The organism is Streptomyces sp. NPDC032940, from assembly GCF_040636935.1.
GTDB lineage: Bacteria > Actinomycetota > Actinomycetes > Streptomycetales > Streptomycetaceae > Streptomyces.
On the sequence record NZ_JBEZVJ010000042.1, the window covers coordinates 1 to 42,476 of the forward strand.

Consider the following 42,476-nt stretch of genomic DNA (forward strand, 5'->3'; position numbering starts at 1 on the left):
GGACCCGCTCGGGTATGTCGTACTCACCCAGAGCCGAGTGGTTCGCGCCGAAGGTGTTGGTCTCCACGCAGTCCACCGTGCCTGTCGAGGTGCGGGCCCTCTCAGGCCGCGGGCCAGGGCGGCGCGGCCGCGAGCGGTCGCCGGGCCGCGCGCCCGGCCGTGTACCCGCTGATCCCCAGCCCGGCCCCGGCCAGGGCCAGGACGATCCCGAGCCCTCCGGTCGCCAGCGGCACCGGCGGTACGACGAACCCCTCCCGCACGCGCCCCAGCACCCCGGAGGCCGCGACGCTGCCCGACTGCTCGTCCAGGGAGAAGCGCGAGTCGTTCGAGTTCCCCCGGTTGTCACCCAGCAGGAACAACCGCCCGTCCGGCACTCGCACGTCGTACGGTGCTGCGGCGGGGGCCAACTCGTCGCGCCGCACGTAGGGTTCGTCGACCGGCTTCCCGTTCACCGCGACGCGTTCCCCGTCGCTGCTCACCACGTGATCACCGCCCGTACCGATGACCCGCCGCAGGACCGGAGCGCCCTGATACCGGCCGGGCACACGGACGAGCACGACGTCACCACGGCGTATCCCGTCCGCGCCGATCTGCTCGACGACCAGGTGCTCGCCCCGGCGGTACGTGGGCTCCATCGACTCGCCCTGGACGGTGACCCCTTGGTACCGCGCGAAGAAGTACCCGGCGCTGCCCAGCGCCAGGACCAGCCCGAGCGGGACCAGCACCCAGCCCGCGACTCTCAGCCGTCCGCCCGCTCTCCGCTGCCGCATGAACGCCCCTCCCCAGAACCGCCACAGGCGGGCGGACCGACAGAGGTTAAGCGCTCTGGGACGGAAACGCACCTCGCGCCGGGACCGCACGCCCGGCGCGGCCTCCGGCCCGCCGGTCAGCCCCGGTCGCAGCCGGTGCCGTCGCCGTCGCGGTCGAGATGGGAGGCGTAACCGGGCTCGCCGCGGTGCACGGGCGCGGCACCGGCGGCGCGGGCGGCGGCACAGTTCGCGTAGTAGACGCTGCCTTCGGCCTCGCCGGTGTCGGCGCTGTCTGCGCTCCCGACGCCGCTGCCGTAGTCGGTCTCCGGTTCGGCGGTGACGGTCGTGGTGACCTCGACCTCGAGGGTCTTGGTGACGGTCGGCGCGGGCTGCGGCTTCGCGGTGGCGGTCGCCGTGGGGGCGGTGGTGACGGTGACGGTGGGCTGTGGCGAGGCGGCGACCGGCTTGGCGTCGGTGGTGCTCGCCCTGCCGTCCTCACCGGCACCGGCACCGATGCCGACGAAGAACGCGAGGGCCAGCGCCGGTCCCACGTAGCGCTTCCGCGCCCACTTCGGTGCGGGCCGGCTTGCTGCGGATGGTGTGTACGGGTTGGTCACTTCGCCCCCTGATTGAACGTTGAAACGTTGACGGTAGCGGGAAGGTGAAGGAAATGTGAAGTCGGCGGGTCGGCCCTGGCGACCGGGGCGAGTGCGGCGGTGCGTACGGCCGATCGCGGCCGGGGCCCTTGTCCGGCACGAGGCGCCGGACAAGGGCCCTGTCACCGAGGAGAACTCAGCGCTTGAGGGTGAAGGTGAAGTCGCCGGAGAGCTTGCCGCCCAGCCGGACGGCCGACACCAGGCTTCCCTCCACGATCAGCCTCTCGACCTCGGCCCTGGACAGACCGCAGCCCTCGGCGATCAGCCGCACCGGCCGGACGGGGATCCGCGCCGCGAAGCCGACCGAGACGTCCATCGCCTCGTTGTCGAGGTGCCCCGGTCCGCCGGTGTCCAGCCGCCAGGCGCCGTCCCAGTCGAGGGCGACACGATTGCGGCGCCGCAGGACCGGGTCCTGGAGCAACTCCGCTGCCAGACCGATGTCGTTGGCGTGCATCCGGTCGAGCAGCTCAGGCCGTACGGAGCGCACAGGCGTCCGTTCCAGGACCGTGAGCTTCGCCGTCTCCCCGCACGAGGTGCACAGCACGAGGAGCCAGGCGTCGAGGAGCTTGTGGTGGGCGTTGACGCGGAACTTTCCGTCCGCCCGGAAGTGCCCGGCCGCGCACGCGTGGCAGCGCCGGAGGACGAGAGGCAGGCGGGTGGGCATGACAACCCAATGGTCGAGCACAGAAGTACACCGGTTTCCGTGTGAGGACCGCAGCAGAAAGGAGCACGTCGCACGGGTGCGACGCGCGACGAATCAGCGCTCGGGGGTCTCACACGGTGTACAACGGAACGTCCCTCACCTGGGCGACACGGCTCCGGCGTACGGTAGTGGCACGCGAGGGCGCCGCTCCACCGGTTTTCACGGGCCGCTCGGTCGTCCAGGGGCCCCGGCCGTGCGCCCCGGGCCAGGGTGGCGCAGTCTTTGAAGTGTCCTGGAGCGGACCTTGCCGACTTGACGGAGTCCTGCAACGCCCGGCCTTGATCCCTCCGGTACGCCGAACGGACCATGGACGACCGAGGGCCGGCGTCCGGCCGACGCGAGGAGAACGGGGACTGAGGATGGCGCACCCGCACCCCACGGCCCCCTGCGCGACGCAGGCGCCGACCAGCACGCCGGCCGGGATCGTCGCCGCGGCACCCCCTTCGGCGGGCCCCTCGCCGGGGGTACGGCGCGTCACGCTGACCGACGGGTCCGTACCCGTGACGGGACTGCTCGGCGAGCCGTCGCACGGCCCGTCGCGTGCCCTAGTCGTCGCGCTGCACGGCGGCGGCATGAACGCCGGCTACTTCGACGGGCAGGCCCACCCGGACGTGTCCCTGCTGACCCTGGGACCCCGGCTCGGCTACACGGTGCTCGCCCTGGACCGGCCGGGATACGGACCGCACGCCCGGCGCAGGGCCGACGGCCTGACCGTGACCGAACAGGTCGGCCCCGTGGCGGCCGCGGTGGAGGAATTCACCGACCGGCACCCCGGGACCGGCGGCGTCCTGCTGCTCGGACACTCCCTGGGCGGCAAGCTGGCGCTCACCATGGCCGCCCACCGGCCGCCCGCCGCCCTGCTCGGCGTGGAGGTCTCCGGCGTCGGACACCGCCTCGCCGTCCCGCCCGAACGGGCCGGGCAGCGCGCCGGGGTCGCGCTGCGGCGGCTGAACTGGGGCCCCCTGGGCCTCTACCCGTCGGGCACCTTCCGCGCCAGTGAGTCCGTCGTCGCCCCGATGCCCCGGCGGGAGGCGGACTCGGTGGGGGACTGGGCGGCGGGCGGGTGCGCGGACGTACTGCCCCGCGTGCGCGTGCCCGTCCGGTTCACGTTCGCCGAGCACGAGGCGTGGTGGCGGCACGGCCCGGACGACGTGGCCGACCTGACCGCCGCGCTGACGGCGGCGCCGAGAGTCGTCGTCGACCGGCTGCCCCGGGCCGGCCACAACGTCAGCCTCGGCTGGGCGGCGCGTGCCTATCACCTGCGGGCCCTCGCGTTCCTGGAGGAGTGCCGGGAAGCGGCCGGCGCCCTCGGGGACGGGCTCCCGTGAGCGCCGGCGCGACCGGCCCCTTCCGCGCGCTGCGCGTACGCAACTTCCGGCTCTTCGCCCTCGGCCAGGTCGTGTCGGTGGCCGGCACCTGGATGATGGTCGTCGCCCAGGACTGGCTCGTCCTCGGCCTGACCGACGACTCCGCGAGCGCCCTGGCCACGGTGACCGCCCTCCAGTTCACGCCGCTGCTGCTGCTCACGCTGTACGGCGGGCGGCTCGCGGACCGCCACGACAAGCGCGCGCTGCTGACCCTCACGAACGTCGTCTCGGGGGCCCTCGCCCTGCCGCTGGCCCTGCTCGTGCTGACGGGCGGCGCCCGGCTGTGGCACGTCTACGTCTTCGCCTGCGCCCTGGGAGTGGTCAACGCCGTCGAGGTGCCGACCCGCATGGCCTTCGTCGGCGAACTCGTCGGGCCCGAGCTGCTGCCCAACGCCTCGGCCCTGAGCGCCGCCTACTTCAACGTGGCCCGCATCGCCGGGCCCGCCCTGTCCGGGCTGCTCATCACGGCCGTCGGCATCGGCTGGGTCATGCTCGTGAACGCCGTCAGCTACGTCGGCACGGTCGTCGGGCTGCGCCTGATGAGCACCGCCGAGCTGCGGCGCGGGCCGCGCGGCGGCGACCGGGCGCGGATCGTGGACGGCCTGCGGCACGTACGGGAACGCCGCGATCTCCTGGTGCCGATGGCGCTGCTCGCGGCCGTGGCGCTGTTCGGCCTCAACTTCCAGCTGACGCTGCCCCTGCTGGCGAAGTCGGTGTACCACGCCGACGCCTCGTCCTTCGGGCTGCTGACCACGGTGTTCGCGGCGGGCTCGCTGGCGGCGGCGCTGGTGGCGACCGGCCGCCGCGCCCGGCCCTCGGCGCGTCTGGTGGCCGGTTCGGCCGTGGTGTTCGGGGTCCTGGAGGCGGGCGTGGGCCGGGCCTCCTCGTACCCGGTGGCGGTCGTCGTGCTGTTCCTGACCGGCGGCGCGTCGATCTACTTCGTGCAGGCCGCCAACCACCGCATCCAGCTGGGCAGCGCGCCCGAGTTCCGCGGCCGGGTCCTCGCCCTGTACACCCTGATCCTCCAGGGGTCGACGCCGTTGGGCGCCCTGCTGCTCGGCCGGATCATGCAGCACGGGGGAGCCCGGGCCGGGTTCCTGACCGGCGGGCTGGTCACCCTCGTCGCCGGTGCCGTGGCCCTGGCCGTCGGCAGCCGCGGCGAGGCGCGGGAGCCCGACGCGCGGCCGGTACTCCCGGCCGAGGAGCAGCGGGCGCGACCGTGACGGACCCGGGCGTGGACGGCCTGCCGGGGGAGGGCGTCGTGGACCTCTGGATCGTGGGTGATGAGCAGGACGGCCGTCTCCGACTGGCGGGTCAGGGTGTCCAGGCGGTCCAGGACGGTGCGCTGCACGGTGACGTCCAGCGCGCTCGTCGGCTCGTCCGCCACGATCAGCCGGGGACGCGCGGCCAGCGCGATCGCGATGAGGACCTTCTGGCGCATGCCGCCGGACAGCTCGTGCGGATACTGGCGGGCCCGCTGCGCCGGCCGGTCCGGCCCGACCTCGTCGAGCAGCTCCACCGCCCGCGCGAGGGCCGCGCTCCGCTCCCGCTCCGGGCCGTGCAGGCGCAGCACCTCCGCCACCTGCCGGCCCACCCGCTGCACCGGGTTGAGGGACACCATCGGGTCAGGACGTGACCTTCGTGCGCCGGCCACCGGCGATCTCCGTGCTCCGCGCCGTGGTGCTGCCGCCCACCGGCGGCGACACCAACTGGGCCGACAGCCGGCTCGCCTACGAGTCGCTGTCACCGGGCCTGCGGGCGTACGTCGACACGCTGACCGCCGTCCACGACGGCAGCCGCGAGTTCGGCTATTACCCGGCCCAGCGCCGGCAGGGCCGGGGCAACCTGTGGGAGGGCGAGACGTTCACCGAACTGGTGCCGGTCGAGCACCCGGTGGTCCGGGTGCACCCCGAGAGCGGGCACAAGGGCCTGTTCGTGAACCCCGGCTTCACCTCGCACATCGCCGGCGTCTCCGAGCACGAGAGCCGGGGCATCCTCGACATCCTCTACGCCCACCTCACCAAGCCGGAGCACGTCGTCCGCCACCGCTGGCAGCCCGGCGACGTCGCCCTGTGGGACAACCGCAGCACGGCCCACTACGTCAACCGCGACTACGGAGGCCAGCACCGCGTGATGCACCGCATCACCCTGCGCGGCGACGTCCCCGTGGGACCGGAGGCGGCCTGAACCCCCGCCGGTGCGTCAGTCGATGCAGAACTCGTTGCCCTCGATGTCCAGCATCGGGATGCATGAATCGGTGCCGTCGTACAGGGTGCGCACGTGCACGGCGCCGAGCGGCTCCAGTCGTGCACGTTCGGCCTCGAGGGCGGCGAGGCGCTCTTCCCCCACGAGCCCCGTGCCGACCCGCACATCGAGATGCACCCGGTTCTTGACGGCCTTCCCTTCGGGAACACGCTGGAAGTACAGCCGCGGGCCCACGCCCGAGGGATCGACGCAGGCGAACCACGCGTCCCGCTCCTCGGGCGGCTGCGCAGCCTTGTACTCGTCCCACGTCCCGAACCCCTCGGGCGGCGGTGGCACGACGTACCCGAGCACCTCGCACCAGAAGCGTGCGAGGCGCTCGGGTTCCGCGCAGTCGAAGGTGACCTGGAACGTCTTCGTCGATGTCATCCGCTCTCCATGTCGGCACTTCCGGTCTCCACCGGAAGCGGACACTAACACCGCTCGACAGGTGTCGTACGGCGGACGAGGGCGACCGCCGCGGCCGCACCGAGGCACAGCAGCGCACAGATCATCCAGACCGTCACATAGCCGGACTCGCTCGGTGCCACGGTGGTTCCCGAGGGCGAAGTCCCCGTCTCCGTCGCCGGAGCCGCGAGGATCACCGCGATGACGGCGCCGGCGATCGCTCCGCCCAGCGTCTTGACGTTGTTGTACAGCGCGGTCGTGACGCCGGTGCGGGACGGGGCGCTGGCCTCGGCGATCACCGTGGGCATCGCACCGAGCGCCACGCCCATGCCCGCACCGGCGAGCACCTTGGCGGCCACCAGCTGCCAGATCGCCGTGTGGAAGGCGGCGGTGGCGAGGAAGCCCGCGCCGATCAGCGCGAACGCGGCGATGAGCGTGGTCCGGTAGCCGAGCCGCCCGGCGATCCGCGCGGTCAGCGAGGAACCGATGACCGCGGCCACCCCGGCGGGCAGGGCGACCAGCGAGATGGCCAGAGCTGACAACTCGAAGCCGTAGCCGCTCCGTTCCGGGTCCGCGGCCAGGAAGGTCGCGTCCGGGGCCAGACTGCCGAAGTAGACGACACCGAAGGCGACCGCGCTCAGGAAGTACGGGGCCACGCTGCGGTCGGCGAGCGCCCGCAGGTCCACCAGGGGCTCGGCGACGCGCAGTTCACGCACCGCCCACCCCGCACCCGTCAGCACCCCGAGCAGCACCGGGACGAGTACCGCGCCCGACAGCAGCGGCCCGGTCTTCGCCGCGGAGACCCCGGACAGCAGCAGGAGCATGGTCACGCTCAGCAGGCTCACGCCCGGCCAGTCCAGCCGTCCGCCGGCCGTCCGCGTGGACTCCGGGATCGCGCGGAACGACACCGGAACGCACACTCCGGCGAGGAGGGCCGGGACGAGCAGGGTGATCCGCACGTCGCCGGTCGCCTTGTGCGCCAGGCCCATCAGCACCCCGCCGAGCAGGGTTCCGAGGGTGAGCGCGCCGACGAGACGGGCGATGGCGCTGCGGGCCTGCTCGACGGAGAGCCGGTCCCGTACCAGGGCGATCTCCAGGGGCAGCAAGGCGGCAAGCGGCCCGAGCAGCACGCGGCCCACCAGCAGGACGGGCAGCGAGGGGGCGAAGGCCACCAGCAGCGAGCCGACGGTGACGCACACCAGCGAGATCCGCAGCATACGGCGGTGCCCGTAGAGGTCCCCGAGCCGGCCGAAGGCGGGCACGGACACGGCGGCGGCGAGCAGCTGTGCGGAGATCACCCAGTTCAGGTCGGCGTCCGATATGCCGAGTTCCGTGCCGATGGCCGGCAGCAGCGGGGCGATGCCGCCCTGCAGGAACCCGCTGGTGACCTCGAAGAGGACGAGCAGCCCGACGACGGCACCCACGGACGCCGTCGGCTTGGAGTCGGGTCCGTCGGGTCCGGCGGATCCGGCGGGGTGCGCGGTGGCCGGCGCGCCGGGATCGGTCGTGCTCATGAGGACTCCTCGGTGGCTTCCTGAAGGCGGCGGGCGGCGAGTCCGGCCAGCAGGACGGCCGCGTCCACGACGGCACGGTCGTCGTAGACCGCCTGCGCGGAGTGGTTCATGGGGGCGGTCGCGGGGTCGCGGCCGGGCGGGCAGGCGCCCAGACCGACGTAGGCTCCCGGCACCTCGCGCAGGACGTAGGAGAAGTCCTCCGAGCCGGCCATCGGACGGGGCGGTTCGACCACCCGCGCGGCGCCGAACAGGCCCTGTGCGGTGCGCAGGGCGAAGGCGGCCTCGGCGGGGTCGTTGACGGTGACCGGGTAGTTCTCCCGGTAGTCGATCTCGGCCGTCACTCCGTGCGCGGCGGCGACGCCCCGCACGGTCCGCTCGAACCCGGTCCGGATCCGGGCGTGGGCGTCGTCGGAGAACGACCGCACGGTGGCCCGGAATTCGGCGTGCTCGGGAATGACGTTGCCGGCGGATCCGGCGTGCAACGAACCCACGGTGACCACGCCCGGGTCGAATATGTCGACGGTGCGCGTGACCATCGTCTGCAGTGCCGTGACCATCTCGCAGACGGCGGGTACGGGGTCCGTGGCCGAGTGCGGGGAGGAACCGTGGCCGCCCGCGCCGATGACCCGGACGGTCACCTCGTCGGAGGCCGCGAGCACCGGGCCGGGCCGCACGGCGACGACTCCGGTGGGCAGAGCCGCCGACGTGACGTGAAGCGCGTATGCGGCGGCGACCCGCCGTCCCGCGGCGTCGAGCACGCCCTCCTCGATCATCAGCCGGGCGCCGCCCATGCCCTCCTCGCCGGGCTGGAACATGAAGACCACGTCGCCCGCCAGCTCGTCCCGGCGCGCGGCGAGCAGCCGGGCCGCACCGACCAGACCGGCGGTGTGCAGGTCGTGGCCGCAGGCGTGCATGCGGCCGGGAACCTCGGAGGCGTAAGGGACCCCGCTGGCCTCCTGGACGGGGAGCGCGTCCATGTCGCCGCGCAGCAGGACGGCGGGACCGGGGCGGGCGCCGCGCAGGACGGCGGTGACGGAGGTGAGCTGCTTGCCGACACCGATCTCCAGGGGCAGGCCGGCCAGCGCGTCCAGCACGGTCCGCTGGGTGCCGGGCAGCTCCAGGCCGAGTTCGGGCCGCCGGTGCAGCGCGTGGCGCAGCCGGACCAGGGAGTCTTCGAGGGCGAGAGCGTCGTCGCGTTCGAACATGACTGGTATGGTGCCGATCCGGTCGATCAGGCCGGATACATTGCCGGGATCCTCCGCCTGGCCGTGATCATTTGCAGGGAATGACCACAGGGCGGGACGAGTGACAAAGAGGCCGGACCGTGCTCGACGAACTCGACCTCCTCCTGGTCACCGCGCTCCAGATCGCGCCACGCGCGGACTGGCGGACCATCGGCGAGATCCTCGACATCGACGCCTCGACGGTGGCCCGGCGCTGGTCGCGGCTCACCCAGGCGGGCCACGCCTGGATCGGCGTCCACCAGGCCGTTCGGGCGAACAGCCCGGAAACCCCGGCCCTGGTCGCGTTCATCGAGGTCGACTGCGTGTCCGGGCGCCTGCACGAGGTGGCCGGCCGCATCGCCGACGACCCGCACGTGTTCAACCTCGAGCACGTCAGCGGCAGCCGCGACCTCCTGGTGACGGCCGTCTTCACGGACCACGCGCAGCTGGCCCGGTACGTCGGCTTCCGCCTCGGCGCCCTCGACGGCGTCGCCGCCTCCCGCACCCAGGTGGCCACCACCCTCCACACCGAAGGCAGCCGATGGCGGCTCGACCGACTCACCGAGGAACAGCGCCGAAGGCTCGCACCCGCGCCCACGGGCCGGCAGCCCACCGGCATCGTCCCCGAGCGAGACCTCGAACTCGTCCGCGTCCTCGGTGAGGACCCCCGCCAACCCGTCGCCCGGCTCGCCGAACGCACGGGGCTCAGCCCCACGACCGTCCGCCGTCGCCTCGACCGCCTCGACGCCGACCAGGCACTCTCCTACCGGTGCGAAGTGGCGCGGTCCCTCTCGGGCTGGCCGGTCTCCGTCTCCTACTGGGGCGCCGTACCCCAGAGCCGGGCACCCCAGCTCGCCAAGCGCATCAGCCAAATACGGGAGATCAGGCTCTGCGCCTCACTGACCGGGCCGCACAATCTGCTCCTGGCCGCGTGGCTGCGCTCGGTCGACGACATCGGCGCCTTCGAGTCCCGGCTCACCGCCCGCCACCCCGAACTGACGGTGGCGGACCGGGCGATCACCCTCTGGCCGATGAAGCTCGCCGGCCATCTCCTCGACCCCCAGGGCCGCCATCTGCGGGCCGTCCCGCTCAGCCGCTGGCACGACACGCGGTCGGACACCGCCGAAGCCGCGCTCCTCGCCCGCCTCCGCACCTCACCGGCCGCGCGCACGCGGCGATGAGTTTCCGGTGGTCGTGCGGTCTACCCGTCGACGAAGGGAGCGCACCATGCGCAAGATCATCGTTTGCACGTTCCTGACACTGGACGGCGTCATGCAGGCGCCGGGCGGCCCGGACGAGGACGCCGAGAGCGGCTTCGCGCACGGGGGGTGGCAGAAGCCGGTGGACGACGACGAAGTGGGCGCGGCCATCGCCGGCTGGTACGAGTCGTCCGACGCGATGTTGCTCGGCCGCAAGACGTACGAGATCTTCGCGTCGTACTGGCCGACCGCCGACCCCGGCAACCCGTTCACCGAGCGGATGAACAGCATGCGCAAGTACGTGGCGTCCCGGACCCTGACGTCCGTCGAGTGGCAGAACTCCACGCTGCTGGAGGGCGACGTCGCCGACGCCGTACGCGAGCTGAAGGCGTCCGACGGCGGCGACATCAACGTCGTCGGCAGCGGCGACCTCGCCCAGACCCTCATGCGGCACGGCCTCGTCGACGAGTACCGGCTGACCGTCCACCCGGTGATCATCGGCACCGGCAAGCGACTGTTCGCCGACGGAGCGATCCCCACCGCGCTGGAACCGGTCAGCGTCTCGACGACGAAGGGCGGCACCGTCGTAGGCGTCTACCGCCCGACCGGCGAGCCGACCTACGACAGCTACTAGCCGCGCCCCTTGCCGCCGGTGATCACTCCTGCCGCAAGGCCGTCACCAGCTCCCGCGGCAGGCCGTGGGTGTCGTGGAGGTAGTGGAAGTCCTCGTCGTCCAGCGGCCCCCTGAAGCGGGGCCGGGCGAGTACCTGCCGGCCGCGTTCCAGGAGCCGGGTGAAGCGCCGCTCCTCCTCGGTCAGCATCCCGTGGACGAGGGCGGGGTCCACCGACTGCCGGAAGTGGTCCAGGGTGTGGGAGACCAGCTCGACGGGCAGGTCCCCGAGCCGGCGCGACGGATCGTCCCGCCACAGCAGGGTCAGCACCCGCCGCACCAGGCGGCGCAGCACATAGCCCCGACCGGTGCCGGCCGGGCGTACGCCGTCGCCGAGGACCACGACGGCCGACCGCAGGTGGTCGCAGACCAGGCGGAACGACGGCTCGTCCAGCGACCACAGCCCCGGCACCAGCCGCCGCCAGGGTTCGAAGACGTCGCCGTCGTACACCGACGGCTCGCCCTGGAGCAGCGAGGCCAGGCGTTCCAGACCCATCCCGGTGTCGACATTGCGCTGGGGGAGCGGCACCAGCCGGCCGTCGTCGAGCCGGCGGTGGCGCATCATGACGTGGTTCCACACCTCCACCCACCGGGAGTCGTGCGTCGGCGTCGAGCGGGGCGGGGTGTCACCGGTCCACAGGAAGATCTCCGAGTCGGGACCGCACGGGCCGACGGGGCCGTTGGACCACCAGTTGTCCTCCACCGTGAGCTCCACGGGCACGCCCCGCTCCTGCCACAGCTCCAGTGAGGCGGTGTCCAAGCCGACCTGGTCGTCACCGCCGAACACGGTGGCGTGCAGCAGCCCCGGATCGACACCGAGGCCCTCGGTGAGGAACCGGTGACCCCAGTCGAGACTCCGCACGCCCTCGTAGTCGCCCAGCGACCAGGTGCCGAGCATCTCGAAGACCGTGAGGTGGGTGCTGTCACCGACCTCGTCGAGGTCCGTGGTGCGCAGACAGCGCTGCACGTCGACCAGCCGCCGGCCCAGCGGATGGGGGCGGCCCTCCAGATACGGGGTGAGCGGATGCATGCCCGAGGTGGTGAACAGGACCGGGTCGCCCGGCGGTGGCAGCAGCGTGGAGCCGCTGATCCGGTGGTGACCACGGTCCTCGTAGTACTCGACGAACGTGCGGACGATCTGCTCGGTGTCCATGGGACGGCTCCTTCGCGCATGTGACGGGAAGGCGCCGGAGAACGGGACCGGGGGAGATCGTCGCACCGAGGCGAGGGCGTCGGAACGCCACGTGACCACCGACGGGCCGTTTCCGGTCGCCGGTGGGGGTGGGGAGAAGGTCAGGCGGCGGCAACCGGCGAGCTGGTCGCTCGCGCGGTCGCGAAAATGCTTCGGCCGATGACGTTCATGCCGACGAGGATACGGCCCTCGACCCCTCCCGGCACGTGAATTTCCCGGGAGGGGCCGACGGAGCGCGTGTGGTCAGTCGAACGGGGCGAGGGTCAGCCGCGCCTGCGCGGGGTTGCCGTCGTGGACCAGCGACTCGTGGTTGCCCACGTCGTCGAAGGCGAAGGCGTACGCCTTCCCGTCGGTGGTCCGCTCGTGGATGACCCGCGCGTAGTGGTTGGTCACCGAGTCCTGGTAGAAAGCGGACGCCGAGGTGTCCGGCTGGTTCGGGTTGGTCAGCAGCGTGGAGCGGTTGAACCCGGCGCACAGCGTCCGGGAGATCGGGCCGCGCACCAGGTCGTTGGGGGCGTCCAGGAGCCGGTGGCAGCCGAAGACGCTGGACGCGTCGGGCTTCTGGAAGCTCGTCACGACGGCCCCGGCGCCGTTGGTGAAGTTCATGACGCCGCCGGAGACGCGCCCGAAGTACTTGGTGCCCGGCTGGTCACCGAACGGGGTCACCGTCAGGGTGCTCGTCGTGTACTTCTGCCAGACCCGGTCGATGTAGCCGTTCAGGACGGAGGCGGGCAGTGCCCCGGTCTCCAGGCCGTACAGGGGTGACAGAGCCCGCAGGACGGTGCCGTCGGACCGCGTCTGGATCAGGCCCGACCAGCCGGGCTGTGCGCGCAGCGCGTCGAACACCCCGCGGTAGCCGCCCGGCTTGAGCTTGCCCGTGGTGAGCACACCGCCGTCGGAGCGCTGTACGCCCACGGAGTACGGGGCCGAGAACATGTCGACCTGCGTGCTGTTGAGCCACAGCCCCGAGTCGTTGAGCGTGTACTCGGACCAGTTGAACAGGATGTCGCGGTTCGGGTCGCTCGGGTTCTGCACGGCCGGCTGCACCAGGCCGCCGGTGGTCAGCCGGAAGTCGAGCTTGCGGCCGTAGGAGAAGTAGATGCGACCGGACAGTTTGGGAATGCGGATGGTCTTGGTCTGCCCGGCCGCCGGTCCGGGGATGGACGCGTCCGGTGCGGGTGTCGGGGGGTTGCCGCCGGCCGGCCAGGCGTGGAAGGCACCGGCGGCGTCCGCCCAGCCCTGCTGCCCCGTCGTCAGCGAGGTGCCCAGGGTGTAGACGTAGACGGCGTCACCGCGGCCGGATTCGTTGGTGATCGTCAGAGGGATGGTGTCGGGGACCGCGGCGCTCGCGGACGGCGCGGGGGCGGCCGTGAGCAGGGCACCGGTGAGCCCGGCGATACCGGCCGCGGCGAGCAGTCCGCGTTTGAGGGATGACAGCACTCTCCACCTCCGTGCGGGTGTGGGGGGGATGGTCCGTACCAGTGTGTGAGAGCGCTCTCAGCGTGCCGCTGTGCCGCGTCCATGTCAACGCCTGCGGGGCGTGCTCGTGGCAGAACCGGCAACGGGCCCCCGCTCGGCCCGGTCCGGCGGCGGCGCGCCCCGCAGAGTGCGACAGTGGGCTCATGTGCGGCAGGTACGTCTCCACCCGCAGTCCCGAAGACCTCGCCCGGCGGTTCCGGATCACCGACCGGGACGTCGGCGACCCCCTGGCGCCGAGCTGGAACGTCGCGCCGACCGACCAGGTGTGGGCCGTCCTCGAACGCGCACCGCGCGACGCCCCCGCCGGCGCCCCGGCGACACGGCGGCTGCGGACCCTGCGCTGGGGCCTGGTGCCCTCCTGGGCCCGTGACACGAAGATCGGCGCCCGGCTGATCAACGCCCGGGTGGAGACCCTCCACGAGAAGCCGGCCTTCCGCACCGCGTTCGCCCGGCGCCGCTGCCTCCTGCCGGCCGAGGGCTTCTACGAGTGGCAGCGCGTCGAGGACCCGGCGACGGGCAAGGCCCGCAAGCAGCCCTACTTCATCCACTGCGCGGACGACCCGGTGATGGCCCTGGCCGGGCTGTACGAGTACTGGCGCGACCCGGACGCCGGCCACGAGGACGACCCGTCGGCCTGGCTGACGACCTGCACCATCATCACCACCGAGGCCACCGACGCCGCCGGACGCGTTCATCCCCGTATGCCGCTGACCGTCGCCGAGGAGCACTACGACGCCTGGCTCGACCCCTCCCGCCAGGACACGGGCGTGCTGCGCGACCTGCTCCGCCGGCCCGCCGACGGACGGCTCGAGGCCCGCCCCGTCTCGATGGCCGTCAACGACGTCCGCAACAACGGCCCGCAGCTCGTGGCGGCGGTCACCGCACCCGAGGCGTGAGCCGCTCGGACAGGTCCCCGCCGCTCGACAGTGATGTGCTGCCGTGCACAACCCATGCCTCGCACAGGACCAGTTGAAGACCGGTCACCCGGCGGCGAGGATGGCCCCATGCGGAACATCATGGTCACGGACGCCCCCTCCAACCTCGGTCTGCGCCCACCGGCCCCCGGCACCGTCCCCGGCTGCTACAAGCTGGCCGGTGCGCTGCGCGACAACGGCATCGTACGCAGGCTCGGCGCCCTCGACGGAGGCGTCGTCGTGCCGCCCCGCTACGACCTGGGCGACTGGCGAGAGGGCGACGGCGTCTTCAACGCCCCCGCCATCGCCGCCTACACCCGCGCCCTCGCCGACCGCATCGAGGCGCAGGTGTCCGCAGGCCACTTCGCCCTCGTCCTCGGCGGCGACTGCTCCATCCAGCTCGGCGCGGCGCTGGCCCTGCGCCGCCTCGGCCGCTACGGACTGGTCTCGGTCGACGCCTCTCCCGACTTCCGCCACCCGGGCACCTCCGACGCGATCGGCGCCGCCGGCGGCGAGGAACTCGCCCTCGCCACCGGGCGCGGACAGGAGGACCTGACCGACCTCGAAGGACTCCGGCCCTACCTCCGGGACGAGGACGTGCGGCTCTTCGGCACCCGGGACGCCTTCACGGACGACGAGGACGTCGCCGAACTGCGCGCACTGAAGGTCCCCGTCACCACCGTCTCCGACCTGCGCCGCACGGACCCCGCCGGCCTCGGCGCCGCGACCGCCGCCGAGCTGGCGGCGCGGGACCTCGACGGCTTCTGGGTCCACCTCGACGCCGACGTCCTCGACCCGTCGGTGATGCCCGCGGTCGACAGCCCGGACCCCGACGGCCTGCTGCCCGGCGAACTCACCGCCCTGCTGCGCCCGCTCGTCCGGTCCCCGCACTGCGTGGGGCTCAACATCACCATCTACGACCCGGACCGCGACCCCGACGGCAGCGCGGGCACCCTCCTGACCGACCTGGTGGTGGCCGCCTTCACCACCGACTGACCATGCGGGCCCGCCGCGCCCGCCCGGAGCGGCAGCGCCAGCCCCGGCACCGTCCGTCAGCGGGCCGGCCGCCGGCCCAGCGCGGGACCGAGCCGGCCGGCGATGTCGGTCAGTATCTGCTCGTAGTCCTCGTAGGCGAAGGTGAACGGCAGCGCGAAGGCCACCTCCTCCACCTCGCGGAACGCCGCGTGGGCCCGCAGGCGTTCCGCGATCCACTCGGACGGCCCCACCAGGTCCGGCGCGAACAGCAGACGGGCCGGCCCCTGCGGGCTCCGGGTGCGGGGGAGCCGCCGCGCCGCGTACTCCTCGTACCTGGCGCGCTGCACGGCGTCGGCGGAGTCGGTGGGGATCACCACGAGCCCCTGGGAGACCCGCGCCGCCTCCCCGTCGGGGTGCGCCGCACGGAAGGCCCGCACCTGAGAGAGCTGGATCCCCGCGAAGTCCGGTGATCCGGAGCCCTCTTCGGCATCCTCGGCCTTGACGACGCTGCTGGTCAGCAGGTTCATCGCGTTCTCCCCGGCCCACCGGGCCGAGCGCAGACTGCCGCCGCCGTACCACATCCGCCGCCGCAGTCCGGGGGAGTGGGGCTGTACGCGGTCGGAGTAGGACTCGATGCCCTCCGTACCGCGGAAGTCGGTGACCGGCACACCCGCGACATGGTCGAGCAGCCGCCGCACCCGCGCGTACCCGAACTCCTCCTCCTCGGCGGTGTCCGGATAGAGCGCGTCCTTCACCCGCTCGTAGTGCACCGGCGCACCGGTGCTCACGCCCGGGTTGAGGCGGCCGCCGGACAAGATGTCCACGGTCGCCCAGTCCTCGGCGAGACGCAGCGGGTTCTCCCACCCCAACGGAGTGACGGCGGTGCCCAGTTCGATGCGGCTGGTGCGCTGGGTGGCGGCCGCGAGCACCGCCACCGGTGAGGCGATCCCGTACTGGAGATGGCGGTGGCGCACCCACGCGCTGTCGAAGCCGAGTCGTTCCCCCAGCTCCAGCAGGCGCAGCGTGTCCTCGTGCCCGCGAGCCGGATCCTCCTCGTCGAACAGCCCGATCGTGAGGAACCCCAGCCTCTTCAGCTCCCTGCCGCTCATCTCCGACTCCCACCACCGGTGCCCGCACGACCTGCCACTGCCCGACAGACGGATCATGCCCCGTCATCAGCGCGGAACGGGCCCCGCGGAACGTCCTCCGCCCGGGTGTTCACGAGAACGAAACACCGGCGGCACGAACACCACCGCCGTCACAGGGCGGCGCGTGCCTTCAACGGCTCCCACCAGTCGCGGTTGTCGCGGTACCAGGCGAACGTCTCCGCCAGACCCTCGGCGAAGTCCTTGCGCGGACGATAGCCCAGCTCGGTGGAGATCTTGGTGCAGTCCACCGAGTAGCGCAGGTCGTGCCCGAGCCGGTCGGGCACATGCTCCACGCTCTCCCAGCCCGCCCCGGCCAGCTCCAGCAGCAGTGCGGTGAGCTCCTTGTTGCTCAGCTCCGTCCCGCCGCCGATGTTGTACACCTCGCCGGGCCGGCCCGCGGTGCGCACCAGCTCCAGGCCCCGCACATGGTCGTCGATGTGCAGCCAGTCCCGTACGTTCAGGCCCTCGCCGTACAGCGGCACCTTGTGCCCGTCGAGCAGGTTGGTGACGAACAACGGGATGACCTTCTCGGGGAACTGGTGGTGACCGTAGTTGTTGGAACAGCGGGTGACGCGCACGTCCAGACCGAAGGTGCGGTGGTAGGACAGCGCCATCAGGTCGGAGGACGCCTTCGACGCCGCGTAGGGGGAGTTCGGTCGCAGCGGGTCGCTCTCCGGCCACGAACCCTCGGTCAGCGAGCCGTACACCTCGTCGGTGGACACGTGCAGGAACCGTGCCGTGCCGCCGGGCCGGCGCAGCGCCGCGTCCAGCAGGGTCTGGGTGCCCAGCACGTTGGTGGTGACGAACTCGGCGGCGCCCAGCAGGGAACGGTCCACGTGGGACTCCGCGGCGAAGTGCACGATCTGGTCGTGTCCCGCGACCAGTTCCGCGACGAGGTCGCGGTCGCAGATGTCGCCCTGCACGAACCGGAAGCCGGGGTGGCCGCGTACCGGGTCGAGGTTTGCGGGGTTGCCGGCGTAGGTGAGCTTGTCGAGGACGGTGAGGCGCACGTCGCCCGGCCCGTCGGCGCCCAGCAGCCGGCGGACGTAGTGCGAGCCGATGAATCCCGCGCCGCCGGTGACGAGGATGCGTGTGAGGGTCATGACGATATCTGTACCTGGCTGTGGTCGCCGATAAGGAGCCGGTGTACGACGGGTGCCTGCGGGACAGGCACCTCCAATGTCGCTCTCGGGCCGCTCCGAGGGCGGCGGACTCAGCCGCTCACCCGGAGGTCACCCCCGCCTCCCACTGCCGCCGCCGCAGCACGTACTCACTGAAGAGGTGCCTGCTCCGAGAGAGCAGGTCCCCCACTTCTTCCGCGCAGTGCCGTTCCTCCGCCGACGGATGCCAGCCCTGGACACACTGCCCGGCCCACGTGCGCACCTTCACGTCCGGGTCCTCCAGCAGCCCGACCGCCGCCCGCAGCGCCACGACCCCGCCCCGCGCGGCGAGCAGCCGCAACGCGGCGCGCCGGACATGCCGCGGCCAGGCGCGGCCGGTGCGCTCCAGCAGCCGCTCGGCCGGCAGTTCCGGCGCCGACGGGAGCAGGGCGTCGGCCGTCTCGCGCACGACACCGGCCCCGGGGTCGTCGAGGAGCGGCAGCAGGCGCTCGGCGCGCACGCAGTCCAGCGTCCGCAGTCCTGCCACCGCCCGCGCCCGCACCCCGGCCGCCGGATGCGCGAGCAACGGCCACAGCAGCCGGGCGTCCGCACGCTCCCCGCACTCGGCCAGCCCGATGACCGCACCGGCCGGCAGCCCCGGGTCGTCCGGTGCCGCGCACCGCTGCCGGTACCAGGCCGCCGGGTCGTCTCCGCACTGCCGTACGACGTACCGGGCGCACGCGCGCACCAGCGCGGACCGGTCGCCGAGGAACGCCACCGCCTCCTCCGGCCGCCCCGTCCGCCGCAGCGCGGTCACCCCGGCCGAACGGGTGCGCGGACCGCGCGCGGCCAGCAGCGGCGCCACCACGTCCTCGTACGCCTCCTCGCCGGGCAAGGCCGCGAGGGCGGCCGTGGCGCACAGGTCCTGCACCACGCCGTCCTCGTCCTCGGCGGCCGCACGGGCCAGCTCGGCCGGGCGCAGCCGCCGGCCCTCGATCGCCAGCCGGTACGCGAACCGCCGTACGACACGGTCGGGACCGGAGAGCAGAAGAGCGAGCCGCTCCCGGGGCGCCACTCGCAGGACCTCCTCGAGTACCTCGACCCCGAACGCACCTCTGTCCCGCCGGCCGACCCGCAGGACCAACGGGGCGAGCCCCGCGGCGGCATCCACCTCCAGAACCTCACGCAGCAGCACCCTCGCGCCCACGCGCACGGGGCCCGCCCAGTCGGTGCAGCGGACGACGATCAACGGCAGCAGCCCGGGCCACCGGGCCGACCGGCGCACCGCTTCCTCGCGGACATGCCCGTCGCGGTGGCAGAGCGCCAGGGCGAGCCGGGACTCGTCGAGCTTCCCCAGATCGTCGGGCAACGGGGCGTACTGCTCCCACTCCGGCAGCAAGCGCGGTCCGTACCAGTTCAGGTGGCGCACGGCGGTGTCCAGAGCGAGCCACTGACCGGGGTCGGTGACATCAAGCACCTCGCCGAGCCGCTCACCCTGCGCCAGCCGTACGACGGCACTCCGTGCGTCCACGACGCCACCCCCTTCCATCCCCGGCCCGGACCCAACGATCGTACTGACCCCGGACGGCTTCACGCGCCGGCGTCGGCGTCGCCGACCGGCTGCTCACCGGCCTCGACGACGAAGAACAGGAAGCAGGGCCTGGTCGACAGGTCGTCGAAGTCGTCGGGGAAGAGCGCGCGGGCGGCCGGATCCGGCCGCGGCTCGCCGACGACGGAGAGCCGGAAGCCGGCGGCGGCGAAGGCGTCGGTCATCGCGTGCAACGGCTTGCGCCAGAGCCGCATGGGAACGGTCCGCCCGTCGAAGGCCCAACGGAAGGCATAGCTGCCGGAGGCGAAGTAGTCGGGACGAGGCTCCCGGATCGTGTAGGCGACGAAAGGATGGTCCACCGATGCGATCAGCCGCCCGCCGGGCCGGAGCACCCGCCGCAACTCGGCCAGCGCCGGCCCCCAGTCCTCCAGGTAGTGCAGCACCAACGACGCGACCACGTCGTCGAACACCCCGTCACCGAACGGCAGCCGCTCGCGCAGGTCGGCCACGTGCAGTTCCACGCTGTCCCCGAGCCGCCGCCTGGCCAGCGCCAGCATCCGGGCGCTGACGTCGATGCCGGTGACGACCGCACCGCGCTCACCCAACGCCGCGGACAGGGGCCCGGTACCGCAACCGGCGTCCAGGATCCGCCGGCCGGCCACATCTCCGGCGAGGGCCAGCACGGCGGGCCGTTCGTAGTAGGCGTTCACGAGGTTGTTCTCGTTCTCCGCCGCGTAGGCCTCGGCGAAATCGTCGTAGTCGTTCTCCGGGCCGCGCCCCGTGGAGGGGGTGGAATCCTCAACCACGCTCATGCCCCCACGAGTCACCGGCCGTGCACGCCGCTTCCTGGGCCGCCACGACCTCACCCCCGTACTCGAAGGCCCACGCGCCGACGGCGTCGATGGGTGCCAGGAAGGACCGGCCCAAGTCCGTGAGCCGGTACTCGACCCGTGGCGGTGAGCCGTGGTGCGCCTGCCGGTCGACGAGTCCGTTGAACTGCAGCCGCCGCAGCGTCTCGGTGAGGACCTTGGAACTGATGCCCCCGATGTGCTCCCGCAGCTCGACCGGGCGTCTGGACCCGTCGCGGAGCGCCCAGAGAACGACAGCGTTCCAGGTGTTCGAGAGGAGGTCGAAGGCGAGGCGGGCGCGGCAGTCGGCGAGGAAGGCGTCGGTCGTCACGTACCGAATGGTGCCCGAACCGCCCTCTACGGTCGGGGTGAACGATCGAATCCGGCACGAAGAGGGGCCACGGAATGAGAATCGGCGTACTGGGCACGGGCAGCATGGCCGACGCACTCGCCACCCACTGGGTGCGGGCCGGGCACGAGGTGACCGTCGGCGGACGGGACGCACACAAGGCGGAGCGACTCGCGGCACGCCTCGGAGGCGACGCCAGGCCCGCCGGTCTGCGCGCGGCGGCCGAGTCCGGTCAGGACGTGGTGCTGGCCGCACTGCCCTTCGGCGTGGGAGCGGAGGTGGCACGGGAACTGCACGAGGCCCTGGAGGGCAAGGTCCTGCTCGACTGCTCCAACCCGGTCGGGCCGGGCTTCTGCCTGCTGACGGCGGGAGGCCCCTCGGCCGCGCGGCGACTCGCCGAGGCGGCACCGGGAGCCCACGTGGTGAAGGCGTTCAACCTCTGCCACGAGAACGTGTGGCGCATGCGGCCCCCCGTCTTCGACGGCCGGCCCCTGGCCGTACCGGTGTGCGGCGACGACGAGACGGCCCTCGCCCGGGTACGCGAACTGGTGCGTGACACGGGCTGTGCACCCGTGTCCGGCGGCGGTCTGGAACGGGCGGGCCTCCTGGAGGCGACCGCCGCACTGTTCATCGCCCTGTGGGTCGGCGAGGGAGCCGACGCCCAGGCCATCGCACCCCCACTGGCCTACGCGGCCGGACCGAGCCGGCACCAGGAGGTTTGAGACCGGCGGGGCCCGCGGTCGGCGGCGGGCGCCCGCCTTCCCTCATGCCTGCTTCTCGATGGCCGCCGGCCGCAGTTGCGCGGCCCGTATCCGCGCCACGTCGAGCTTGGTGCCCCGGTCGAAGCGGTAGATGCCGTTCTGTTCCTGGAACACGTCGGTCAGCTGCGTGTAGCAGTAGCCGAACATGTGCGGATCGTTCTGCAGCACCTCGGTGAGGCCGCTGAAGCGGGCGTGGAACTCCTCCTCGTCCCGCACCCGCTCGCCGTAGCCCCAGGACTGCTCACGGTCCTCGCCCGACAGGTCGGCCGCCGCCCCGGGGTCCCACCAGATGCCGCCGAACTCGCTGACGAAGTACGGCTGTCCCGCGTACGGCAGGGAGTAGGGGGCGCCGCTCTCGTGGCTGTTGACGAACGGGTCGTCCTTGGCCAGACCGGACATCAACTGCCGGAAGGCGGCCGGGTCCTGCTCGTAGTTGTGGGCGTCGTAGACGTCGGTCTCCGCGACGCGGTGGGCGTAGCCGGAGGCGTCGATCACCGGCCGGGTGGTGTCCATGGCCTTGGTGGCGAGGAACATCGCGCGGGTGACGTCGTCGAGCTGGGTGATCCGGTCGTGCAGCTTCTGGTACGTCTCGTTGAGCGGGCACCAGCCGATGATCGAGGGGTGGGAGTAGTCCCGTTCCAGGGCCTCCAGCCACTGCGCGACGTACGAGGCGTCGGGCTTCTGGTTGTCTCCCGAGGAGCCGCCGGTCTCGCAGCCCCAGTCGCCGAACTCGCCCCACACCAGGTAGCCGAGGCGGTCCGCGTGGTGGAGGAACCGCTCCTCGAAGACCTTCTGGTGCAGCCGGGCACCGTTGAAGCCGGCCTCCAGGGCCAGTTCGATGTCGCGGACCAGCGCCTCGTCCGTGGGCGCCGTCATCAGGCCGTCCGGGTACCAGCCCTGGTCGAGGACGAGTCGCTGGAAGACGGGCCGGCCGTTGAGGAGGACGGCCTTGCCGCGCAGGGCGACGGAGCGCAGGCCCGCGTAGCTCTCGGCGCTGTCGACGACCTCGCCTTCCGCGTCGAGGAGTTCGAGACGCAGGCCGTACAGGTGGGGGTCGTCCGGCCCCCACTCGCGGCGCCGGTCGCCGGGAACCGGCAGGTGCAGGCGCGGGGCGAGGTCCAGGTCGGCGCGCGCCTCGGCGCGGCTCACCTCCCCGTCGCCGTCGCTCAGCACGGCCCGGACCCGGTGGCCGGGCCGGTTCCCGGACAGCGGCAGTTCCACGTGGAAGGCGCTGCCGGCCAGGTCAGGGGTGATCCGGGGGCGGCGCAGATGGGTCTCGGGGACGGGCTCCAGCCACACGGTCTGCCAGATGCCCGTCACCCGGGTGTAGTTGCAGTCGTGGTTGGCGTACCGGACCGCCTGCTTGCCCCGGGCCTGCGGACCCGACCTGGCGTCCCGGGCGCGGACGGTGATCACGACGTCCTCGCCGGCCCCGGCCACGTCACCGAGGTCCGCGGTGAAGGGGGTGAAGCCGCCGCGGTGCCGGGCGACCTCCGCGCCGTCGACCCACACCGTGGTGTCGTGGTCGACGGCGCCGAAGTGCAGCAGTACCCGCCGTCCGGCCCACGCGACGGGCAGGGACAGGGTCCGCCGGTACCAGACGGCGTTCAGGAAGTCGGTGTCGCCGATGCCCGACAGCTCGGACTCGGGCGGGAAGGGCACGAGGATCTCGCCGCGCAGCTCCCGGTCGAGGAGGCCGCGTTCCAGACCGCTGTCCCCCTGGTCGGTCTCGAACTGCCAGGCGCCGTTGAGGTTGAGCCAGTCGCGGCGCACGAACTGCGGACGCGGGTACTCGGGGCGCGGGACGGAGGGGGTGGGCACACATGCTCCAGTGGATAGTTCGTTCGGTACGGACAGCCGGCTCGGTGACAGGGGTCACGAACCGCCGAGGCCGGTGGTGGCGACGGAGTTGACGATGCGGCGCTGGAACAGCAGGAACACCACGATCAGCGGCAGCGCCGCCAGCAACGCGGAGGCCATGGCCTGCGCGTACTGGATGCCGTAGGCGTCCTTCACGGTGGCCAGGCCGACCGGGAGGGTCATCAGATCGGGGTCGTTGGTGACGACGAACGGCCACATGAAGTTGTTCCACGCGCCGATGAAGACGAAGATCGACACGGCCGCCACGATCGGACGCGACAGCGGCAGCACCACCGACCGGAAGACCCGGAACTCGGAGGCGCCGTCGATCCGGGCGGCCTCCTCCAGCTCCCGGGGGATGCCGTCGAAGAACCGCTTCAGGATGAACACCATCATCGGGGCCACCACCTGAGGCATAATCACGGCCGCGTAGGTGTCCACCAGGTCGAAGAGCAGCATCTGCCGGAACAGCGGCACGACCAGCAGCTGCGGCGGCACCATGATCGCGGCCACGGTCACGGCCAGCAGGGCCTTGCGCCCGCGGAAGGTGCCGCGGGAGAAGCCGTACGCCGCGAGCGTCGAGACGGCGATGGTGATCACGGTGACCAGCGTGGCGATCAGGAAGCTGTTGAACGCCCAGACGGACACGTTCCCCCGTTCCAGGATCTCCCGGTACGCCTCCAGCGTGAAGGCGCCCTTGAAGGGGGAGAGGCCGGGCTTCGCCAGGTCCTGCTCGCTCTGCACGGACGTCGCGAGCGCCCACCCGAACGGCAGCAGCCACACGGCGGCCAGGACGACGAGGGCGGTTCCGGCCAGGACGCGCGGCAGCCGGCCGTGACCGAGCAGCAGCGGGGAGCCGGTCGCGTCCCGGGGCGCACGGCGCCGTGGGCGGAGGGTCGTTGCGGTAGCGGACACGGTCAGTCCTCCTGGCGGAAGAGGCGGAGCTGCACGAGCGAGACGACGATGACGAGCGCGAAGAAGAGATAGGAGACCGCCGAGGCGTATCCGAGCCGGTATCCGGTGAAGCCGACGTCGTAGACGTACTCGAGGACGGGTCGGGTCGAGGCGTTCGGTCCGCCCTTGGTGAGGATGTAGATCTGGTCGAACACCTTCAGCGAGGCGAGGACCTGGAGCATCCCCACCAGCGCGGTGGTACGGCGCAACTGCGGCAGCGTGATGGACCACAGGCGCCGCCACGCCCCGGCGCCGTCCAGGGCGGCGGCCTCGTCGTAGGTCGAGGGCAGCGACTGGAGCGCGGAGAGGTAGAGCAGGAAGTTGAAGCCGACCGTCCACCAGACGGTGAGCGCGGCGATGGACCACATGGCGACGGACTCGTCGGAGAGCCAGCCGACCGGCCCCATGCCGAGACTGTCGAGGAACTGGTTGGCGAAGCCCAGGTCGGGCTGGTAGAGCCAGGTGAAGATCAGCGTCACCACGGTCACGGGCAGCAGGTACGGGGCGAAGAACGCCAGCCGCCACGCCCACTGCCCGGCCAGTCCGCCGTGCACCAGCAGCGCCATCGCGAGCGCGACCAGCACCAGCGGCACGCTGGAGATGACGGTGAAGAACACCGTGTTCCCGAGGCTGCTCCATACGTCCGGGTCGCCGAACGCCTCGGCGTAGTTGTCGAAACCGACGAACGTGGTGTCGCGTACCGCCAGCGAGGAGTCGGTGAAGCTCATCCACAGGCCCTGCACGATCGGCCACACCAGGAACAGGGCGAACAGCACCAGGAACGGCAGCACGAAGACCAGGCCGGAGCCGCCGGTGCGCAGCCTGCGCAGCCGCTCGGGGGTGCCTGTCCGGGGAGCCGTCGAGCCGGGCAGCGAACCGGTGTCGGGGGGTGCGGTGGTGGTCACGGGGATCACTCCTTCTGCTCGTCAGGCCACCGGGTTGGGCTGCCGGAGCAGCGTGTCCGCCTCGCGGACCATCTGACGCACCGCCTTCTCGGCGGTGGTGTTGCCCAGCAGCGCCGACTGCAGCGGCTGGCACATCCGGTTCTGGAAGTTGGACGCGGCTCCCGTGAACCAGTTCGGCGGGTCGAGCACCGCCACCTTCCCGGCGTCCGCGTACGAGGACTGCGGCTCGAGCGCGGCGTACTCGGGCTTCGCCAGCACCGGCTGGTAGGCAGGGATGTGGCCGGCGCTCGCCCAGGTCAGGCTCTGCTTGATCATCTCCGCGACGTACCGGTGGGCCTCACGCCGCCGGGCCGGGTCGGGGTCGTCCTGGTGCGGCAGGACGAAGCTGTGGCTGTCGGTGTACACGGCCGGCCGGTCGAAGACCTGCGGGAACGGCGCGGCGCCCAGCGGGACGCCGGACTTCTTCAGCGTGGGCAGTTCCCACTCGCCGAGCATGGCCATGCCGCCGCGGCCGGCGGTGAACGCGGCCAGCGCGCCGTTGTAGTCCAGGTTGTTGGGGTTGGTCCTGCCGTCGAAGAGCTGCTGCATGAACGACACGACCCGGACCGCCGCGTCGACGTCGATCCGCGGCGGACCGCCGTCGGGCAGGGTGAACTCGGCACCGGTCTGGGCGTAGAAGGCGGCGAACTGCCGCCAGTTCTGGGCGGTGTCGGTGACGTGACCGAACAGGATGCCGGCCCCGCCGGTCGCCTTCGCCAGACCCCGGCCCGCCTCGAGGAGGGCCTCGGGGGAGCCCATCGGGGCCAGTTCACCGGAGGGGTCGAGCAGGCCGGCCGTGCCGGCGGCCTCCTTGTCGTAGAAGACGATGAAGGGGTGGACGTCCAGCGGGATCGCGTAGACGGTGCCGTCGTGCTTCGTCCGTGCCCAGACCGCCGGCGTGAAGTCCTTCTCCGTGACGCCGAACTCGGCGAGCAGATCCAGGTCGAAGGGGTCGAGCAGGCCGCCGGGGGCGTATCCGGCCAGCCGGGACAGGTGCAGGACGGCCACGTCGGAGGCCCGTCCGCCGGCGGCCGACATGGCCAGTTTCGTGTAGTACGACGGTCCCCAGTCCAGGATCGTCCGGTCCACGTCGAAGCCCCGGCCGTCGTGGGAGACGGCCTCGATCATCTCGTCCATCAGCATGCCGTCGCCGCCCTGGAACAGGTCCCAGACGCTCAGCGCGGAGGGGTCGGAGGCCGAGGCCGGGGAGGCGCAGCCGGACAGCGACCCCGCGGCGAGCAGCGCACCCGCCCCGGCCAGGCCGGTGCCCAGGAGGTGGCGGCGGGTCAGGCCGCGGGACGCGGCGGACTCCGGGGGCGGGGCGGGGACAGGGGATCGCGCAGTCATCGTTGACCTTTCGACGGCCGGACACGCGTGCCGGACCGGCGGCGGCCACGGGCGACGTGGTCCCCGCAGTGTTCGGCAGGCGGGACGCGCACCGGCTGACGCGGTGCGGTGGCTCGTTTTTACATCGATGTACATTGGCTGTAAAGAGTCTGCGGCGGGATGACCGACGGTCCGCGTCCCGGCACCGGTGCGGACCGGACCGAACGGGACCGCACCGGACGGAACCGGTACGGCCGACCGCCCGCCCCGGGCCCGCGGCGATCTACACTCGGGGCCGGTACGGGGCAGGGAGGTAGCGGTGGCACGGCCCAGGATCAAGGACGTCGCGCGGCACGCGGGAGTGTCGGAGAAGACGGTCTCCAACGTGATCAACGACTACGTCCATGTCTCCGAGCGGACCCGGCGCGTGGTCCAGGAGGCCATCGACCAGCTCGGCTACAAGGTGAATCTGGCCGGCCGTCACCTGCGCAAGGGACGCACCGGCATCATCGCCCTGGTCGTCCCCGAACTCGACGTCCCGTACTTCGCCGAACTCGCCCGGCACGTCATTCGCGAGGCCGAGCGGTGCTCCCTGACCGTCCTCATCCACCAGACCGGCGCCGACCGCGACCACGAACTGGCGGCGCTGGCCGGATTCGGCTCCACCTTCGTCGACGGGGTCATCCTCAGCCCGCTCGCCCTGACCGCCGACGACCTGCGCGACCGCGCGGGCGCTCCGCCCACCGTGCTGCTCGGCGAGCTGCTGGAGGAGGGCGCGGACCACGTCGCCATCGACAACGAGCGGGCCGCGCGGGAGGCCACCGAGCACCTCATCGGCCTCGGTCGCCGCGAGATCTGGGCCGTCGGCGGCCGGGACGACGCGGGCCTGGGCACCGCGGAGGCCCGCACCCGCGGCTACCGCGCCGCCCTCGCCGCGGCGGGTCTCCCCTTCGACGCCGCGGCGCTGCTGCCCGTGGACTCCTTCCGGATGCCCGACGGGGCCGAGGCCGTGCACCGGGCGCTGCGTGCGGGCGGCCGGCCGGACGCGCTGCTCTGCCTCAACGACCAACTGGCGCTGGGTGCCTTGCGCGCCCTCCACGACCACGGACTGCGCGTGCCCGAGGACGTGGCCGTCATCGGCTTCGACGACGTGGAGGGCGGACGGTTCAGCGTGCCGACGCTGAGCACGGTCGCCCCGGACAAGGCCGCGGTGGCCAGGATCGCCGTCGACCTGCTCCAACACCGGATGGACGAGGCCGCCGATCCGGCGCCCGCGGACGCCCCCTCGGCCGGTGTCCGCTCACCCCAGGACCTCGTCGTCGCCCACCGGCTGGTGCTGCGCGAGAGCACGGAAGGCTCCGCGGGACGGGCGGGGGAGAGGCGCCGGGGGGAGGACGGACAGGCCTGACGGCCGGAGGCCTATATTGCTCCAATGGGACCGAGGGGGAAGGACGTTGCCCGGACCGGAGACGCGCGCCGCTCGCCAAGGCGGCGCACCGTCGCCGAGTTGCGGGCACAGGGGCACTACGGCCCGGAACTGCGCGATGTCCTGCCCGCGATCGCCGGGCTCGGCCTCACCGTGGCCGGTGTCGCGGTGGCCCTCGCCTGGCTGTACCGCGCGCACGGCGCCGGCAGCGCGGTGGCGGGCGTCGCGCTGCTCGCGGCCGTCACGCTGCTGGTGACGCGCTGGCGGCGCGCGGCGGTGCGCCGGCGAGGCGGCATCTACACCCCGGCGGAGCTGATGACGCTGGACGAGCTCGGCCTGGCGGTCGCCGCCGAACGCATGCTGCGGCGCGACGGATGGGACGTCATCTCGATGCCCGACGCGGGCCGCCCCCGGCTGTACGCACGCGACCGAGGCGGTCGCCGGCTCGACGTGGGGTTCCGCCCGGCGGACGGGAGACGGACGGACGACGCCCCGCCGGCCGCCGCGCCCACTCTGCGGGAGACGCATCCCCCTGGGCTCGACGACCTGGTGCGCGTGGTGGTCAGCCAGGGTGCCTACAGCCGCACCGACGAGCTGTGGGCCGCTCGGCAGGGCCGGGTCCACCTGGTCGACGGCCGCCGGCTGCGCCAGTGGGCCGCCGGGGCCTCCCTGGACGCCCTGGGTCTGCCCGGCTGACCACCGAGGCGGCCGTCATACGCGGTGCGGGCGCGGCTCCAGCAGACGGTGGGTCAGTGTCATCAGACGCTTCCGGGCCTCGGCGTCGTAGGCCTGCTCGTGGGCGCGCGCGTCGGTGAACTGGTCGAAGTAGCGCCCGGTGGTGCCTTCCAGGTCCGGGTCGAGCACCAGCCGCACCGTGGGCCGTACGCCCTCCTCGACCCCGGTGACCGGCACCAGGCCGTACGCGCGCACTCCCTCGGTGTCCATCAGATGCGCGGGGTGGAGGGCGTTGACCGTGACGCCGGTTCCCTCCAGCTCGGCGGCCAGCTCGAACGTCGCCATGATCATCGCCAGTTTGCTGCGGCAGTACGCGCGCAGGCCCTCGTAGTCCCGCTCCAGCATCACGTTGTCGAAGTCGACGGCTTCCTGCCCGATCGAGGCGACGTTGACCACGCGGGCGGGCGCGGAGGCGGTGAGCAGGGGCAGCAGAGCGCGGGTGAGGGCGTACGGGGCGAGGTGGTTGACGGCGAACCGCAACTCGTGTCCCTGCCGGCTCAGTTCCCGGCGCAGCGGCTCCGCGCCACCCCCGGCGACGGCATTGTTGACCAGTGCGTCGAGGCGGGGTTCGGCCGCGCGGATCCGGGCGGCCATGTCGTGCACCTGGTCGAGGTCGGCCAGGTCCGCGAGGTAGGTGCGTACGGAGGCACCGGCGATCGTGTCCCGCACGTCGGAGGCCGTCGCCTCGATGCGCGAGCGGTCGCGGCCGTGCAGCAGGACGGTGTGGCCCCGCTCGGCGAGGTCGAAGGCGATACCACGGCCCAGGCCCTGGCTCGCGCCGGTGATCAGAATGGTGCGTCGGCTCATGCCGATCACTCTGGCCGGACGTCGGTGACACAGGGGAGAGCGCGACGAGCCTGGTGTCAGTACCACCAGGCACCGCGAACGCACATCAGCTCGCGTGCGGCTGCCGGAGTCCTTCGAGGAGCAGAGCGACCAGGCGGCGGGGGTCGTAGCGGGGATCGTTGTCACTGCCGATGCAGAGGTTGCCGATGCCGCGCATCAGCTCGTACGGCTGCGTACCGGGCCTGATGTCACCGGCCTCGACCGCGGCGTCGAGCAGTTCCGCGCAGACGGGCAGCAGGCGGTCGAGGAAGTAGGCGTGCAGCGCGGCGAAACGGTCGTCGTCGGACTGCAGGGCGTCGGCGAGTCCGTGCTTGGTGACCAGGAAGTCGACGAAGAGGTCGATCCACTCGCGCAGCGCGTCGAACGGTGAGCCGGCACCGGCCAGCAGGGCCGGGCCGGCCTCGGCGCACGCCTCGATCTGGTGGCGGTAGACGGCGGTGACGAGATCCGCCCGGGTCGGGAAGTGGCGGTAGACCGTGCCCATGCCGACGCCCGCCCGGGCCGCGATCCGGCGGATCGGAGCGTCGACGCCGGAGGCGACGAACACCTCGGCGGCCGCGGCCAGCACCGTCTCCCGGTTGCGCTGGGCATCGGCCCGCTTGCCTCGGGACGGCGACTTCCCCTCGGGGCTGTCGGTGGTCACCGTGGGCTCCTTCCCCATCGATTGACAAAGCGGAGCAGTGCTCCGGATACTAAGTGGAACAGTGCTCCGCTTCAGCTTAGCCGAAGCGGCTGCCCCTGTCCGCCCTGCCGCCCCCGGCCGCCGAAGAGCGGCGGACGGCAGGCACCACCGAAAGGGAACCCCATCGTGAGCACGTCCGTCTCGACATCCGCTGCCGCCGGCGCCGCCGCCTCGGCCACGCCCGTGCCGGTCCTGTCCTACAGCCCCGTGGTCCTCTCCGTGCCCGGACGCCCCGTGGACCTCCAGCTCCGCGTCACCGCACCCGCGACCGGGACCGGTCTCCCCGTCATCCTGCTCTCCCACGGCCACGGCCCCTCGAACAACCTCTCCTCGCTCAACGGCTACGCACCGCTCGCCGACTCCTGGGCCGCCCACGGGTTCGTCGTGATCCAGCCCACCCACCTCACCTCCCGGACCCTGAGCCACCTGGTCGCCGACGCGCCCGGCGCACCCGACTTCTGGCGCTCCCGCGCCGAGGACATGACCCACATCCTCGACCGGCTCGACGTGATCGAACGCACCGTGCCGCAGCTCGCGGGCCGGATCGACCCCACCGAGGTCGCCCTCGCCGGACACTCGCTCGGCGGCTTCACCGCAGCCCTCCTGCTGGGCGCCGGGCTCACGGACCCCGACACCGGGGACCTGGTGCACCTCGTCGAGCCCCGGATCAAGGCGGGCGTCCTGCTCGCCGCGCCCGGCAGGGGCGGCGACGTCTTCAACGGACCCATGGCCGAGCAGTGGCCGATCATCGGGGCCGTCGACTTCTCCACCATGACCGCACCCGCGCTGGTCGTCGCCGGCGACAAGGACGACTCCCGCCACTTCACCGACATGGGGCCGGACTGGCACACCGACCCCTACACCCTCGCCCCCGGCCCCAAGACCCTGCTCACCCTGTTCGACGCGGAACACGGACTCGGCGGGATCGCCGGACACGACGCCGCCGAGACCACGGACGAGAACCCCGAGCGCGTCGCCGCCCTCGCCCGCCTCAGCGCGGCCTACCTGCACGCCCAGCTCCTCCCCGGCGCCACGACGTGGCAGGCCGCGTGCGATGCGCTGACGACCGGCCCCGACGCGGTGGGACGCGTCGCATCCAAGTAGCCCGTGCCCGGCTCACGGACACGGCGGGTACTGGCAGCGACCGGGCCGCCGGAGGGCGAACCCGGACACCGCACCGACCAGGCCGGACAGCACCGGCACTGTCCGGGACAGGGACGGGCTGTTGCCCCGTGCGGGCCTCGGGGGGCAAACCTGTGTCGTCACAGGCGAGTCGACCCCGAGGAAAGGACCCGTAGTGGCGAGATCACCCATCGGCAGGGCGCACCGTCATCGGCTGCCTCATGGCACTCCTGGTGTCGGCGGCGCCGACGGCTCCGACCGCCGCGGCCGGCACCGAGGCCGAGGCCTTCAGATACGTGGCGCTGGGCGACTCGGTGGCGGCCGGCATCGGGGCCGGTTCACCGGCCGCGGAAGCCTCGTCCTGCTATCTCGACGAAGAGCCCGGGACCAGGGTGCCGAACTCGACGCTCTCCTATCCGCACCGCGTCGCGAAGGCACTCGGCGCCACCCTGGTCGACAGGTCCTACTGCGGCGCGAGCAGCACCGCGGCGAGGACGCAGGCGACGGCGGTCACCAGGACCACCGATCTCGTCACCGTGCAGGCCGGTTCGAACGACTTCGGCTTCTCCAGCCCCCTGACGTTCTGCTACCTCTGGAATCCGCCCCGGACCGGTGCGTGCAACGAGCGGATCAACGCGGTCACCAGGAAGTACCAGGACGTCCTTCCCGCCAGGATCGAGAAGCTCTTCGACCGGATCGACCAGCGCAAAGGCGCCGGCACCCAGGTGGTCGTGGTGGGCTACCCGCACGTGGTCCAGGCGGAGTCGACACCCCTGTGCTTCGCCGACGGGGCCTGGCCGGACAGCACCCACCAGGCGCTGCGCCGCGCGGCCGGCGCCCTCAACGCGGTGCTCGCCGCCAAGGCGAGGGCACACGGCTACGACTTCGTCGATCCTGCGGCCTCCTTCCGCAACCATGAGAGCTGCGGTGACCCGGCCTGGGTGAACGGCATCCGCCCGTTCTCCCGGCAGGTCGAGTCCTTCCACCCCAACGCCACCGGGCAGCAGGCGCTCGGCTGGCTCGTCTGGCAGTACGCGAAGCCGTAGGGGCCGGTGGCCCTCGGCCGCGCCGGGTCCACGAAGGAGCCGCCGCTCATGCCCCACGGGGCTTCGGGGGTACGCACCACCAGGCGAGGACCGCCGCGGTGAGGTAGGCGCACGCGCCGACGGCCATGCCGGTGCGCAGCCCGGTGCCGTAGTCGGTGGTGGTGGCGAGCAGACTGCCACCGACTGCCACGCCGGCGGCGCTGCCGATCTGGCGGGTGGTGTTGAACAGTGCGGAAGCGGCTCCCGAGTAGCCCGGGGGAGCGGCGCCCATCACGGTGCTGGTCGAGCCGGTGAGGGCGAAGGACGTCCCGAAGCCCGCGGCCGCCAGGGGCGCCACCAGCAGCGCGTACGCGGGATCGGGCCCCGCAGCGGCCCAGCCCGCCAGCCCCAGCGCCGCCAGCAGCATGCCGAGGACGACCAGAGGCCGGTCCCCGGTGCGACGGGTCAGGCGCCCGGAGAGCACGGAGGCGAACATGGTCATGGCCACCGCCGGCAGCAGCGCCAGCCCCGTGTCGAGGGCGCTGAAACCACGCTCGTGCTGAAAGCTCAGACTGGCGGTGAACACCATGCCGTAGAAGCCGAAGTTGAACAGCAGACCGATGACGGCACCGCCGCTCATCGCACGACCGCTCAGCAGACTCGGCGGAAGCGCGGGGAACCGGGCCAGCCGCTCGCGCACCGCGAACGCCGCGGCGGCCAGTACGGCCAGGCCCAGCCCGCAGAGGACGGCCGGGTCGGACCAGCCGCGCCGTCCGGCCTCGTTGAGCGCGCCGATCAGCAGCGCCACCCCGGCGACGACCGCGCCCTGTGCGGGCCAGTCCAGGGTCCGGTCAGCGCGCCGGGGTGAGCGCGCGACCTGCCGCAAGGTCAGTGCCAGACACGCCGCACCGACGGGCAGGTTGATCAGGAACACCCAGCGCCAGCCCACCGTGGAGACGAGCAGCCCGCCCAGCAGCGGCCCGGCGGAAGCCGCGATGCCTGCCATCGACCCCCAGAGCCCGAAGGCCCGCGAGCGGGCGGCCCGCATCGGGTAGGCCTGCTGGAGCAGGGCCAGCGAACCGGGCACGATCAGCGCCGCCCCGAGCCCCTCCACCTGGCGGGCGGCGATGAGGAAGGCAGTGGTCGGCGCGAGCGCGCACGCGGCCGAGGACAGGGTGAACACGGTCACACCCCAGCAGAAGACCCGCCGGTTTCCCAGCCGGTCGCCGAGCGCGCCCCCGGTCAGCAGGAAGCCGGCGAAGACCAGGGTGTACCCGTCGGTGATCCACTGGATGCCGGTGAGCGAGGCGGACAGCTCACGGCCGATCACCGGCACGGCGACGTTGATGACCGTCACGTCCAGGATCACCATGAAGTACCCGGCGCACACCGCCAGCAGCGGACCCCAGGACCGTCCCTCAGGCCCCGGAACCGACTCCGCGAACGCCACAGCCCGAGCTCCGTCCCGTGCGCGAAGGCCGCATGACGAGATCGACAATAAGGGGCGTACGCCCTCGTTCGTCCGAACCGGACCTCTCGTCGAGCCGGTGCCGGGCTCAGCCGTCGATGCCGTCGTGCAGCAGGCGCCGGGCCGCCTCGGTGCGGGCCGCGGCGAGCTCCGCGGCTGCAGACACGGGCCGATCCGATCACACAGCGGGGCCACGGTGAAGGCGGGGACGTCCGTACGGGCCGGACCGTGATCACGGCGCAGTGGTCCGGACCGATCGGCAGGTCCACCCGCCGCCGGGTGCTGCCGCGCGCACGTGTGCCCCGCAGGCGGGGCGGCCTCCGGGGCACCGTGCTCACGACGTCCGGACTGCGGGGGAAACGGTCACGGGGCGAGCTTCAGCAGCCGGTTGGGTGAACCCGAGCCCGGGCTCGTGACCTTGCCGGTGGTCGCCCCGTTCGCGAGGGCCGTGGCGACCTGCGCGGGGGTGGCGGAGGTGTGGCCGGCCAGGTAGACCGCGGCGGCCCCGGCGACGTGCGGGGTCGCCATCGAGGTGCCGGAGATCGTGTTGGTCGCGGTGTCGCCGGTGTTCCAGCCGGCCGTGATGGACGATCCGGGGGCGAAGACGTCCAGCACGGAACCGTAGTTGGAGTAGCTCGCCCGGGCGTCGGTGCTGGTGGTGGCGCCGACGGTGATGGCCTCGGTCACCCGGGCGGGGGAGTACGAGGAGGCGTTGGCGTTGCTGTTGCCGGCGGCCACCGCGTAGGTCACGCCGCTCGCGATGGAGGTGCGCACGGCCGCGTCCAGTGTGGCGGAGGCGCCGCCGCCGAGCGACAGGTTGGCGACCGAGGGGCCGGAGTGGTTCCGGGTCACCCAGTCGATGCCGGCGATGACTCCGGCGGTCGTCCCGGAGCCGTTGTTGTCCAGCACCCGCACGGCGACGATCTTCGCCTTCTTGGCCACGCCGTAGGTGGAGCCGGCGATGGTGGTGGCCACATGGGTGCCGTGACCGTTGCCGTCCGAGGCGACGGCGTCACCGTCGACGGCGTCGTAGCCGTAGGACGCACGGCCGCTGATCTGCTGGTGTGTGATGCGTACGCCGGTGTCGATGACATAGGCCGTCACGCCGCTGCCGGCGCTGTCGGGGTAGGTGTAGGTGCCGGACAGCGGCAGTGAGGTCTGGTCGATGCGGTCGAGGCCCCACGGCGCGTTGGACTGCGTCGTGTCGGCGATGCTGACCCGCTGGTTCTGCTCGACGGCCGCCACCGCCGGGTCGGCGGCCAGCCGCTTGGCCTCCGTCGCGGAGAGGGTGGCCGTGTAGCCGTTCAGTGCGCTGCCGAACGTCTTGTTCACGCTGCCGCCGTACTCCTCCACCAAGTCCTTGCCCGTGGCTGAGGCGGCCTTGAACCCGGCGTCCTTCCGCAGCGTCACGATGTAGCTGTCCCGTACCGCCGTGGGCGAGCCGGCCCCGAGCACCGTGCCCTCCGCGGGAGCGGCCTGGGCGGGGACCGCGGCGAGGCCGCCGGCCAAGGCGGTCGCCGCGACAGCGGTGATCGCGGCGAGTCGTATTCTCTTGCTCCGCAGTTGTGCCATTACGAGGTATTCCTCCTCTTGGCGGCGCGCGCAGGGGTGGGGCGCGCGTCTGTGGGGGCGGATGCGCGTGATCGCGCACCCCTGACGGGGCGGAGGTGTCACGTTCCGCCCCGGACTGCGATCAAGAGTTGCCGACAACCGGCGTGCGCCACAATAGAGTTGACGAAGCGTCAACATACTTGCCATGTGCACGACACAGTCATAATCGCGGTCACCTGCCCGTATGCGGTCTGCGATCCCCACACCCCTGACCGCAGGCTGCACCGGACCCGCCCGGCCGGGCTCACGTGGTGTCCCCACGCGTGTCAGTGGTCGGTCTCCAGGTGGAGCTTGAGCAGGTCCACGCCGTAGTCACCGCCGTTGGGCGTGCGGATGATGGTGTGGATGTGCTGCTGGGTGGGGGTTCCGCCGCCCATGCCGCCACCGCCGGGTCCGCCGCTCGGCATACCGGTGGGCTGCCCGCTCGGCATGCCGGACGGCCGGCCGCTGGGGGCACCGCCGCCACCCGTCTGGGCGTTCTCGCCGTAGGCCAGCGGGGACTGGGCGTCGTACTCGATGAGCACGACCGGGCTGTGCACCCGGTAGTAGAAGGCGGAGGAGTCCTCGGTCTCGCCGATCCAGTAGAAGTACGTGTCGTCGAGGTGCTCCTCCACCTCCTTCAGCTTCACGGCGGCGTGGCCGTCGTCCATGTAGCCGACGTAGACGCCGACCAGGTCGAGCAGTTTCTGGCGCTGGGCGGAGGTGAACTCCTTGGCGGCGAGTCCCTGGTAGGCCAGCTGCAGGTTGTCCTGTCCGGCCCCGGCGACCATGTCCGTGCCGCCCTTCTCGTCGGCGGAGACGACCTTCTTACGCTGTGCCGAGGTCAGGGACCGCAGCAGTGCGAGACCGGCCTCGGTCTCCGGCCTGAAGAGGGTGATCTTCTCGCCGTTGTAGGTGGCCGACGTCGGCTCCGAGCCCATGAAGGTCGGGGACATGACGACCTGGTCGCCGAGGACGAAGTAGTTGATGGCCACGTGGTGGCCCTCGTACTGGAAGCCCCAGGGCTTGGTCGTGGACGGGGTTCCCATGAAGGTGAAGTAGTAGTGCCCCTCGGTCAGCGTCTCCTTGCCACCACCGTTGTAGTCACCGAGGAAGGCGTTGAGCTTCATGATGTTGCGGGTCTGGGCCAGCCCGTCCGCCGACAGAGCCGCACCGAGCAGGGCGTAGCCGAGGTTGCGCTGCTTCTCGGTCAGGTCGCCCATGCGGGCACCCTCGCGTTCGTATCCGTCGACGTTGCTCCAGGCCAGCCACTCGTCGTCGTCCACGTCGAACACGGACGCCCGGCGCACCTTGGCGCTGAGCCCGTCCAGGAACGCCTGTGCGGCCTTCACCACCGCATCCGTAGAGACACCGGTGGAGTGGATCGAGAACAGGTCGTCGACGACCTTGCCGTCGGTGGTGACACCCTTGAAGTCGGCGTACTTCACCTCGGTGGCGCCGGGGCCCATGCCCCCGGCGCCACCGGGCCCACCTGACGGCATCCCGCTCCGGGCGCCGCCGGACGCGGAGCCGCTCGTGTCGGACGCTCCGGCGGAACAGCCGGTCATGGTCGCCACGGCGGCTGCGCCTCCCAGCAACAGGGAACGGTTCATGAACCAGCGGCGCGTGCGCTCGGTGGCGGGGGTACGGGGGTGGTGTGCGTGCATGGACGTGACGCTCGCCGACCAGCCTGATCTTCTCGTGAGGTTTTCCTGTCGGGCATCTATGAGATCGCGGCGGTGTCAGCAGATGCCGGCTCCTACGGCGCGGACCACGCTGCCTGAGAAGAGTCACCGTGAGCTACGCCGACCGGCTGCCCCTGGGCGACATATGCCCGGCTGCCGGGGGAGAGTGGGGGGAGCCGGTTCGAGGTGCACAGCTGGCTTGCGGTGTGTCACGCGTGCAGACGGTACCTGCGGACGGGGCGGCGCGGGACGGCGCACGAGGGACTCCCCGGGCGGACGGCAGAAGTGAGGCAGGCACGATGGCGGCGGACTGGCAGCGGTCACCGGACGACGACTCGGACGACGACCTCGACGAGTCGGTCGCCGACTCGGCCGACGACAGATCGGAGGAGTCCTACACCTCGCTGCTCGACCTCCCCCTCAGCTCCGACCTGAACCGGATCGGCGAGCAGCTGCACGCCCTGGCCCGTGCCCAGAGCACCTTGCAGGAGCTGCTCCAGGCGGTGGTCAACATCACCGGAGAGCTGGAGCTGCCCACGGTGCTGCGCCGCATCGTGCGCACCGCGATGGATCTGGTGGGCGCCCGCTACGGCGCCATGGGTGTGCTCGATCAGGAAGGCAGGTTCCTGGAGGAGTTCATTCCCCTCGGGCTGACCGCGAAAGAGCTGGCAGACCTGGAAGGGGTGGAGCTGCCGAGAGGGAGGGGCCTGCTGGGGCATCTGATCCACCACCCGGAGCCACTGCGGGTGAAGGACATCTCCCGCCATCCGGAGTCGGCGGGCTTCCCGCCCGGACACCCGCCCATGCGCAGCCTGCTCGGGGTCGCGATCAGCGTACGAGGGCAGGTGTACGGCAACCTCTATCTCTCCGAACGCAAGGACGGAAAGCCCTTCGACCGGCATGACGAAGGCGTGATCCGCGCGCTCGCGGGCACGGCCGGGGTGGCGATCGAGAACGCCCGCCTGTATCAGGCGGTCCGCAACAGCGGCGAACAGTTCCAGCGGCTGCTGTTGCCCCGTCTGCCCGATCTGAGGCCCTTCGCCGCCGGCGCGGCCTACCGCCCGGCGAACTCCCCGGCCGCCGTGGGCGGCGACTGGTACGACGCCATGCTGCTGCCCGACGGGGCGTGCGTGGCGGTCATCGGTGACGCCGTGGGCCACGATCTGCGGGCCGCGGCCGACATGGCGCAGATCCGGAACATGCTGCGGGCCCTGTACTTCGACCGGAACGCCTCGCCCGGCGCGTCCCTCGCACGGCTGGACCGCATCATGAGCGCCGCCCTGGACGAGGCGCCCATCGCCACGGCACTGGTGGCCCGGCTGGAGCCCGCCGGCCACTCCTGGCAGCTGTGCTGGTCGAGTGCCGGACACCCGCCCCCGCTCGTGCTCCTGCCCGACGGACGGGTCCGCTACCTGGACACCGATCCCGGCCCTCCGCTGGGGGTGGCCCCCGGCCTCCCGCGCCCGGACCACCGCCAGGCGGTGCCGGTGGACAGCACCATCGTCCTGTTCACCGACGGTCTCGTGGAGGTTCCCGGCCAGCCGCTGGACCGGGGACTGGACGCCCTGGCCGTCACCGCTGCCCGTTTCGTCGGCCGGTCACCGGAAGAACTGTGCCAGGCGCTCGTCTCCCACCGCCCGGGCAACGGCCACGACGACAAGGCCGTCATCGCCCTGCGCACCCCGCCTCTGACGGGCTACGCCTCCTCCTGAACCCGCCGTCCCGCCGCACGGCACCCCTCAGCGTGCGGTGTGCCGCCAGGAACGGAGCTCGTCGACGTCGACCGTCGTCAGCGCCACGCTCAGCGGCACGCCGGTGCCGGCCGCGGCGGCCAGCCGTTCGCGCACCTCGCGCGGTGACCGAGGCCGCCAGCCGGGCCCGTCACAGCAGCCGGAGTGGAACGTGACACCCGCGTTCAGCAGGACGGCCAGCGTCCGCCACCCTGCGGAGTCGCTCCGCTTCGGCACGGCGAGGTCCTGGCCCGCGTCGATCGTCTCTCCGCCGCAGCGCGGGCACCGGCTCGCCCACGAGCCCCGCTTCTTGAACGACGAACGGCAAGGCAGGCACACGTGATGCCGGTTCGGAGTCCCCCCGCGAAAGCACATCGCACCAGTATGGCGGCACCACGTTGCCCGTCCGAGTGATTTCCGCCGGTGACGCAACGGGTCTGGCCGTCGGCGTGGGTGCCAGTGGGGCCGGCACCGGGGGTGAAGCGGACCAGGCCGAGGCGAGGCAGGCGTCAGGGCGTCGCCCGCGTGCCCCGCTCCCGGCGCGCGGAGCGGGGCACCTCGAGGGGTGTACTGCCAGTACACCCCTTCCACCGCGTGCGGGACGTACCGTCGAAGGCGTGGACAACCGAGCAGAGGTCCGCGAGTTCCTGACCTCGCTGCGCAGGAGCGAGGTCAGCCGCACTGGCCGACATGAGCGTGGAGTACTACTCCAAGCTGGAGCGCGTCGACCTCTCACCCTCACCGTCTACAACGCCGAACCCACCTCGGCCTCCGAGGAGGGGCTGCGCTCCGGGCGGGCGTGGACGGGCCATCAGGCGTCGGGGCGCCGGTGGACGATGCCGGCCTGCATGACGAAGTCGACCACGCTGACCGCCGTGATGTCGTCGAACGCCTCACGGCTGCTGCTCCGGGGCCCTGACCAGACCCACCAGCCCGGCCCGAGGACGCAGACCGGACGGGGCAATCGGACGGACCGGATCAGCCGGCACCACACGCGAAGGGGCGGCCGCGGCGGAGAAAAGGCGGTGGACAAGGATCACACGGTCGGCAGACTGGCCGCATGACCGCATCAGACGCCAAAGCCGATCTCCACTTCTACCTGCAGTCCGCCCGTGACGCCCTGCTGTGGAAGCTCGAAGGGCTCTCGGAGTACGACATCCGCCGCCCGCTGACACCGACCGGCACCAACCTCCTGGGCCTGGTGAAGCACGTGGCCGGTGTGGAGCTGGGCTACCTCGGCGACACCTTCGGCCGGCCGTCCGGCGAGCCGCTGCCCTGGCTCGACGAGGGTGCCCCGACCAACGCGGACATGTGGGCCACCGCCGACGAGTCACGCGAGTACATCGTGGAGCTGTACCGCAGGGCGTGGGCGCACGCGGACGCGACCCTCGACACGCTGGCGCTGGACACGACCGGCAGGGTGCCGTGGTGGCCCGACGGCAGGGACGAGCTGACGTTGCATCATGCCGTCGTGCGAGTGATCGCCGATACGCACCGGCACGCCGGGCACGCCGATATCCTCCGGGAGCTCATGGACGGTGCCGTCGGGATGAACAAGGGCAACGACAGCATGCCGTCGGACGACGCGGCATGGTGGGAGAACCACCGGAGCCGGCTGGAGCATGCGGCCCGGGAAGCCGCCCGGGACGCGTGAACTCGAACCGGACCGAGGCACACCTGCGCGGCCCGCGGCGACGACGCCCTCCGCCCCGCCGCTCACAGCAAACGGTCGACCAGCCCGTCGACGTAGTCCGGGGTGAGCGGGACCATGCCGAACAGGACGCGGATGTACATCGGGGCCAGGACGTGGTCCAGCACGTCCAGCGCGTCGAGCGCGGGCTCGCCACGGTCGCGGGCGCGGTCGAGCATCGACTGCAGTTGCCGCGTGCGCTCGGCGCGGAGGCCGAGACCCGCTCGCAGCCCCTGCTGACCGCTGCTCGACAGGGCGACCGCCAGGTGCAGCACCGCCGGACCGTCGGGACCGGTGATCTCGCGGGCCACCTGGGCCGCGTAGGTGCGCAGGTCGCCGGCGAGGCTCCCGGTGTCCGGCATCGGCGACTGCGCGTTGAGGCGGGTGAGCGCCACGTCGGTGAGCAGGGCCTCCAGGCTGCCCCAGCGGCGGTAGATGCTGCTGTCGGCCACACCGGCGCGGGCCGCGACCTCGCCGACGGTGAAGTGGCCGTAGCCGCGCTCACCGATCAGCTCGGTGACGGCCTGGTGCACCTGCGCGCCGACGCGGGCGCTGCGCCCGCCGGGCCGCCGTGCTGGCTGTCGCTCGTTCATGCGACCACCTTAACGCAGTTACCACTTGCGTTTGCGAGAAGCCTCTCTCTATAGTCGACTAACGCAGTCGCCAACTGCTTTAGGGCGTCCGCGTTCTGTCGCCACCCGTGCTGACCGACCGCGACATGGCGCCACTGACAACCGAGGGGGAGCTCATGGCCGCATCGCACGCGACCGCAGGCAGTCGACCGAACCGCGCCGTGCTGCTCACGGTGACCTGCCTGGGCCAGTTCATGGTCCTGCTCGACAACACGATCGTCGGAGCCGCACTGCCCGACATGCAGCACCGGCTGCACACCGAGCTGACCGGGCTGCAATGGATCGTCGACGCCTACGTACTGCTGGTCGCCATGCTGCTGCTGTCCGGCGGTGTCTTCGCCGACCGGTTCGGCCGCAAGCGCGTGTACCTGAGCGGCGTGGCGGTATTCACCGCCGCGTCGCTGGTGTGCAGCCTCGCGCCCTCGCTCGGCTGGCTGGTCGCCGGCCGGGTGCTGCAGGGCATCGGAGCCGCGGCCCTGAGCCCCGCCTCGCTCGCCCTCCTCGCCGCAGCCCATCCCGTACCTCAGGAACGCGTCAAGGCGATCGGACTGTGGGCCGGCCTCAGCGGGATCGGCCTGGCCGCGGGCCCCGTGGCCGGCGGCGTACTCACCCAGACCTTCGGCTGGCCCGCGATCTTCCTCGTCAATCTGCCCATCGGCGCCCTCCTGCTGCTGCTCGGCCTGCGGCACCTCGGCGAGTCCCGCAATCCGAACGCCCCCGCGATCGACATCCCCGGCACGGTGCTGTCCGTTCCGGCCGTGGGCCTGGCGACCTACGGCCTGATCGAAGGCGGCGCCCGCGGCTGGACCTCACCGGTCGTCCTGGGCGGCTTCGCCGCCGCGGCGATCCTGCTCGCCTCCTTCATCGCCGTCGAAGCGCGCCGTACCGCCCCGATGCTGCCGCTGCGGCTGTTCCGGGAGCGCCTGTTCACCGTGTCCAACACCGCCATGGTCGTGGTGGGGTTCGCGCTCATGGGCTCGTCGTTCTTCTTCTCCCAGTTCTTCGTCGACGTCCAGGGCAGCTCGATCCTGCGCGCCGGCCTGCAGACCCTGCCGTTGTCCCTCGCCATGGTGGTCGTCAGCCCCTACGCGGGCCGGCTCGCCGCCCGGTACGGCTTCCGCGTCGTCGTCACCACCGGCCTGGCCCTGGCCGGACTGGGACTGCTGGCGCTCGGCACCGTCCACGCCGACACCGGCTACGCGAACGTGTGGTGGCGCCTGGCGACCGCCGGCACCGGCTTCGCCCTGGCCATGTCCCCGCTCACCGGTGCAGCCATCCAGGCGGTCACCCCGCAGGAAGGCGGTCTCGCCTCGGGCGTCAGCAGCACCACGCGGCAGATCGGCGCGGTGCTCGGCGTGGCCGTGCTCGGAGCCGTCGTCCGCACCCGGCAGTCCGGCGGCGCCTCCTTCGAGGCCGGTCTCGACAGCGCCTTCCTCGCCGCCGGCGCCATCACCTCGGCCACCGCCGTGTTCACCGGCCTGTGGCTGTCGAGGCCCGGGACCTCGGAAGACTCCGCCGCGCCGCGAGGCGCCACCGACGAGAAGGCGGTCATCACCCCGAACAACACATCCGCGCACAGCCGTTGACCGCGACTCGGCGACATGACCCCGCCCGTGACCACGCAAAGGACCCCGCTCTTGTCCCCTGATCCGACCACCGTTCACCCGCTGCCCGCCCACGAGCGCGTGGTGTTCCTCAAACCGCTGGTCACCTCGC

At 72.3% G+C, this 42,476-nt stretch carries 39 protein-coding genes and 2 pseudogenes; 15 read left to right on the forward strand and 26 right to left on the reverse strand.

All coding sequences use genetic code 11. The features are described from left to right. Positions 1 to 101: 101 nt before the first annotated feature. The 3 genes from lepB to AB0E77_RS31355 all read right to left on the reverse strand — a co-directional run bounded on the left by lepB (position 102) and on the right by AB0E77_RS31355 (position 2,090). Entirely contained in the window at positions 102 to 770 is a 669-nt protein-coding gene (gene lepB / locus AB0E77_RS31345; RefSeq protein ID WP_361577498.1) for a signal peptidase I, read from the reverse strand. Positions 771 to 886: 116 nt separating this feature from the next. Continuing rightward, positions 887 to 1,366 carry an excalibur calcium-binding domain-containing protein gene (locus tag AB0E77_RS31350; protein WP_361577501.1) on the reverse strand — a complete coding sequence of 160 codons (480 nt, stop codon included), beginning with the start codon at positions 1,364 to 1,366 and terminating at the stop codon, positions 887 to 889. Positions 1,367 to 1,541: 175 nt separating this feature from the next. Continuing rightward, a complete protein-coding gene (locus tag AB0E77_RS31355; RefSeq protein WP_361577502.1) occupies positions 1,542 to 2,090 on the reverse strand; it encodes a DUF1062 domain-containing protein in 549 nt (182 codons plus the stop codon). 377 nt (positions 2,091 to 2,467) lie between these two features. Here AB0E77_RS31355 and AB0E77_RS31360 point away from each other — a divergent pair, with 377 nt between their 5' ends. Continuing rightward, positions 2,468 to 3,436, forward strand: coding sequence for an alpha/beta fold hydrolase (locus AB0E77_RS31360; RefSeq protein ID WP_361577505.1), 969 nt, complete (start codon positions 2,468 to 2,470; stop codon positions 3,434 to 3,436). Then, positions 3,433 to 4,698 carry an MFS transporter gene (locus tag AB0E77_RS31365; RefSeq protein ID WP_361577508.1) on the forward strand — a complete coding sequence of 422 codons (1,266 nt, stop codon included), beginning with the start codon at positions 3,433 to 3,435 and terminating at the stop codon, positions 4,696 to 4,698. The genes AB0E77_RS31360 and AB0E77_RS31365 overlap by 4 nt, the downstream gene beginning before the upstream one ends. A gap of 50 nt (positions 4,699 to 4,748) precedes the next feature. Here AB0E77_RS31365 and AB0E77_RS31370 read toward each other — a convergent pair. Then, a pseudogene (locus AB0E77_RS31370) lies at positions 4,749 to 5,102 on the reverse strand (ATP-binding cassette domain-containing protein); the annotation flags it as partial. 2 nt (positions 5,103 to 5,104) lie between these two features. Between AB0E77_RS31370 and AB0E77_RS31375 the strand changes: the two are divergent. Beyond that, positions 5,105 to 5,662, forward strand: a pseudogene (locus AB0E77_RS31375) (TauD/TfdA family dioxygenase); the annotation flags it as partial. A gap of 15 nt (positions 5,663 to 5,677) precedes the next feature. Here AB0E77_RS31375 and AB0E77_RS31380 read toward each other — a convergent pair. From AB0E77_RS31380 to AB0E77_RS31390, 3 genes are read right to left on the reverse strand one after another with little or no spacing between them, the layout of a single operon-like run. Then, positions 5,678 to 6,106: a VOC family protein gene (locus AB0E77_RS31380; RefSeq protein WP_361577511.1), complete on the reverse strand. Its 429-nt coding sequence runs from the start codon at positions 6,104 to 6,106 to the stop codon at positions 5,678 to 5,680. A gap of 44 nt (positions 6,107 to 6,150) precedes the next feature. After that, on the reverse strand, positions 6,151 to 7,638 hold the full coding sequence (locus AB0E77_RS31385) for an MFS transporter (protein WP_361577514.1): 1,488 nt from the start codon (positions 7,636 to 7,638) through the stop codon (positions 6,151 to 6,153). Next, positions 7,635 to 8,843, reverse strand: coding sequence for a M20 family metallopeptidase (locus tag AB0E77_RS31390; RefSeq protein WP_361577517.1), 1,209 nt, complete (start codon positions 8,841 to 8,843; stop codon positions 7,635 to 7,637). The genes AB0E77_RS31385 and AB0E77_RS31390 overlap by 4 nt, the downstream gene beginning before the upstream one ends. 119 nt (positions 8,844 to 8,962) lie before the next feature. Between AB0E77_RS31390 and AB0E77_RS31395 the strand changes: the two genes are divergently transcribed. Beyond that, on the forward strand, positions 8,963 to 10,042 hold the full coding sequence (locus AB0E77_RS31395) for an Lrp/AsnC family transcriptional regulator (RefSeq protein WP_361577520.1): 1,080 nt from the start codon (positions 8,963 to 8,965) through the stop codon (positions 10,040 to 10,042). Positions 10,043 to 10,088: 46 nt separating this feature from the next. Next, the gene (locus tag AB0E77_RS31400) at positions 10,089 to 10,694 is read left to right on the forward strand and encodes a dihydrofolate reductase family protein (protein ID WP_361577523.1); all 606 of its coding nucleotides are present in this window, start codon (positions 10,089 to 10,091) and stop codon (positions 10,692 to 10,694) included. Between the two features lie 22 nt (positions 10,695 to 10,716). Here AB0E77_RS31400 and AB0E77_RS31405 read toward each other — a convergent pair whose 3' ends face one another. Together AB0E77_RS31405 and AB0E77_RS31410 are read right to left on the reverse strand one after the other, a co-directional pair. Continuing rightward, on the reverse strand, positions 10,717 to 11,883 hold the full coding sequence (locus AB0E77_RS31405) for an alanine--tRNA ligase-related protein (RefSeq protein WP_361577526.1): 1,167 nt from the start codon (positions 11,881 to 11,883) through the stop codon (positions 10,717 to 10,719). 282 nt (positions 11,884 to 12,165) lie between these two features. Then, positions 12,166 to 13,362: a glycoside hydrolase family 64 protein gene (locus tag AB0E77_RS31410; RefSeq protein WP_361577529.1), complete on the reverse strand. Its 1,197-nt coding sequence runs from the start codon at positions 13,360 to 13,362 to the stop codon at positions 12,166 to 12,168. 182 nt (positions 13,363 to 13,544) lie between these two features. On the opposite strand from AB0E77_RS31410, the gene AB0E77_RS31415 reads away from it, so the two are divergent. Continuing rightward, positions 13,545 to 14,297 (forward strand): SOS response-associated peptidase, encoded by a 753-nt coding sequence (locus AB0E77_RS31415; RefSeq protein WP_361577532.1) that lies wholly within the window; start codon positions 13,545 to 13,547, stop codon positions 14,295 to 14,297. A gap of 108 nt (positions 14,298 to 14,405) precedes the next feature. Then, entirely contained in the window at positions 14,406 to 15,311 is a 906-nt protein-coding gene (locus AB0E77_RS31420) for an arginase family protein (protein ID WP_361577535.1), read from the forward strand. Between the two features lie 56 nt (positions 15,312 to 15,367). On the opposite strand, the gene AB0E77_RS31425 is transcribed toward AB0E77_RS31420, so the two are convergent. The 5 genes from AB0E77_RS31425 to AB0E77_RS31445 form a co-directional block, all read right to left on the reverse strand. Continuing rightward, positions 15,368 to 16,399: an LLM class flavin-dependent oxidoreductase gene (locus AB0E77_RS31425; RefSeq protein WP_361577538.1), complete on the reverse strand. Its 1,032-nt coding sequence runs from the start codon at positions 16,397 to 16,399 to the stop codon at positions 15,368 to 15,370. Between the two features lie 149 nt (positions 16,400 to 16,548). Continuing rightward, positions 16,549 to 17,541 (reverse strand): dTDP-glucose 4,6-dehydratase, encoded by a 993-nt coding sequence (gene rfbB, locus AB0E77_RS31430; protein ID WP_361577541.1) that lies wholly within the window; start codon positions 17,539 to 17,541, stop codon positions 16,549 to 16,551. Positions 17,542 to 17,659: 118 nt separating this feature from the next. Further along, complete coding sequence (locus tag AB0E77_RS31435; protein ID WP_361577544.1) at positions 17,660 to 19,069, reverse strand: hypothetical protein; 1,410 nt, start codon at positions 19,067 to 19,069, stop codon at positions 17,660 to 17,662. A 59-nt stretch (positions 19,070 to 19,128) separates the two neighbouring features. Next, on the reverse strand, positions 19,129 to 19,899 hold the full coding sequence (locus AB0E77_RS31440; RefSeq protein WP_361577547.1) for a class I SAM-dependent methyltransferase: 771 nt from the start codon (positions 19,897 to 19,899) through the stop codon (positions 19,129 to 19,131). Beyond that, complete coding sequence (locus AB0E77_RS31445) at positions 19,886 to 20,266, reverse strand: helix-turn-helix domain-containing protein (RefSeq protein ID WP_361577550.1); 381 nt, start codon at positions 20,264 to 20,266, stop codon at positions 19,886 to 19,888. Before AB0E77_RS31445 ends, AB0E77_RS31440 begins: the two co-directional genes overlap by 14 nt. A gap of 74 nt (positions 20,267 to 20,340) precedes the next feature. Between AB0E77_RS31445 and AB0E77_RS31450 the strand changes: the two genes are divergently transcribed. Then, positions 20,341 to 21,006, forward strand: a complete 666-nt coding sequence (locus AB0E77_RS31450) for an NAD(P)-binding domain-containing protein (protein WP_361577553.1) — start codon at positions 20,341 to 20,343, stop codon at positions 21,004 to 21,006. A gap of 42 nt (positions 21,007 to 21,048) precedes the next feature. Here the strand turns inward: AB0E77_RS31450 and AB0E77_RS31455 are convergent, their stop codons facing one another. The 4 genes from AB0E77_RS31455 to AB0E77_RS31470 form a co-directional block, all read right to left on the reverse strand. Then, positions 21,049 to 22,866 (reverse strand): sugar-binding domain-containing protein, encoded by a 1,818-nt coding sequence (locus tag AB0E77_RS31455; RefSeq protein WP_361577556.1) that lies wholly within the window; start codon positions 22,864 to 22,866, stop codon positions 21,049 to 21,051. A 54-nt stretch (positions 22,867 to 22,920) separates the two neighbouring features. Next, entirely contained in the window at positions 22,921 to 23,820 is a 900-nt protein-coding gene (locus AB0E77_RS31460) for a carbohydrate ABC transporter permease (protein ID WP_361577559.1), read from the reverse strand. 2 nt (positions 23,821 to 23,822) lie between these two features. After that, positions 23,823 to 24,689, reverse strand: coding sequence for a sugar ABC transporter permease (locus tag AB0E77_RS31465; protein WP_361577610.1), 867 nt, complete (start codon positions 24,687 to 24,689; stop codon positions 23,823 to 23,825). A gap of 96 nt (positions 24,690 to 24,785) precedes the next feature. Next, a complete protein-coding gene (locus tag AB0E77_RS31470; protein ID WP_361577562.1) occupies positions 24,786 to 26,150 on the reverse strand; it encodes an extracellular solute-binding protein in 1,365 nt (454 codons plus the stop codon). 298 nt (positions 26,151 to 26,448) lie between these two features. Here AB0E77_RS31470 and AB0E77_RS31475 point away from each other — a divergent pair, with 298 nt between their 5' ends. Continuing rightward, positions 26,449 to 27,537, forward strand: coding sequence for a LacI family DNA-binding transcriptional regulator (locus tag AB0E77_RS31475; RefSeq protein ID WP_361577565.1), 1,089 nt, complete (start codon positions 26,449 to 26,451; stop codon positions 27,535 to 27,537). A gap of 99 nt (positions 27,538 to 27,636) precedes the next feature. Beyond that, the gene (locus AB0E77_RS31480; RefSeq protein ID WP_361577568.1) at positions 27,637 to 28,251 is read left to right on the forward strand and encodes a hypothetical protein; all 615 of its coding nucleotides are present in this window, start codon (positions 27,637 to 27,639) and stop codon (positions 28,249 to 28,251) included. 15 nt (positions 28,252 to 28,266) lie between these two features. On the opposite strand, the gene AB0E77_RS31485 is transcribed toward AB0E77_RS31480, so the two are convergent. Together AB0E77_RS31485 and AB0E77_RS31490 are read right to left on the reverse strand one after the other, a co-directional pair. Further along, on the reverse strand, positions 28,267 to 29,097 hold the full coding sequence (locus AB0E77_RS31485) for an SDR family NAD(P)-dependent oxidoreductase (RefSeq protein ID WP_361577571.1): 831 nt from the start codon (positions 29,095 to 29,097) through the stop codon (positions 28,267 to 28,269). 85 nt (positions 29,098 to 29,182) lie between these two features. Continuing rightward, a complete protein-coding gene (locus AB0E77_RS31490; protein ID WP_361577574.1) occupies positions 29,183 to 29,779 on the reverse strand; it encodes a TetR/AcrR family transcriptional regulator in 597 nt (198 codons plus the stop codon). A 165-nt stretch (positions 29,780 to 29,944) separates the two neighbouring features. On the opposite strand from AB0E77_RS31490, the gene AB0E77_RS31495 reads away from it, so the two are divergent. Beyond that, positions 29,945 to 30,922, forward strand: a complete 978-nt coding sequence (locus tag AB0E77_RS31495; protein WP_361577577.1) for a chlorophyllase — start codon at positions 29,945 to 29,947, stop codon at positions 30,920 to 30,922. A gap of 239 nt (positions 30,923 to 31,161) precedes the next feature. Further along, a complete protein-coding gene (locus AB0E77_RS31500; RefSeq protein WP_361577580.1) occupies positions 31,162 to 31,986 on the forward strand; it encodes an SGNH/GDSL hydrolase family protein in 825 nt (274 codons plus the stop codon). 46 nt (positions 31,987 to 32,032) lie between these two features. On the opposite strand, the gene AB0E77_RS31505 is transcribed toward AB0E77_RS31500, so the two are convergent. The 3 genes from AB0E77_RS31505 to AB0E77_RS31515 form a co-directional block, all read right to left on the reverse strand. Then, the gene (locus AB0E77_RS31505) at positions 32,033 to 33,415 is read right to left on the reverse strand and encodes an MFS transporter (protein WP_361577583.1); all 1,383 of its coding nucleotides are present in this window, start codon (positions 33,413 to 33,415) and stop codon (positions 32,033 to 32,035) included. A gap of 381 nt (positions 33,416 to 33,796) precedes the next feature. Continuing rightward, positions 33,797 to 35,005: a S8 family peptidase gene (locus tag AB0E77_RS31510; protein WP_361577586.1), complete on the reverse strand. Its 1,209-nt coding sequence runs from the start codon at positions 35,003 to 35,005 to the stop codon at positions 33,797 to 33,799. Between the two features lie 305 nt (positions 35,006 to 35,310). Then, the gene (locus AB0E77_RS31515; RefSeq protein WP_361577589.1) at positions 35,311 to 36,690 is read right to left on the reverse strand and encodes a DUF3500 domain-containing protein; all 1,380 of its coding nucleotides are present in this window, start codon (positions 36,688 to 36,690) and stop codon (positions 35,311 to 35,313) included. Between the two features lie 317 nt (positions 36,691 to 37,007). On the opposite strand from AB0E77_RS31515, the gene AB0E77_RS31520 reads away from it, so the two are divergent. Beyond that, positions 37,008 to 38,420, forward strand: coding sequence for a GAF domain-containing SpoIIE family protein phosphatase (locus AB0E77_RS31520; RefSeq protein WP_361577592.1), 1,413 nt, complete (start codon positions 37,008 to 37,010; stop codon positions 38,418 to 38,420). 27 nt (positions 38,421 to 38,447) lie between these two features. Here AB0E77_RS31520 and AB0E77_RS31525 read toward each other — a convergent pair whose 3' ends face one another. Then, positions 38,448 to 38,675 carry a hypothetical protein gene (locus AB0E77_RS31525; protein ID WP_361577595.1) on the reverse strand — a complete coding sequence of 76 codons (228 nt, stop codon included), beginning with the start codon at positions 38,673 to 38,675 and terminating at the stop codon, positions 38,448 to 38,450. A 574-nt stretch (positions 38,676 to 39,249) separates the two neighbouring features. Continuing rightward, on the reverse strand, positions 39,250 to 39,402 hold the full coding sequence (locus AB0E77_RS31530; RefSeq protein WP_361577598.1) for a hypothetical protein: 153 nt from the start codon (positions 39,400 to 39,402) through the stop codon (positions 39,250 to 39,252). A gap of 96 nt (positions 39,403 to 39,498) precedes the next feature. Between AB0E77_RS31530 and AB0E77_RS31535 the strand changes: the two genes are divergently transcribed. After that, positions 39,499 to 40,092 (forward strand): DinB family protein, encoded by a 594-nt coding sequence (locus tag AB0E77_RS31535; RefSeq protein WP_361577601.1) that lies wholly within the window; start codon positions 39,499 to 39,501, stop codon positions 40,090 to 40,092. 62 nt (positions 40,093 to 40,154) lie between these two features. Here the strand turns inward: AB0E77_RS31535 and AB0E77_RS31540 are convergent, their stop codons facing one another. Beyond that, positions 40,155 to 40,721 carry a TetR/AcrR family transcriptional regulator gene (locus AB0E77_RS31540; RefSeq protein ID WP_361577604.1) on the reverse strand — a complete coding sequence of 189 codons (567 nt, stop codon included), beginning with the start codon at positions 40,719 to 40,721 and terminating at the stop codon, positions 40,155 to 40,157. A 155-nt stretch (positions 40,722 to 40,876) separates the two neighbouring features. Here AB0E77_RS31540 and AB0E77_RS31545 point away from each other — a divergent pair, with 155 nt between their 5' ends. Continuing rightward, a complete protein-coding gene (locus AB0E77_RS31545; RefSeq protein WP_361577607.1) occupies positions 40,877 to 42,346 on the forward strand; it encodes an MFS transporter in 1,470 nt (489 codons plus the stop codon). Positions 42,347 to 42,476 lie beyond the last annotated feature (130 nt).

What these genes read in the sequence shown, in the direction of transcription:
- lepB (WP_361577498.1), bottom strand. Translation starts at nt 770, where the DNA reads ATGCGGCAGCGGAGAGCGGGCGGACGGCTGAGAGTCGCGGGCTGGGTG.
- AB0E77_RS31360 (WP_361577505.1), top strand. Translation starts at nt 2,468, where the DNA reads ATGGCGCACCCGCACCCCACGGCCCCCTGCGCGACGCAGGCGCCGACC.
- AB0E77_RS31380 (WP_361577511.1), bottom strand. Translation starts at nt 6,106, where the DNA reads ATGACATCGACGAAGACGTTCCAGGTCACCTTCGACTGCGCGGAACCC.
- AB0E77_RS31385 (WP_361577514.1), bottom strand. Translation starts at nt 7,638, where the DNA reads ATGAGCACGACCGATCCCGGCGCGCCGGCCACCGCGCACCCCGCCGGA.
- AB0E77_RS31390 (WP_361577517.1), bottom strand. Translation starts at nt 8,843, where the DNA reads ATGTTCGAACGCGACGACGCTCTCGCCCTCGAAGACTCCCTGGTCCGG.
- AB0E77_RS31400 (WP_361577523.1), top strand. Translation starts at nt 10,089, where the DNA reads ATGCGCAAGATCATCGTTTGCACGTTCCTGACACTGGACGGCGTCATG.
- AB0E77_RS31405 (WP_361577526.1), bottom strand. Translation starts at nt 11,883, where the DNA reads ATGGACACCGAGCAGATCGTCCGCACGTTCGTCGAGTACTACGAGGAC.
- AB0E77_RS31415 (WP_361577532.1), top strand. Translation starts at nt 13,545, where the DNA reads ATGTGCGGCAGGTACGTCTCCACCCGCAGTCCCGAAGACCTCGCCCGG.
- AB0E77_RS31420 (WP_361577535.1), top strand. Translation starts at nt 14,406, where the DNA reads ATGCGGAACATCATGGTCACGGACGCCCCCTCCAACCTCGGTCTGCGC.
- AB0E77_RS31425 (WP_361577538.1), bottom strand. Translation starts at nt 16,399, where the DNA reads ATGAGCGGCAGGGAGCTGAAGAGGCTGGGGTTCCTCACGATCGGGCTG.
- rfbB (WP_361577541.1), bottom strand. Translation starts at nt 17,541, where the DNA reads ATGACCCTCACACGCATCCTCGTCACCGGCGGCGCGGGATTCATCGGC.
- AB0E77_RS31440 (WP_361577547.1), bottom strand. Translation starts at nt 19,899, where the DNA reads ATGAGCGTGGTTGAGGATTCCACCCCCTCCACGGGGCGCGGCCCGGAG.
- AB0E77_RS31450 (WP_361577553.1), top strand. Translation starts at nt 20,341, where the DNA reads ATGAGAATCGGCGTACTGGGCACGGGCAGCATGGCCGACGCACTCGCC.
- AB0E77_RS31470 (WP_361577562.1), bottom strand. Translation starts at nt 26,150, where the DNA reads ATGACTGCGCGATCCCCTGTCCCCGCCCCGCCCCCGGAGTCCGCCGCG.
- AB0E77_RS31485 (WP_361577571.1), bottom strand. Translation starts at nt 29,097, where the DNA reads ATGAGCCGACGCACCATTCTGATCACCGGCGCGAGCCAGGGCCTGGGC.
- AB0E77_RS31500 (WP_361577580.1), top strand. Translation starts at nt 31,162, where the DNA reads ATGGCACTCCTGGTGTCGGCGGCGCCGACGGCTCCGACCGCCGCGGCC.
- AB0E77_RS31510 (WP_361577586.1), bottom strand. Translation starts at nt 35,005, where the DNA reads ATGGCACAACTGCGGAGCAAGAGAATACGACTCGCCGCGATCACCGCT.
- AB0E77_RS31515 (WP_361577589.1), bottom strand. Translation starts at nt 36,690, where the DNA reads ATGCACGCACACCACCCCCGTACCCCCGCCACCGAGCGCACGCGCCGC.
- AB0E77_RS31520 (WP_361577592.1), top strand. Translation starts at nt 37,008, where the DNA reads ATGGCGGCGGACTGGCAGCGGTCACCGGACGACGACTCGGACGACGAC.
- AB0E77_RS31535 (WP_361577601.1), top strand. Translation starts at nt 39,499, where the DNA reads ATGACCGCATCAGACGCCAAAGCCGATCTCCACTTCTACCTGCAGTCC.
- AB0E77_RS31540 (WP_361577604.1), bottom strand. Translation starts at nt 40,721, where the DNA reads ATGAACGAGCGACAGCCAGCACGGCGGCCCGGCGGGCGCAGCGCCCGC.
- AB0E77_RS31545 (WP_361577607.1), top strand. Translation starts at nt 40,877, where the DNA reads ATGGCCGCATCGCACGCGACCGCAGGCAGTCGACCGAACCGCGCCGTG.